Annotated in this window: 44 protein-coding genes, 2 rRNA genes and 1 pseudogene (2 of these 47 cut by a window edge); 18 read left to right on the forward strand and 29 right to left on the reverse strand. The window is 58.8% G+C overall.

What is annotated here, in order from left to right; all coding sequences use genetic code 11:
- From ACVVH8_RS20020 to ACVVH8_RS20030, 3 genes are all read right to left on the reverse strand, one after another.
- Window positions 1–502 carry the beginning of a lipoprotein-releasing ABC transporter permease subunit gene (locus ACVVH8_RS20020; RefSeq protein WP_475225880.1) on the reverse strand. Its footprint begins 743 nt before the window's first position, so 502 of the gene's 1,245 nt are visible here — the first part of the coding sequence; the start codon lies at window positions 500–502; the stop codon falls past the left edge of the window.
- A 63-nt stretch (window positions 503–565) separates the two neighbouring features.
- Window positions 566–1,249: a lipoprotein-releasing ABC transporter ATP-binding protein LolD gene (gene lolD / locus ACVVH8_RS20025; RefSeq protein ID WP_475225883.1), complete on the reverse strand. Its 684-nt coding sequence runs from the start codon at window positions 1,247–1,249 to the stop codon at window positions 566–568.
- 7 nt (window positions 1,250–1,256) lie between these two features.
- Window positions 1,257–2,507, reverse strand: a complete 1,251-nt coding sequence (locus ACVVH8_RS20030) for a lipoprotein-releasing ABC transporter permease subunit (RefSeq protein ID WP_213026130.1) — start codon at window positions 2,505–2,507, stop codon at window positions 1,257–1,259.
- Between the two features lie 94 nt (window positions 2,508–2,601).
- Here ACVVH8_RS20030 and ACVVH8_RS20035 point away from each other — a divergent pair, with 94 nt between their 5' ends.
- Both ACVVH8_RS20035 and ACVVH8_RS20040 read left to right on the forward strand, forming a co-directional pair.
- The gene (locus ACVVH8_RS20035) at window positions 2,602–3,183 is read left to right on the forward strand and encodes a PilZ domain-containing protein (RefSeq protein ID WP_016986736.1); all 582 of its coding nucleotides are present in this window, start codon (window positions 2,602–2,604) and stop codon (window positions 3,181–3,183) included.
- 14 nt (window positions 3,184–3,197) lie between these two features.
- Window positions 3,198–3,920 carry a glycerophosphodiester phosphodiesterase gene (locus tag ACVVH8_RS20040; protein ID WP_025111067.1) on the forward strand — a complete coding sequence of 241 codons (723 nt, stop codon included), beginning with the start codon at window positions 3,198–3,200 and terminating at the stop codon, window positions 3,918–3,920.
- Window positions 3,921–3,962: 42 nt separating this feature from the next.
- Here the strand turns inward: ACVVH8_RS20040 and sthA are convergent, their stop codons facing one another.
- Both sthA and ACVVH8_RS20050 read right to left on the reverse strand, forming a co-directional pair.
- On the reverse strand, window positions 3,963–5,357 hold the full coding sequence (gene sthA, locus ACVVH8_RS20045; RefSeq protein WP_103305077.1) for a Si-specific NAD(P)(+) transhydrogenase: 1,395 nt from the start codon (window positions 5,355–5,357) through the stop codon (window positions 3,963–3,965).
- Between the two features lie 197 nt (window positions 5,358–5,554).
- Complete coding sequence (locus ACVVH8_RS20050; RefSeq protein WP_475225885.1) at window positions 5,555–6,499, reverse strand: FAD:protein FMN transferase; 945 nt, start codon at window positions 6,497–6,499, stop codon at window positions 5,555–5,557.
- A gap of 177 nt (window positions 6,500–6,676) precedes the next feature.
- On the opposite strand from ACVVH8_RS20050, the gene tcuC reads away from it, so the two are divergent.
- Complete coding sequence (tcuC, locus tag ACVVH8_RS20055) at window positions 6,677–7,978, forward strand: MFS transporter (protein ID WP_103305075.1); 1,302 nt, start codon at window positions 6,677–6,679, stop codon at window positions 7,976–7,978.
- A gap of 181 nt (window positions 7,979–8,159) precedes the next feature.
- On the opposite strand, the gene ACVVH8_RS20060 is transcribed toward tcuC, so the two are convergent.
- Entirely contained in the window at window positions 8,160–9,623 is a 1,464-nt protein-coding gene (locus tag ACVVH8_RS20060) for a glyceraldehyde-3-phosphate dehydrogenase (RefSeq protein WP_103305074.1), read from the reverse strand.
- Between the two features lie 354 nt (window positions 9,624–9,977).
- Between ACVVH8_RS20060 and mfd the strand changes: the two genes are divergently transcribed.
- Genes mfd through ACVVH8_RS20075 form a run of 3 tightly spaced genes read left to right on the forward strand, consistent with a single transcriptional unit; the run spans window position 9,978 to window position 16,706 of the window.
- Window positions 9,978–13,427 carry a transcription-repair coupling factor gene (gene mfd, locus ACVVH8_RS20065; RefSeq protein ID WP_475225888.1) on the forward strand — a complete coding sequence of 1,150 codons (3,450 nt, stop codon included), beginning with the start codon at window positions 9,978–9,980 and terminating at the stop codon, window positions 13,425–13,427.
- Between the two features lie 10 nt (window positions 13,428–13,437).
- Window positions 13,438–14,004, forward strand: a complete 567-nt coding sequence (locus tag ACVVH8_RS20070; protein ID WP_475225892.1) for a CsiV family protein — start codon at window positions 13,438–13,440, stop codon at window positions 14,002–14,004.
- Between the two features lie 11 nt (window positions 14,005–14,015).
- Window positions 14,016–16,706, forward strand: a complete 2,691-nt coding sequence (locus tag ACVVH8_RS20075) for an SNF2-related protein (protein WP_475225894.1) — start codon at window positions 14,016–14,018, stop codon at window positions 16,704–16,706.
- A gap of 149 nt (window positions 16,707–16,855) precedes the next feature.
- Here the strand turns inward: ACVVH8_RS20075 and ACVVH8_RS20080 are convergent, their stop codons facing one another.
- The 4 genes from ACVVH8_RS20080 to ACVVH8_RS20095 form a co-directional block, all read right to left on the reverse strand.
- Window positions 16,856–20,149, reverse strand: a complete 3,294-nt coding sequence (locus tag ACVVH8_RS20080) for a DEAD/DEAH box helicase (protein ID WP_475225897.1) — start codon at window positions 20,147–20,149, stop codon at window positions 16,856–16,858.
- 9 nt (window positions 20,150–20,158) lie between these two features.
- On the reverse strand, window positions 20,159–20,896 hold the full coding sequence (locus ACVVH8_RS20085; RefSeq protein WP_103305070.1) for an S-methyl-5'-thioinosine phosphorylase: 738 nt from the start codon (window positions 20,894–20,896) through the stop codon (window positions 20,159–20,161).
- Window positions 20,897–20,908: 12 nt separating this feature from the next.
- Entirely contained in the window at window positions 20,909–21,907 is a 999-nt protein-coding gene (nagZ, locus tag ACVVH8_RS20090; RefSeq protein ID WP_475231209.1) for a beta-N-acetylhexosaminidase, read from the reverse strand.
- A gap of 170 nt (window positions 21,908–22,077) precedes the next feature.
- Window positions 22,078–22,785 (reverse strand): TetR/AcrR family transcriptional regulator, encoded by a 708-nt coding sequence (locus ACVVH8_RS20095; RefSeq protein ID WP_007910473.1) that lies wholly within the window; start codon window positions 22,783–22,785, stop codon window positions 22,078–22,080.
- 229 nt (window positions 22,786–23,014) lie between these two features.
- On the opposite strand from ACVVH8_RS20095, the gene lexA reads away from it, so the two are divergent.
- Window positions 23,015–23,623 (forward strand): transcriptional repressor LexA, encoded by a 609-nt coding sequence (lexA, locus tag ACVVH8_RS20100; protein ID WP_090284744.1) that lies wholly within the window; start codon window positions 23,015–23,017, stop codon window positions 23,621–23,623.
- A 10-nt stretch (window positions 23,624–23,633) separates the two neighbouring features.
- Complete coding sequence (gene sulA, locus ACVVH8_RS20105; RefSeq protein WP_103305068.1) at window positions 23,634–24,107, forward strand: SOS-induced cell division inhibitor SulA; 474 nt, start codon at window positions 23,634–23,636, stop codon at window positions 24,105–24,107.
- A 96-nt stretch (window positions 24,108–24,203) separates the two neighbouring features.
- Here the strand turns inward: sulA and ACVVH8_RS20110 are convergent, their stop codons facing one another.
- The 7 genes from ACVVH8_RS20110 to ACVVH8_RS20140 form a co-directional block, all read right to left on the reverse strand.
- A complete protein-coding gene (locus tag ACVVH8_RS20110; RefSeq protein WP_008082203.1) occupies window positions 24,204–24,437 on the reverse strand; it encodes a hypothetical protein in 234 nt (77 codons plus the stop codon).
- Between the two features lie 106 nt (window positions 24,438–24,543).
- The gene (locus ACVVH8_RS20115; RefSeq protein ID WP_103305067.1) at window positions 24,544–25,068 is read right to left on the reverse strand and encodes a DUF6586 family protein; all 525 of its coding nucleotides are present in this window, start codon (window positions 25,066–25,068) and stop codon (window positions 24,544–24,546) included.
- A gap of 144 nt (window positions 25,069–25,212) precedes the next feature.
- Window positions 25,213–27,846, reverse strand: coding sequence for a type I DNA topoisomerase (gene topA / locus ACVVH8_RS20120; protein ID WP_213026137.1), 2,634 nt, complete (start codon window positions 27,844–27,846; stop codon window positions 25,213–25,215).
- Window positions 27,847–27,960: 114 nt separating this feature from the next.
- Complete coding sequence (locus ACVVH8_RS20125; protein WP_103305065.1) at window positions 27,961–28,197, reverse strand: DUF1653 domain-containing protein; 237 nt, start codon at window positions 28,195–28,197, stop codon at window positions 27,961–27,963.
- Between the two features lie 98 nt (window positions 28,198–28,295).
- Window positions 28,296–29,471, reverse strand: a complete 1,176-nt coding sequence (fadA, locus tag ACVVH8_RS20130; protein ID WP_102356365.1) for an acetyl-CoA C-acyltransferase FadA — start codon at window positions 29,469–29,471, stop codon at window positions 28,296–28,298.
- Window positions 29,472–29,500: 29 nt separating this feature from the next.
- Entirely contained in the window at window positions 29,501–31,648 is a 2,148-nt protein-coding gene (gene fadB, locus ACVVH8_RS20135; protein WP_103305064.1) for a fatty acid oxidation complex subunit alpha FadB, read from the reverse strand.
- A 528-nt stretch (window positions 31,649–32,176) separates the two neighbouring features.
- The gene (locus ACVVH8_RS20140) at window positions 32,177–32,614 is read right to left on the reverse strand and encodes a hypothetical protein (protein ID WP_213026139.1); all 438 of its coding nucleotides are present in this window, start codon (window positions 32,612–32,614) and stop codon (window positions 32,177–32,179) included.
- Window positions 32,615–32,717: 103 nt separating this feature from the next.
- On the opposite strand from ACVVH8_RS20140, the gene ACVVH8_RS20145 reads away from it, so the two are divergent.
- On the forward strand, window positions 32,718–33,155 hold the full coding sequence (locus ACVVH8_RS20145; RefSeq protein ID WP_007910454.1) for a universal stress protein: 438 nt from the start codon (window positions 32,718–32,720) through the stop codon (window positions 33,153–33,155).
- 126 nt (window positions 33,156–33,281) lie between these two features.
- On the opposite strand, the gene ACVVH8_RS20150 is transcribed toward ACVVH8_RS20145, so the two are convergent.
- The gene (locus tag ACVVH8_RS20150) at window positions 33,282–35,204 is read right to left on the reverse strand and encodes an ATP-binding cassette domain-containing protein (protein ID WP_475225900.1); all 1,923 of its coding nucleotides are present in this window, start codon (window positions 35,202–35,204) and stop codon (window positions 33,282–33,284) included.
- 214 nt (window positions 35,205–35,418) lie between these two features.
- Between ACVVH8_RS20150 and ACVVH8_RS20155 the strand changes: the two genes are divergently transcribed.
- Window positions 35,419–37,347, forward strand: coding sequence for a transglycosylase SLT domain-containing protein (locus ACVVH8_RS20155; RefSeq protein ID WP_475225903.1), 1,929 nt, complete (start codon window positions 35,419–35,421; stop codon window positions 37,345–37,347).
- Window positions 37,348–37,427: 80 nt separating this feature from the next.
- Here ACVVH8_RS20155 and ACVVH8_RS20160 read toward each other — a convergent pair whose 3' ends face one another.
- Together ACVVH8_RS20160 and ACVVH8_RS20165 are read right to left on the reverse strand one after the other, a co-directional pair.
- A complete protein-coding gene (locus ACVVH8_RS20160; protein ID WP_475225905.1) occupies window positions 37,428–38,456 on the reverse strand; it encodes a Fic family protein in 1,029 nt (342 codons plus the stop codon).
- Between the two features lie 57 nt (window positions 38,457–38,513).
- Window positions 38,514–40,298, reverse strand: coding sequence for an ABC transporter transmembrane domain-containing protein (locus ACVVH8_RS20165; protein ID WP_475225908.1), 1,785 nt, complete (start codon window positions 40,296–40,298; stop codon window positions 38,514–38,516).
- Window positions 40,299–40,554: 256 nt separating this feature from the next.
- On the opposite strand from ACVVH8_RS20165, the gene ACVVH8_RS20170 reads away from it, so the two are divergent.
- A complete protein-coding gene (locus tag ACVVH8_RS20170; protein ID WP_213026143.1) occupies window positions 40,555–40,734 on the forward strand; it encodes a PA1571 family protein in 180 nt (59 codons plus the stop codon).
- A 181-nt stretch (window positions 40,735–40,915) separates the two neighbouring features.
- Here ACVVH8_RS20170 and pdxB read toward each other — a convergent pair whose 3' ends face one another.
- Window positions 40,916–42,058: a 4-phosphoerythronate dehydrogenase PdxB gene (gene pdxB / locus ACVVH8_RS20175; protein ID WP_475225910.1), complete on the reverse strand. Its 1,143-nt coding sequence runs from the start codon at window positions 42,056–42,058 to the stop codon at window positions 40,916–40,918.
- A gap of 215 nt (window positions 42,059–42,273) precedes the next feature.
- On the opposite strand from pdxB, the gene ACVVH8_RS20180 reads away from it, so the two are divergent.
- Entirely contained in the window at window positions 42,274–43,683 is a 1,410-nt protein-coding gene (locus ACVVH8_RS20180; RefSeq protein WP_475225913.1) for an MATE family efflux transporter, read from the forward strand.
- Window positions 43,684–43,744: 61 nt separating this feature from the next.
- On the opposite strand, the gene tusA is transcribed toward ACVVH8_RS20180, so the two are convergent.
- Both tusA and rlmM read right to left on the reverse strand, forming a co-directional pair.
- Window positions 43,745–43,996: a sulfurtransferase TusA gene (gene tusA, locus ACVVH8_RS20185; protein ID WP_103305056.1), complete on the reverse strand. Its 252-nt coding sequence runs from the start codon at window positions 43,994–43,996 to the stop codon at window positions 43,745–43,747.
- Between the two features lie 195 nt (window positions 43,997–44,191).
- Entirely contained in the window at window positions 44,192–45,265 is a 1,074-nt protein-coding gene (rlmM, locus tag ACVVH8_RS20190; RefSeq protein ID WP_475225916.1) for a 23S rRNA (cytidine(2498)-2'-O)-methyltransferase RlmM, read from the reverse strand.
- 222 nt (window positions 45,266–45,487) lie between these two features.
- On the opposite strand from rlmM, the gene acnA reads away from it, so the two are divergent.
- Window positions 45,488–48,229, forward strand: a complete 2,742-nt coding sequence (gene acnA / locus ACVVH8_RS20195; protein WP_475225918.1) for an aconitate hydratase AcnA — start codon at window positions 45,488–45,490, stop codon at window positions 48,227–48,229.
- 403 nt (window positions 48,230–48,632) lie between these two features.
- On the opposite strand, the gene ACVVH8_RS20200 is transcribed toward acnA, so the two are convergent.
- Window positions 48,633–49,433, reverse strand: a complete 801-nt coding sequence (locus tag ACVVH8_RS20200) for an aminoglycoside phosphotransferase family protein (RefSeq protein WP_475225921.1) — start codon at window positions 49,431–49,433, stop codon at window positions 48,633–48,635.
- A 7-nt stretch (window positions 49,434–49,440) separates the two neighbouring features.
- The gene (locus ACVVH8_RS20205; protein ID WP_103305052.1) at window positions 49,441–49,929 is read right to left on the reverse strand and encodes an SRPBCC family protein; all 489 of its coding nucleotides are present in this window, start codon (window positions 49,927–49,929) and stop codon (window positions 49,441–49,443) included.
- A gap of 196 nt (window positions 49,930–50,125) precedes the next feature.
- Here ACVVH8_RS20205 and ACVVH8_RS20210 point away from each other — a divergent pair, with 196 nt between their 5' ends.
- On the forward strand, window positions 50,126–51,046 hold the full coding sequence (locus ACVVH8_RS20210; RefSeq protein WP_475225924.1) for an ADP-ribosylglycohydrolase family protein: 921 nt from the start codon (window positions 50,126–50,128) through the stop codon (window positions 51,044–51,046).
- A 55-nt stretch (window positions 51,047–51,101) separates the two neighbouring features.
- Window positions 51,102–51,506 carry a lysozyme inhibitor LprI family protein gene (locus ACVVH8_RS20215; RefSeq protein WP_475225926.1) on the forward strand — a complete coding sequence of 135 codons (405 nt, stop codon included), beginning with the start codon at window positions 51,102–51,104 and terminating at the stop codon, window positions 51,504–51,506.
- A 146-nt stretch (window positions 51,507–51,652) separates the two neighbouring features.
- Here the strand turns inward: ACVVH8_RS20215 and ACVVH8_RS20220 are convergent.
- A pseudogene (locus ACVVH8_RS20220) lies at window positions 51,653–51,820 on the reverse strand (quinohemoprotein amine dehydrogenase subunit beta); the annotation flags it as partial.
- A gap of 107 nt (window positions 51,821–51,927) precedes the next feature.
- Here ACVVH8_RS20220 and ACVVH8_RS20225 point away from each other — a divergent pair.
- The 3 genes from ACVVH8_RS20225 to ACVVH8_RS20235 all read left to right on the forward strand — a co-directional run bounded on the left by ACVVH8_RS20225 (window position 51,928) and on the right by ACVVH8_RS20235 (window position 53,506).
- Window positions 51,928–52,533 (forward strand): hypothetical protein, encoded by a 606-nt coding sequence (locus ACVVH8_RS20225; protein ID WP_103305049.1) that lies wholly within the window; start codon window positions 51,928–51,930, stop codon window positions 52,531–52,533.
- A gap of 9 nt (window positions 52,534–52,542) precedes the next feature.
- The gene (locus ACVVH8_RS20230; RefSeq protein ID WP_003226632.1) at window positions 52,543–52,749 is read left to right on the forward strand and encodes a helix-turn-helix domain-containing protein; all 207 of its coding nucleotides are present in this window, start codon (window positions 52,543–52,545) and stop codon (window positions 52,747–52,749) included.
- 85 nt (window positions 52,750–52,834) lie between these two features.
- Window positions 52,835–53,506, forward strand: coding sequence for a hypothetical protein (locus tag ACVVH8_RS20235; protein WP_213026152.1), 672 nt, complete (start codon window positions 52,835–52,837; stop codon window positions 53,504–53,506).
- 54 nt (window positions 53,507–53,560) lie between these two features.
- Here ACVVH8_RS20235 and mrdA read toward each other — a convergent pair whose 3' ends face one another.
- The 3 genes from mrdA to ACVVH8_RS20250 all read right to left on the reverse strand — a co-directional run.
- Window positions 53,561–55,453 (reverse strand): penicillin-binding protein 2, encoded by a 1,893-nt coding sequence (mrdA, locus tag ACVVH8_RS20240; RefSeq protein ID WP_103305047.1) that lies wholly within the window; start codon window positions 55,451–55,453, stop codon window positions 53,561–53,563.
- Between the two features lie 223 nt (window positions 55,454–55,676).
- Window positions 55,677–55,792: ribosomal RNA gene (rrf, locus tag ACVVH8_RS20245) — 5S ribosomal RNA — on the reverse strand.
- 155 nt (window positions 55,793–55,947) lie between these two features.
- Window positions 55,948–57,671, reverse strand: a 23S ribosomal RNA gene (locus tag ACVVH8_RS20250) (it continues 1,170 nt past the right edge of the window).

Here is a 57,671-nt window from a genome sequence, read left to right on the forward strand (position 1 = left end):
TCAGGGTGATCTTGTCGCCGACATTCAAACGGAAACGGCGGGCGGTGATCTCACCGATGACCACGCCAAACTCACCGGGCTTCAAGGCATCGAGCCGGCCCTGGACGATGTGCTGGGCGACGATCGAGACTTTGCCTTCCTGGGCCGGATCGACACCGCTGATCTGGATCGGCTGCATCAAGCCTTTGTAAGACAGCATGCCTTCCATTTCGGTGAACGGCACGGCGGCGGTTACTTCGGGATTTTTCATCGCGGCGGCGGCCACGGGCTGCCAGTCATCAATCGGCTTCACGCCAACGATGGTCGCGTGCGGCACCATGCCGAGGATGCGCGAGCTCATTTCGCGCTGGAAGCCGTTCATCACCGACAACACCACGATCATCGCCAACACGCCGAGGGCGAGGCCGATCATCGAGGTCATCGAAATGAACGAAACAAAGCGATTGCGGCGCTTGGCGCGGGTATAGCGCGTGCCGATAAAGATCGATAACGGTCTGAACATTCGCTGGGGCACCGTATAAAAATAAAAGACCCGACGTCTTTTCAGACGCCGGGTTTCAACTCATCAGATGGGCGTCAGGCAACCGTTTTGCAGGTGCAGAACGCGATCCATCTGGCGAGCCAGGTTCATGTCGTGGGTCACCACCAGGAACGCCGTGCGCATCGAGGTGCTGAGTTCCAGCATCAAATCCTGAATGCCCTGGGCGGTGTGGGAGTCGAGGTTGCCGGTCGGCTCATCGAGCATCACCAGACCCGGCTTGTTCACCAGCGCGCGGGCGATGGCGACACGCTGACGCTCGCCACCGGACAGTTCCGCCGGTTTGTGCTCAAGGCGATGGCCCAGCCCTACCCGCTCCAGCAACGCGGTAGCACGCTGACGGGCTTCCGGGATCGGCGTCTTGCCAATCAGCAACGGCATGCAGACGTTTTCCAGCGCGGTGAATTCCGGCAGCAAGTGGTGGAACTGGTAAACGAAACCCAGCGCGCGATTGCGCAGCAGACCGCGCTTTTTCTCACTCAGCGCCGACAGTTCTTCACCGTCGAGCCAGACACTGCCCTTGGTTGGCGTGTCGAGGCCGCCCAACAGGTTGAGCAAGGTACTTTTGCCCGAACCCGAGGTGCCGACAATCGCCACTCGCTCGCCCGGGTGCAACTCCAGTTGCAGACCGGCCAGCACTTCTACCGACTCCGGGCCTTCCTCGTAGGATTTGCCCAGGTTGCGGCAGCTCAAGATTGCTTTTTCACTCATGCCCGACTCACTCATAACGTAGCGCCTCCGCCGGCTGGGTGCGCGCGGCACGCCAGGCGGGATACAGGGTGGCGAGGAAACTCAAGACCAACGCCGCGGCGCAGACCATTACGACATCCTGGCTCTGCACCTGCGACGGAAGATAATCAATGAAATACACGTCAGCATTAAGGAATTTGTGGCCGATCAGCCCTTCGAGGGCGGAAATCGCGGCGCTGACATTAAGCGCGGCGAAGATCCCGACCACTGCGCCAATCGCCGTGCCGACCACGCCGATGACCGTGCCCTGGACCATGAAGGTGCGCATGATCGTGCCCGGTGTTGCGCCCAATGTGCGCAGAATGGCGATGTCGCCTTTCTTGTCATTCACCACCATCACCAGTGTGGAAATGATGTTGAACGCCGCGACGGCAACAATCAGCAGCAACAGCAGGCCGATCATGGCTTTTTCCATGCGGATCGCCTGATACAGATTGCCGTGCGTGCGCGTCCAGTCGCGGGCGTAGTAATGGTCTTCGCCAAGCTGCTGGGCGATGTTCCATGCCACGCGCGGTGCCTGGAACAGATCGTCGAACTTCAGGCGAATGCCCTGCACCTGATCAGGCTTCCAGCGATGCATTTTCGCCAGATCCTGCAGGTTGGTAACGCCCAGATAACCATCGAGCTCGCCGGCACCGACATGGAAAATGCCGACCACGGTGAAGCGTTTCATGCGCGGGAACATCCCGGCCGGGGTCACGCTGACCTCCGGCGCGACGAAGGTGATCTTGTCACCGATGCCCACGCCGAGCTTGGTCGCGGCTTTATCGCCAATCACGATGCCGAAGCTGCCCGGCGTCAAATCGTCGAGTTTGCCCTGCTTCATGAAGTTGTCGATGATCGACACATTGCGCTCAAGCGCAGGGTCGATGGCGTTGAGCAACACCTTGGACACCTGACCGTTATTGGTCAGCAGCCCCTGCATTTGAGTGAACGGCGCAACCGCCGTCACCTGCGGGTTCTGCTTGACCTGGGTGGCCAGGCTTTGCCAATCGCTGATCGGCTCGGTGGATTCGATGGTCGCGTGGGGCACCATGCCCAGCACGCGGGTGCGCATCTCATGATCGAAGCCATTCATCACCGAGAGCACGACGATCATCACGACCACGCCAAGCGCGAGCCCGATCATCGAAGTCAGGGAAATGAATGACACAAAATGATTGCGACGCTTTGCACGGGTATAACGCGTGCCGATAAATACGAAGAGAGGTCTGAACATGTCGGGGCTTGTTCGGAGGGAAAAGGAACGTCCTTGTGGCGGGGGTCGATAACCAGCTTTACACTCAGACCACCGCCGCTACCATGGGTTCGCCATGTCGACATTAGATGAAGAAGATCGCCGCGAATACTACCGTATCGAGGACACGATCGCACTGGAAATTCGGCCCCTGTCCGCTCCCGAAGCCGCAGGCCAGGAAGTGTTGCAGGATGCTTCCCCGCTGTTCAACCTGCTCAGCGAACTGCACCTGAGCGAATTCGAGTCGCAGCACCTGCTGCGCCAGATCAGTGAACGCGACCGGGCCATCGCCGCGTTTCTGAAATCCCAGAACAAACGCATCGACCTGCTCAGTCAGGTGGTCGCCCTGACCGTGCTCGGCCATATCGGCGAGCCGCAACCGGTGATCATCTCCGAAGGCGGGATCGACTTTCAGTACCCGACGCCGATTGCCACGGGTGCACACCTGTCAGTGAAACTGGTGCTCATGCCGCAGGCACTGGGCCTGTTGCTGCGCGCCCGCGTCACCCATTGCGACCGCAAGGGCGAGGGTTATGACGTCGGCACCGAGTTCGAACACTTGACCGATGCCCAGCGCCAGTTGCTCGCCCGCTATATCTTGCAGAAGCAGGCCCAGGAACGACGTCTGGCCCGCGAACAGAACGAATCAGGCATTTAAATTAAGGAAGAACCGTGACCCTCATCTACGGCCACCGCGGCGCCAAGGGCGAAGCACCGGAAAATACCCTGAGCAGTTTTCAGGAATGTCTCAAGCACGGCGTGCGCCGTTGCGAACTCGATCTGCACCTGTCCAAGGACGGCGAGTTGATGGTCATTCACGACCCGACCCTCAAGCGCACCACCGACCGCCGCGGCAAAGTCGTCGAGCATACCGCCGCCGAACTGGTGACCTACGACGCACGCAAGGGCGGCCCGGGCTGGATCAAGCCCTGCCCGATTCCAACACTGGAGGAGTTGTTCGAGAAGTGTGATTTCGAGCACTGGCAGCTTGAAGTCAAAAGCGCTTCGCGTACTCGCGCGGCAACCACCGTGCTGGCCATTCGTGAGATGGCGCAGCGACATGGCCTGCTGGACAAGGTGACAATCACCTCGAGTTCGCGGGAAGTCTTGAAAGCGGCGCTGGATCTGGTGCCGGATGTGTCACGGGGACTGGTGGCCGAATACGCCTGGCTCGACCCGTTGAAGGTCGCGGCAAGCTATGGCTGCGAGATTCTGGCGCTGAACTGGACGCTGTGTACGCCGGAACGCCTTCAGAAGGCACAGCGTCAGGGGCTGCATGTGTCGGTGTGGACCGTCAACGAGCCTGCGCTGATGCGCAGACTCGCCGACTTCGGCGTTGACAGCCTGATTACAGACTTTCCCGGTTTGGCCACTGCCACCCTCGAGAATTGCTGAAATCGGTCTCCCCGGCCGGCTCAGGCCACCGGCCGGAGCCCGTCAAAAAAGCCGGTTGAGGCCGTCGTACGCCGCTACACGATAGGCTTCGGCCATGGTCGGGTAGTTGAACGTGGTGTTGACGAAGTATTTCAGGGTGTTCAGTTCGCCCGGCTGGCTCATGATCGCCTGACCGATGTGGACGATCTCCGACGCCTGATAACCGAAGCAGTGAACGCCCAACACTTCCAGGGTTTCACGGTGGAACAGGATCTTCAGCATGCCTTGCGGCTCGCCGGCGATCTGCGCTCGCGCCATGCTCTTGAAGAACGCCTTGCCGACTTCGTACGGCACTTTGGCCTGGGTCAGCTCCTGCTCGTTCTTGCCGATCGAGCTGATCTCCGGAATGGTGTAGATGCCGGTCGGCACGTCATTCACAAAACGCCAGCTACCGTTGTCGACGATGCTGCCAGCGGCCGAACGACCCTGGTCGTGGGCAGCACTGGCCAGGCTCGGCCAGCCGATCACGTCGCCTGCGCCATAAATGTTCGGCACGCAGGTGCGGTAGTTCTCGTCGACTTCGATCTGACCGCGGCTGTTGACCTTGACGCCGATGTTTTCCAGACCCAACTGGTCGGTGTTACCGGTACGGCCATTGCACCAGAGCAAGGCGTCAGCCTTGATCTTCTTGCCGGACTTGAGGTGCAGGATCACGCCGTTGTCCACGCCTTCGACACGATCGTAGTCTTCGTTATGGCGCACGGTGATGTTGTTGTTGCTGAAGTGGTAGCTCAACGCCTGGGAGATTTCCGAGTCGAGGAAGCTCAGCAGCTGACCGCGGTTGTCGACCAACTCGACCAATACACCCAGACCACTGAAGATCGAAGCATATTCGCAACCGATTACGCCGGCGCCGTAAACGATCAGCTTACGCGGGGTGTGGCCGAGACTGAGGATGGTGTCGCTATCGTAGATGCGCGGGTGGTGGAAATCGATGTCAGCCGGACGATACGGGCGCGAGCCGGTGGCGATGATGATGTGCTTGGCCACCAGTTTTTCGACCACACCGTTGGCGCAAACCACTTCGATGGTTTGCTCGTCGGCGAAGCTGCCGGTGCCGAAGAACACGTCGACGCGGTTACGGGCGTAGTAGCCGGTACGCGAAGCGACTTGTTTGGAAATGACTTTCTCGGCGCTTTTCAACACGTCCGGGAAGGAGAACCAGCGTGGCTCGCCGATCGCCCGGAACATCGGATTGGTGTTGAACTGCATGATCTGCCGCACCGAGTGACGCAGTGCCTTGGACGGGATGGTGCCGAGGTGGGTGCAGTTGCCGCCGACCTGGCGACGGCTGTCGACCATCGCGACCTTGCGCCCTGCTTTGGCGGCGTTCATTGCCGCGCCTTCTCCCGCCGGGCCGGAACCCAGCACCACCACGTCGTAGTTGTAGACAGCCATGCGTACTCCTCAGAACAGGCCGCGGTGCCAGCAGCACCGGCGGCTAAATCACGCCGAACGGCGGCGCGAAGGAACAATTGGGGGCCAGTAAAGAACCCGGACACAGTCTATAGAAGCGTCAACGCCGCGCACATTAACCCTTGGTCGCGTCGTAGGCTACTTTTGCCTGCACTACAACGCCAGCTTTCGTACTGCTCTCAGTCAATTTTTGCGCCACTGAGGCGCTCGAAAGCCTTGCTGGTGCGGACGACAAAACCTGTATCGGCACGAATTACAAAGAATGCACCAATGTCATGCTTTTCGGCATAGTCCCAAGCCCTTTCAGGCCCAAGAATCAGCAACAGCGTCGATAGTCCATCGGCCATCAACGCTGAAGGATGAATCACCGTGACTGACGCCAGGTTGTGTAGGACAGGTGCGCCGCTACGCGCATCGAAAGTGTGGGAATAGCGCCGGCCGTCCTGAAGGAAATAGTTGCGGTAGTCGCCGGAAGTGGAAACACCGTAGCCGTCGACATTAATCACCCGCTCGGCGACTTGCTGATCATCGCGAGGCTCTTCCAGAGCAATGCGCCACGGCGAGCCGTCGAGTTTCTTGCCCTTGGCTTTCAGCTCGCCCGTAGCTTCAGCGAGGTAATCGTGGATGCCCATGGCATCCAGCCTGGCGGCGATCGTGTCAACAGCGTAACCGGCGGCCATGCTATTGAAGTCGACTTCGACAGCGGCGTCCTTGCACAGCTGATCGCCGTCGATGTGCAGATGTTGATGGCCGACTTTCTGCAACACCTCTGCCAGTGCGGCAGCGCTCGGGACCTTTTCTTCGCGACCTTGTGGGCCAAAACCCCAGAGGTTCATCAGCGGCTCGACAGTGAGGTCGTAGGAACCTTCGCTTTGCTCTGACAGTTGCTCGCCCACGCGGATCAATTCGAGGATTGGCGCAGGCATGGTCTGACAGCGGCCAGCGGGCAATGCATTGAAGCGTTCGATGTCGGAGTCGCTGCGATAAGTAGACATCTGTCGGTCGACTTCGCCGAGGATGCCCTCCACTTCGTGGCGCACTTGCGCGGGGTCAGCAAGGCCTGCGTGGCGCACGTACTTGATCGAATACGTGCTGCCCATCGTCTGGCCCGCGAAGCTGTCCATGGAGTCGCCATTGCCGCAGCCGGCCAATATGCCAGCCAAAATCACAAGTCCAAACCACCGTCCAGTGAACAATTATTCATCTCCCTGCAAAACCGCGACAGCCATTATGGATTAAAGGGCCCGCTCGCTCCCAACGGATGCTACGCGTTTATAAAATCCAATAATGAGTAACTGAACATGTCCACCACCACGGGCAAAGGCAAAGCGATTTTCCGCGTTGTCAGCGGCAACTTCCTCGAAATGTTCGACTTCATGGTCTACGGCTTCTATGCCACGGCCATCGCCAAGACCTTCTTCCCGGCCGACAGCGCCTTCGCTTCTCTGATGCTCTCGCTCGCGACCTTCGGTGCCGGGTTCCTGATGCGTCCGCTGGGGGCTATTTTCCTCGGTGCCTACATTGACCGGCATGGTCGCCGCCAGGGCCTGATCATCACGCTGGCCCTGATGGCTGCCGGCACGGTGCTGATTGCCTGCGTTCCGGGATACGCCACACTCGGCGTCGCCGCGCCGCTGATCGTGTTGTTCGGCCGCTTGCTGCAAGGCTTCTCCGCTGGCGTCGAGTTGGGTGGTGTGTCGGTTTATCTGGCAGAAATCGCCACACCGGGGCGCAAGGGCTTCTTCGTCAGCTGGCAATCCGCGAGCCAACAAGCGGCGGTGGTCTTTGCCGGACTGCTGGGTGTTGCTCTCAACCATTGGCTGAGCCCGGAACAAATGGGTGACTGGGGCTGGCGTGTGCCGTTTCTGATCGGTTGCATGATTGTGCCGGTCATTTTCGTGATCCGTCGCTCACTGGAAGAAACCCCGGAATTCCAGGCACGCAAGCATCGCCCTACCCTGCGGGAAATCGTCCGTTCGATCGGACAGAACTTTGGCATCGTCATCGCCGGCATGGCGCTTGTGGTGATGACTACGGTGTCTTTTTACTTGATCACCGCATACACCCCGACGTTCGGCAAGGCTGAGCTGCACCTGTCGGATTTCGATGCGCTGCTGGTAACGGTGTGTATCGGCCTGTCGAACTTCTTCTGGCTGCCGGTGATGGGCTCGGTGTCCGACAAGATCGGCCGTAAACCCCTACTGCTCGCGGCGACGATTCTGGCGATTCTGACGGCCTACCCTGCCCTGTCGTGGCTGGTGGCGAACCCGAGTTTCAGCCATTTGCTGATCGTCGAGTTGTGGCTGTCGTTCCTGTACGGCTCGTACAACGGCGCGATGGTCGTGGCGCTGACCGAGATCATGCCGGTGGAAGTGCGGACGACCGGGTTTTCGCTGGCCTACAGCCTGGCGACAGCGACCTTCGGCGGCTTTACACCGGCAGCGTGCACTTATCTGATTCATGTACTGGATAACAAGGCTGCGCCGGGGATCTGGCTCAGTGGCGCGGCCGTGCTGGGGTTGATTGCGACGCTGGTGTTGTTCCGGGGTAACAAACATGAGCTGCGCACGGCGCAAGCGGCTGTACCTGGCGGCGCCCGATAGGACGCCATCGCTGGCAAGCCAGCTCCCACAGGTTTCTTTGGTGTACACAACCTTTGTGAACGACCTAAACCACTGTGGGAGCTGGCTTGCCAGCGATGAGGCCGCAACAGGCAACAGATATTTACCAGGCATAAAAAAACGCCCCGACCAAAGTCGGGGCGTTTTCATTTGCAGCTAAGGCTTAGCGCGGGAACGCTGGCGGGTTTACCCCGGCCATGTCTTCCATCACGCGAACAACCTGGCAGCTGTAACCGAACTCGTTGTCGTACCAGACGTACAGAACAACGCGGTTGTCCTGAACGATGGTCGCTTCAGCGTCGACCACACCGGCGTGGCGCGAGCCAACGAAGTCGGTCGAAACCACTTCCTGCGAGTTGACGAAGTCGATTTGCTTGTGCAGATCGGAGTGCAGCGCCATGTAGCGCAGGTACTCGTTCATCTCTTCACGGGTGGCGGCTTTCTCAAGGTTGAGGTTGAGAATGGCCATCGACACGTTTGGCGTCGGAACGCGGATCGCGTTACCGGTCAGCTTGCCAGCCAGTTCAGGCAGAGCCTTGGCAGCAGCAGTGGCAGCACCGGTCTCGGTGATTACCATGTTCAGCGCAGCGGAACGACCACGGCGATCGCCTTTGTGGAAGTTGTCGATCAGGTTCTGGTCGTTGGTGTACGAGTGAACGGTTTCGACGTGACCGTTGATGATGCCGAACTTGTCATTCACCGCTTTCAGCACCGGCACGATGGCGTTGGTGGTGCAGGAAGCGGCGGACACGATCTTGTCGTCAGCGGTGATTTCACCGTGGTTGATGCCGTGAACGATGTTCTTCAGCTTGCCTTTGCCAGGCGCGGTCAGAACAACGCGGTCGATACCCGGGCAGGCCAGGTGCTGACCCAGGCCATCCGCATCACGCCATACACCGGTGTTGTCCACCAGCAGCGCGTCTTTGATGCCGTACTGGGTGTAATCAACCTCGGTCGGGTTCTTCGCGTAGATCACCTGGATCAGGTTACCGTTGGCGGTGATGGTGTTGTTTTCTTCGTCGATGGTGATGGTGCCGTTGAACGAACCATGTACCGAATCGCGACGCAGCAGGCTGGCGCGCTTGGTCAGGTCGTTGTCGGCGCCTTTGCGCACGACGATGGCACGCAGACGCAGACCGTCGCCCCCACCGGTTTTCTCGATCAGGATGCGCGCCAGCAGACGGCCGATACGACCGAAACCGTACAGCACAACATCAGTGCCTTTGCGGGCCGAAGCGTTTTGCTGGCCAACCACGTCAGCCATTTCTTCACGAACGAATTGCTCGGCGGTGCGGCCATTGCCTTCGCTGCGGAATTTGAACGCCAACTTGCCCAGATCCACCGAAGCCGCGCCGAGCTTGAGCTCGCTCATGGCCTTGAGCAGTGGGAATGTTTCGTGGACGGAGAGTTCGCTGTCGTCGGCAGAACGATGGCGAGCAAAGCGATGAGCTTTGAGAATCGCGATGACAGACTGGTTGATCAGGCTGCGGCCATAGATCGAGCTCACCACGTTGTTATTGCGGTAGAGCTGACCGATAAGCGGAATCATCGCTTCTGCGAGTGCTTCACGGTCGATCCATTCACCAAGACACTGGTCGGGCTTCTGAGTCACGGGAACCTTCCACATGTAGGGGCAGAAAAAAGGGGCTACATTATGCCGCCCAGAACCTCTTGTAGCAATGCGCGCTTGTCGCGCAATCGGTAACAAAATTCCGTCACAAAAAATAACGCCGCTCTCCAGCCCAGTAAAACCGGGGCCTCCAGCACAGTCAATTTTTCGACAAGTGTTAGACGATGTCTGTAACCCTCCGTAACACCACTCGATTTCGGCACTACATAACCCTCAAAAAAGTGCTCTTTTTTATGGTTACCACTACATTTCGTGCAAACAGCGAAGATAGACGCAGTCTGCAACTGACAGGCAGCACCGGACGCCGCTACAATTACCGACTTTGTCGCAACGCCTGGAGCTCAACCTTCCGTGCCTGTTCTGCGTCTACCGCTTCTCCCTGCCGCGGCAGGTAAACAGCATTGGGGCAACTTGCCCGGTGCCGCCCTGAGCCTGGCGATTGCCGAGGCTGCCAGCGCTGCCAAGCGCTTCACCCTGCTACTGACCGCCGACAGCCAGAGTGCCGAACGGCTGGAACAGGAGCTGAGTTTCTTCGCCCCGGATTTGCCCGTTCTGCATTTCCCCGACTGGGAAACCCTGCCGTACGACCTGTTTTCGCCGCACCAGGACATCATTTCCCAGCGCATCGCCAGCCTTTATAGACTGCCGGAGCTGGAACATGGCGTGCTGGTGGTGCCGATCACTACGGCCCTGCATCGACTGGCGCCGACCAAATTCCTGCTCGGCAGCAGTCTGGTGCTGGATGTCGGTCAGAAGCTCGACGTCGAACAGATGCGCACGCGGCTAGAAGCCAGCGGCTATCGCTACGTCGACACGGTGTACGAGCACGGCGAATTCACCGTGCGCGGGGCGCTGATCGACCTGTTCCCGATGGGCAGCAAACTGCCGTACCGCATCGACTTGTTCGACGACGAAATCGAAACCTTGCGCACCTTCGATCCGGAAAACCAACGCTCCATCGACAAGGTCGATTCGGTCAAGCTGCTGCCGGCCCGTGAATTCCCGCTGCAAAAAGATGCGGTCACCCGCTTCAAGGCGCGGTTCCGTGAGCGCTTCGACGTCGACTTCCGGCGCTGCCCGATTTTTCAGGACTTGAGCAGCGGTATCACGCCCGCCGGCATCGAGTACTACCTGCCGCTGTTTTTCGACGAAACCTCGACCCTGTTCGATTACCTGCCGCAGGACACGCAAGTGTTCTCGCTGCCAGGCATCGAGCAGGCGGCGGAAAACTTCTGGAACGACGTGCGCAATCGCTATGAGGAGCGCCGCGTCGATCCATCGCGCCCTCTATTGCCGCCAGCCGAATTGTTCCTGCCGGTGGAGGACTGCTTCGCCCGCCTGAAGAGCTGGCCGCGAGTGGTCGCCAGCCAGCAGGACGTGGAAACCGGCGTCGGTCGCGAACGCTTTCCGGCCCAGGCACTGCCGAATCTGGCCATCGAAGCCAAAGCCACTCAACCGCTGGCAGCGCTGTCGAACTTCCTTGATGAATTCCCCGGACGCGTGCTGTTCACCGCCGAATCGGCGGGGCGTCGCGAAGTCTTGCTGGAGCTGCTCGAACGCCTGAAGCTGCGACCAAAAACCGTCGACAGCTGGCCGGACTTCGTTGCGAGCAAGGATCGCCTGGCGATCACCATCGCGCCGCTCGATGAAGGCTTGATGCTCGACGATCCGGCGCTGGCGCTGGTCGCGGAAAGTCCGCTGTTCGGGCAACGCGTGATGCAGCGTCGCCGTCGTGAAAAGCGCGCGGATGCCAACAACGACGCGGTGATCAAGAACCTCACCGAGTTGCGTGAAGGCGCGCCGGTGGTGCATATCGACCACGGTGTCGGCCGCTACCTGGGCCTGACGATTCTGGAAATCGACAATCAGGCTGCCGAGTTCCTCACCCTCGAATACGCCGAGAACGCCAAGCTCTACGTGCCGGTGGCCAACCTGCACCTGATCGCCCGCTACACCGGTAGCGACGATTCGCTGGCCCCGCTGCACCGTCTCGGCTCGGAAACCTGGCAGAAAGCCAAGCGCAAAGCCGCTGAACAAGTGCGCGATGTCGCCGCCGAACTGCTCGACATCTATGCCCGCCGCGCCGCTCGCGAAGGCTACGCGTTTGCCGACCCGAAAGCCGATTACGCGACCTTCAGCGCCGGTTTCCCGTTCGAAGAAACGCCGGATCAGCAGTCGACCATCGAAGCCGTGCGCGAAGACATGCTCGCGCCGAAACCGATGGATCGACTGGTCTGCGGCGACGTCGGTTTCGGCAAGACCGAAGTGGCCATGCGCGCGGCGTTCATCGCCGTGCACGGCGGCCGTCAGGTGGCGATTCTGGTGCCGACCACCCTGCTCGCCCAGCAGCATTACAACAGCTTCCGCGACCGTTTCGCCGACTGGCCAGTGACTGTGGAAGTGATGAGCCGCTTCAAATCCGCCAAGGAAGTGAATGCTGCGATCGCCGATCTGGCGGAAGGCAAGATCGACATCGTTATCGGCACGCACAAGCTGCTGTCCGATGACGTCAAAATCAAAAACCTCGGCCTGGTGATCATCGACGAAGAACACCGTTTCGGGGTGCGTCAGAAAGAACAGCTCAAGGCCCTGCGCAGCGAAGTCGACATTCTCACGCTGACTGCCACGCCGATTCCGCGCACGCTGAACATGGCGGTGTCGGGCATGCGTGACCTGTCGATCATCGCCACGCCGCCGGCGCGCCGCCTGTCAGTGCGCACCTTCGTCATGGAGCAGAACAAGAGCACGGTCAAAGAAGCTTTGCTGCGTGAACTGCTGCGCGGCGGTCAGGTTTATTACCTGCACAACGATGTGAAGACCATCGAGAAATGCGCCGCCGACCTCGCCGAACTGGTCCCGGAAGCACGAATCGGCGTCGGCCATGGGCAGATGCGCGAGCGCGAACTCGAACAGGTGATGAGCGACTTCTACCACAAGCGCTTCAACGTGCTGATCGCCTCGACCATCATCGAGACCGGCATCGACGTGCCGAGCGCCAACACCATCATCATCGAGCGCGCCGACAAGTTCGGCCTGGCGCAACTGCACCAGTTGCGCGGCCGTGTCGGCCGTAGTCACCACCAGGCTTACGCTTACCTGCTGACACCGCCACGCCAGCAAATCACCTCGGACGCGGAAAAACGTCTGGAGGCGATTGCCAACACCCAGGATCTCGGTGCCGGTTTCGTCCTGGCGACCAACGACCTGGAAATCCGTGGCGCCGGCGAATTGCTCGGCGATGGCCAGAGCGGGCAGATTCAAGCCGTGGGCTTCACGCTGTACATGGAAATGCTTGAACGTGCGGTGAAGTCGATCCGCAAGGGCGAGCAACCGAACCTTGATCAACCACTCGGCGGCGGCCCGGAAGTCAACCTGCGGGTGCCGGCGCTGATTCCGGAAGACTATCTGCCCGATGTGCATGCGCGGCTGATTCTGTACAAGCGCATCGCGTCGGCCACCGACGAGGAAGGTTTGAAGGATCTGCAAGTCGAGATGATCGACCGTTTCGGCCTGCTGCCGGAGCCGACCAAGAATCTTGTGCGCATCACGGCCTTGAAGTTGCAGGCCGAACAGCTGGGCATCAAGAAGGTCGACGGCGGCCCGCAGGGTGGACGCATCGAGTTCGCCGCGCAGACGCCGGTCGACCCGATGACCCTGATCAAACTGATCCAGAGTCAGCCGAAACGCTACAAATTCGAAGGCGCCACCATGTTCAAGTTCCAGGTGCCGATGGAGCGCCCGGAAGAGCGCTTTAATACTGTAGAGGCGCTGTTCGAGCGCCTCATCCCGAAAACTGCTTGAAGGACGCCGCATGCGCCTGTTTCGCTCACTGACCCTGCTACTCACTTTCGTAGCACCGATGGCGTTTGCCGATGACCTGTATCAGGTCGAAATGATTCTGGTCCGTCAGAACGCAGTTCCGGCCATTGTCAGCCGCGCTGCGCCGGAAGACTGGGCTGCCGGCGCTCAGCGCCTGGCCGATGACAGCCAGCGCACTCCGGCGCTGAACGACGTCGCCAACAAACTCACCGCCAGCGGCGAATACAGCGTGTTGCTGCACAAGGCCTGGCAACAGACCCTCGGCGAGACACCGACCAAGGTGGCCGTCAGCGATGGCAGGGAACAGTTCGGCCAGTTCCCGATCGAGGGCACCCTGGAAATGAAACTCGGGCGCTTCACCGATGTGAATGCCGACTTCTGGGTGAACCAGATCGACGCCAACGGCATGGTCACCGCCAGCGAACGCCTGAAACAGGACAGCCACACCAAAAACGGTCAACTCAACTACCTCGATAACGGTCACCTGGCCCTGCTGATCAAGATCACTTCCCTGACGGCGCCTGCGCCACGGGAAGCGCCTGAAGCCATTCCGGACTGATCGAAGTCCTTATGTCCGCGCCCCTGAGTAAACCGTTGGCACCCTCCTGGGTCAGCCGATTCAAGGAACAGAGCCTGGAGCGTGGCCGCCGCTACGCCCTGGAAAACCGGGTACGCATCGCCCAGGTCGGCGATGCAACCATCACCGCCAGTTGCGAAGGCTCTGGCGGTAACGTCTACCGTCAGACCATTCACCTGCGCGAGTCAGCCAAAAGCACTTTGCTGCTGGTCGACGCCGCCTGCACCTGCCCGGTACGCACCAACTGCAAACATTGCGCAGCAGTATTGCTGCAAATCCAGGAAACCCTCGACTACCCCGCCGCCGCGAAAGACGCCGAACTGCTGGAAAAACTCCAGGCCGTACTGGAAAACCGCAGCCCGAAAGCGCCACCACAAGTGCTGGTGGACAACGTGCAGCCGGTGCCACGCCTGTGGCTGGCCAGTGTCGAGTTCAGCGCCTTCGAGCCGCGCAACGGCAAGATGCAGCGCTACATTCAACATCGCGCAGCGCTGTCGTTCAGCTATCTGGATGAGTACGTCAGCGGGCAGAAGAACAGCGATATCCTGATTCGCCAGGAAACCCAGACACTGCGGATAAAACGCCATCCGGAAGTCGAACAGTCCTACCGGGAGCAGTTACGAATCCTCGGCTTCCGTATCGCCACCCGTCAGAGCAAGGCACTACCGGAAAGTGCCGGCGAACTGTATGAGATGGTCAATGACAGCGCGTGGCTGACCTTTACCCTTAACGATTTGCCGAAGCTGCGCACCCATGGCTGGGAATTGCAGATCGATGAGGAATTCGGCTTTGATCTGACGGCGGTGGATGACTGGTACGCCACGGTCGAGCAGGCGCCGGAACGCGACTGGTTTGATCTGGAACTGGGCATCATCGTCAACGGCGAGCGCTTGAGCCTGTTGCCAATCCTGCTCAATCTGATGCGTTCGCACGCGGAAATCCTCAACCCGGAACGCCTTGCGCGCCGTCGCGATGACGAGCTGATTCTGGTCAATATTCCGCAGCGCAACAGCGAGCACGGGCCGCTGCAAGTGGCGCTGCCACTCGGGCGATTGAAGCCGGTATTGGCAACTCTGGGCGAGTTCTACTTGCAGGAACCGGGTGAAACCACCCTGCGCCTGAGCAGGGCCGACGCAACGCGCCTTAACTCGCTGGAGGGCATTCCGCTGCTGTGGGAGGGCGGCGAGCAGATCCGCACATTTGCGCAACGTCTGCGCGACATCCGCGACTTCAGCACAGAAGCGCCAGAAGGCTTGAACGCGACGCTGCGCCCCTATCAGCTCGAAGGCTTGAGCTGGATGCAATCACTGCGACAACTGGAAGTCGGCGGGATTCTCGCGGACGACATGGGCCTGGGTAAAACCCTACAGACCCTGGCGCATATTCTCAGTGAGAAAAACGCCGGACGACTTGATCGGCCATGCATGGTGGTGATGCCCACCAGCCTGATTCCGAATTGGCTCGATGAAGCAGCGCATTTTACGCCTCAGTTGAAAGTGGTCGCGCTATACGGCGCCAGCCGCAAAAAGCACTTCGACAATCTGGCTGATTTTGATCTGATCCTCACCACCTACGCTTTGCTGCCCAAGGATGTCGAGCGTCTGGCGCAACAGCCGCTGCACGTACTGGTGCTGGATGAAGCGCAATACATCAAGAATCCGAACAGCAAAGCGGCGCAGGCAGCTCGCGAACTGAATGCCCGCCAGCGCCTGTGCCTGAGCGGTACACCGCTGGAAAATCACCTCGGTGAATTGTGGTCACTGTTTCACTTCCTACTGCCGGGCTGGCTCGGTGACGTCAAAAGCTTCAACGCCGATTACCGTGTGCCCATCGAAAAGCGCGGCAGCGAAGTCAGACTTCAGCACCTCAATGGTCGGATAAAACCGTTTCTGCTGCGCCGCACCAAGGAACAGGTTGCGACTGAACTGCCGCCGAAGACGGAAATCATCCACTGGGTCGATCTCAACGAAGCCCAGCGCGATGTGTACGAAACCATGCGCCTGGCGATGGACAAGAAAGTCCGCGACGAGATCACCCGCAAAGGCGTGGCGCGCAGTCAGATCATCATTCTCGAAGCCTTGCTGAAGCTGCGTCAGGTTTGCTGTGATTTGCGCCTGGTCAACGACGCCACGCTGCCCGCCCGCGGCAGCACGTCGGGCAAGCTCGATAGCTTGATGGAAATGCTGGAAGAATTGTTCGAGGAAGGTCGGCGGATTCTGCTGTTTTCGCAGTTCACGTCGATGCTGTCACTGATCGAAAACGAGCTGAAAAAACGCAATGTCGCCTACGCGCTGTTGACGGGCCAGACCCGTGATCGGCGCACACCGGTGAAGGAATTCCAGAGCGGCAAGCGTCAGATCTTTCTGATCAGTCTGAAGGCTGGCGGTGTCGGCCTGAACCTGACCGAAGCGGACACGGTGATTCACTACGACCCGTGGTGGAATCCGGCGACCGAGAATCAGGCCACCGATCGCGCGTATCGGATCGGCCAGGAAAAGCCGGTTTTCGTCTACAAGATGATTGCCCGGGGCACGGTGGAAGAGAAGATTCAGCATCTACAAAGGGAAAAGTCCGACCTCGCAGCCGGCGTGCTGGACGGGCGCAAGGCTGGAGACTGGAAGCTGCAGAACGACGATATCGAAGCATTGTTTGCGCCGTTGCCGGATAAGCTCGACAAGCGCTGAGATCTGCTTTTTCAGATAAATAGCCATCGCTGGCAAGCCAGCTCCCACAGTGATTTAGGGTTGAACACTATTTTGTGAACAATACGAAACCTGTGGGAGCTGGCTTGCCAGCAATGGGGCCATCCGATACTGCCCTCCGATTCAGGCTATCACTCCCTGGAAACAGGTAATGGCGCAAACAGTGCTTCGATATCACTCTGCTCCAGCTTCCAGCCGCCCGTCGTTCCGCCCTCAAGCACCGCTCCGGCCAACGCCGCTTTCTCCTGTTGCAGCGCCTGTATTTTTTCCTCCACCGTGCCGCGAGCGATCAGTTTGTAAACGAACACCGGGTTGTTTTGCCCGATTCGATACGCCCGATCAGTGGCCTGATTTTCCACCGCCGGATTCCACCAAGGGTCGAAGTGAATCACCGTGTCCGCAGCGGTCAGGTTCAAACCGGTACCTCCGGCCTTCAAACTGATCAGAAACAGCGGCACCTTGCCGCCCTGAAAATCCTTCACCGGCGTGCGTCGATCCGTGGTTTCGCCGGTCAGCAGCGAATAGCCAATGTCACGTTGCTGCAATTCTTCCTCGATCAAGGCGAGCATCGAGGTGAACTGCGAAAACAACAGGATCCGGCGACCTTCGCTGAGCAGCTCTTCAAGCATTTCCATCAAGCTGACCAACTTGCCACTGCCGGAGCGCAGCGCCTTCGCCGTCAGCGGCATGTTGATCAGGCGCGAGTCGCAACAGACCTGACGCAGCTTGAGCAATGCATCAAGAATGATGATCTGACTGCGCGCCACGCCACTGCGGGCAATTTCGTCGCGCACTTTTTTGTCCATCGCCACACGAACGGTTTCATAGACGTCGCGCTGGCCGTCGCTGAGATCGACCCAATGGACAATTTCGGTTTTCGGTGGCAATTCAGTGGCGACCTGATCCTTTTTGCGGCGCAGCAAAAACGGCTTGATGCGCGCTGTCAGGTGCTGCATGCGCTGAACATTGCCGTGCTTCTCGATTGGCGTGCGGTAATCGCGATTGAAGGACTTGCTGTCGCCGAGCCAACCGGGCATGAGGAAATGAAACTGCGACCAAAGCTCGCCCAAGTGGTTTTCCAATGGCGTGCCGCTCAGGCACAAGCGCTGGCGGGCCTGCAAGTCGCGCGCGGCCTGCGCGGCTTTGCTGAGCGGGTTCTTGATGTTCTGCGCTTCGTCGAGAATCAGCACGCTCCACGTCTGCGGCTGCAAGGCCTCCAGATCCCTCGGCAACAACGCGTAAGTGGTCAGTACCAAATCGTACTCAGCCAGATCAGCGAAATCCTTTTGCCGCCCCGAGCCGTGCAGCGCCAATACTTTCAACTGGGGGGTGAAACGCTCGGCCTCGTCGAGCCAGTTGGGAATAAGGCTGGTCGGCATCACCGCCAGTGCCGGGCAATCGAGGCGTCCGGCGTGTTTTTCCGTGAGCAGATGCGCCAAGGTTTGCAGCGTTTTGCCCAGACCCATGTCATCGCCCAGAATGCCGCCTACTTCAAGCTCGCGTAGGGTTTGCATCCAGTTCAGACCTTCGAGCTGATACGGGCGCAGTTGCGCGTTAAGGCCGGCCGGCGCAGCGACGTGGGTGTGACTGGCGTTCTGCAGGCGCTTGGCAAAGGTGCGCAGCCGCTCGCCACCCTGCCAATCCAGCGGTACGCCATCGAGCATACTCAAGCGCGCGGCGTCCGGGACACTCAAGCGCAGTGCATCGCCCTGATGACCGCCCAGGTACAACTCGCCCAGCGTGGCCATCAGCGGTTTGACCCGACTCAGCGGCAGCGCGACCTTGGCGCCCGATGGGTCGCCAAAACCGCTGGGCTTCAGTTCGATCAGGAGTTTTTCGTCATCGCTGCGTTGTGCCAGATTGGCCGGGTCAAGCAAGCGTGGCTGGGTGCGCAACAAGTGCAGAAGGATCGGTAGCAAACTGTAGCGCTGGCCATTGACGACAATACCCAACTGCAAATCAAACCACTGATGGCCAGCCTCTTCCTCGACCTCGGCGTACCAATGCTCGACTGGCTGCACATTGAAATGAAAGCCGGGACTGATCTCGACTTCCCAGTTCAAGGCGCACAGCGTGGCAAGCCCTTCGTGCATAAACCCGAGCCAGGCGGAATCATCCGGCAACGTGAACATCTCGCCGGGACGATCCAGCGAACTCTTGCGGGTGGCTTTCTTGAAGCCGTGCTTTTGCAGAATCTGGCGCAGTTTCTTTTCCACCGCAGGCTGGCGTTGAATGCGCTGGGTTTCGGTACCGTTGAGGATCATTACTTCCGGGTTGCGATCCACCGTCGGCTGGCCGTTGTAGGTAAACACCAGAGCGGCGCGGTGCTCAAGAACGTATTCCCAGCGCGAGCGCTCCCAACCGCTGACGAGAGTGAGTTGCGGCTGCGGAAGTACGTCGTCGATGACTCGTTCGGTCAGTTGGTGGGGCGGCGGGATTCTCGTTGCGGCGCTCATGCGATGGCTGAACTGCATGGCCTGACGCGCCGGGATGTCAGGCGCCAGAGTCAAATGACTGGCCAGTTTTTCTTCCAGCTCATTGAACAGAGGGCCAATCTGCCGCTGTTCACGATCCAGGTAATAAAGCGGCTCCAGCGCCAGCACGGTTTCCTGCGCTGCCTCGGCACTGCTCCACTGCGCGCGGAACCCGCCGTCGGCCTGCTCGGCCCAGGCGAACTGGCCTATGCGTTTCGCGCCCGGCACCAACGGTCGCAAATCCACGAAATCGAGGAAAAGCCGCGAGGTGCGCAGGAGCATTTCCAGCAGTTCGGCACCGCTGCTGCCTTCCAGCGGATAGCCGCTGTAATAGGCGTGGTGCGAGTGCATGGCAACCAGCAGCCTGGCGACGCGCAGATCCAGCTCGGACAGGTAGCCGGGCTGACGCGTGAGCATTTCCGCCAGCGAATACATCGGTTTGACTTCGCGTAACTCGCCGCTCTTAAGCTGGGAGACCTTGAAAATATCGAGCAGCCACTTGCCGCTCACTGACGTTGGCTTGAGCTTGTAAAACAGGCGCGTGCCTGCGGTTTGCGCGCCTTCTTCAGCGGGCTTGGCCGGCACGGGGATGGTCGAAAGCCAATGTTCCAGCGCCCGCCCCAACTGGATCTGTGCGTCATTTTCAGACGCCTCATGATCACTGCCCTGCAGGTGATAAAGCACCGCAGCGCAGTGCTTGCAGTCGATTGCGACAGGACAGGTGCACAGGCAACGCAAGTTGACGGAACCCCGCCGATCTTCGGACAGGTAAATGGTTTGTTCATACGCCTGATCTTCCGAGCCGACGCAGAAAGCCTCGATCTTCCTGTCATCGATCTCGATGATCTCTACCCGATCACCGGCGGCATAAGCCCGAGCCTTGACCAGGGCATTGCTAGTGAATGCCCGAGCCCAGGCCAACGACTTAAGCTGTTCGATGAGAATGCTCATGGGCAGTCCCTAGCCAGCCAGCACCCGCGCCAACGTCGACTTCACCTTGCCCATTCCGTCATGCAACGCCTGCTCGATTTCGGCCATGGTGATCACTTCCGTGGTCTTGCCCGCTGCCGGATTCACCACCAGCGCCAGACACGCATAATCCAGATCCAGCTCTCGGGCCAGCGCTGCTTCCGGCATGCCGGTCATGCCGACGATGTCGCAGCCATCTCGTTCCAGACGCATGATTTCGGCGACCGTTTCCAGGCGTGGGCCCTGGGTGCAGGCATAAACGCCCTGATCGCTGTACTCGCAGCCTTCAGCAGCCACGGCGGCGATCAACTGCTGACGCAGCGGCTCGCTGTAGGGAAAGCTGAAGTCGATGTGAGTGACGTGTTCCAGATCATCGGCGAAATAGGTGTGCTCGCGACCGCTGGTGTAGTCGACGATCTGATGTGGCACGCAAAAATGCCCGGTGCCCATGGCTGAGTGAATGCCACCGACGGCATTCACCGCGATAATCGCTTCGGCGCCGGCCTGCTTCAACGCCCACAGGTTGGCGCGGTAGTTGACCTTGTGCGGCGGGAAGCGATGCGGGTGACCGTGACGGGCGAGGAACAGCACTTCCTTGCCGGCGTATTCGCCAATCTGCACTTCGGCGGAGGGTGCGCCATAAGGCGTATCTACCGCCAGCGATTGGCGAATGCTCAAGCCCTCAAGCTGAGTCAGGCCGGTGCCACCGATGATTGCGTAAACCGTCATAGCGAAAAATCCTTAATCAATCAGTTGAGCGTCTTTGAGCGCGCCGATGGCGGTGAGCCAGCGCGGATCCTGACGGTAATCGGTGCTGGCAAACGACTGGCCGCGCATCCGCGCGATACGCGCAGACGGCTTGACTTTCATGCGTTGCACGGCGCTCAGGGCCAGTTCGGCAGTGGCGCGGTCGTTGCACACCAGGCCCATATCGCAACCGGCGCTGAGCGCCGCCTCGATGCGGCTGGCAGCATCGCCGACCACATGGGCGCCAGCCATCGACAGGTCATCGCTGAAGATCACACCGTCAAACTGCAATTCGCCACGCAGGATGTCCTGCAACCAGCGCCGGGAGAAGCCGGCTGGCTGCGAATCGACTTGCGGGTAAATGACGTGAGCCGGCATGACGGCGGCCAGTTGCTTGCTGAGCCTGGCGAACGGCACGAGGTCGTTGGCGCGGATCTCTTCGAGACTGCGCTCGTCGTTGGGGATGGCGACGTGGGAATCGGCCTCGGCCCAGCCATGACCCGGGAAGTGCTTGCCGGTGGCAGCCATTCCTGCGCTGTTCATGCCGCGAATGAACGCCCCGGCGAGCAGCGCGGCACGTTCGGGATCGCCCTCAAAGGAACGGGTGCCGACCACGGCGCTACGCTGGTAATCGAGATCCAGCACAGGTGCGAAGCTCAGATCGAGCCCGACTGCCAGCACTTCGGTGGCCATGATCCAGCCACATTGCTCGGCCAGATACTCAGCATTCGGATTGTCGGCGATGGCGCGCATGGCCGGCAGACGTACAAAGCCCTGAAGCAGACGCTGCACGCGACCGCCCTCTTGATCCACCGCCAGCAGAAGGTCCGGGCGAACCGCGCGGATCGCCGCGCTCAGCTCACGCACCTGGCGTGGGTGCTCGATGTTGCGGGCAAAAATGATCAGGCCACCCACTTCGGGCTGACGCAACAATTGGCGATCTTCAGCCGTCAGCCAGGTACCGGCGACGTCCACCATCAACGAGCCTTGCAGGCCAGCAGTCATAGAGATTCCTTGAAAACTAAAAACCCGATCCGCACGAAATCGCCACCGAGGGCGGTGCCCGGCAGGTCGGCGATATCGATGGAGAACGGGTTCAGAACGAGAGTCGGCATGGGCGGCTAGCTTAGCGGATACAAGCTGCCGCGCCCACCCGTGCGCGGTTAAACCTTGGCGGCTACCGGCGTTGACTTGCTGCGGGGTCGCAGTTGCGCAGTCGCCATGGCCGCATCAGTGACACCGGTTTCGGCTCGCATGCCCGCAGCGAGGAACGGCACCATCAGGCGCATGACCTGCTCAATGGAGGTGTTGACGCCGAAATCGGTCTCGGCAATCGCACGCAAGGCCTTGATGCCGGACATGCTGAACGCTGCGGCGCCGAGCATGAAATGCACGCGCCAGAACAATTCGATAGGAGGAATGCGGGGTGCCGCTTCGTTGACCAGCAGCATGTAGCGACGAAACACCTTGCCGTACATGTCTTCCAGATAACGGCGCAAGTGGCCCTGGCTCTGGCTGAACGCGAGGCCCAGCAAGCGCATGAAAATCGACAGATCGTTGCCGCTGCGTGGTTGAACCACGAGGGCCTGTTCGACGAGGATTTCCAACAGCTCTTCGAGCGTCGGCTTGTTTTCAGGCTTGGCCTGACGGCGCTCCAGCTCTTTGTCGAGGCTGATGCAGAACGGCCCGAGGAACCGCGAAAAAACCGCCTGAATCAGCGCTTTCTTGGAGCCGAAGTGATAGTTAACCGCTGCCAGGTTGACGCCAGCCTTGCTGGTGATCAAACGCAATGAGGTTTCAGCGAAACCTTTCTCCGCGAACAACTGCTCGGCAGCATCAAGAATGCGTTCAACGGTTTCCGACTGGGCCATGGCTACTCCGCCTGACAAACACTTGTTTGAAACATACGTTTCAGCCTGTGCGTTGTCAAGCCTGCCGGTTCGTTTTGGGAATGGTCGGTCAGCTATTTAACCACACAAGGTCAACGCATTAATAAGCCGATAGGTCGACCGTCCGGCGGCGTGCAAAAAAACGAGCATTGCCAAGACCGCTTCACTGTATATAATCCCAGTCACTGTATAAAAAGACAGAGCGATCATTATGCTAAAGCTGACGCCACGCCAAGCCGAGATTCTGGCCTTCATCAAACGTTGCCTCGAAGACAACGGCTACCCGCCAACCCGCGCGGAAATCGCTCAGGAGCTGGGTTTCAAGTCGCCCAACGCGGCGGAAGAACACCTCAAGGCACTGGCCCGCAAGGGCGCCATCGAAATGACCCCTGGCGCTTCTCGCGGCATTCGCATCCCCGGCTTTGAAGCCAAGCCCGACGACTCTACCCTGCCAATCATTGGCCGGGTCGCTGCCGGTGCACCGATCCTCGCCCAGCAGCACATCGAGGAATCCTGCAACATCAATCCAGCGTTCTTCCACCCTCGCGCCGACTACCTGCTGCGCGTGCACGGCATGAGCATGAAGGACATCGGCATTTTCGACGGCGACCTGCTCGCTGTTCATACCACTCGCGAAGCACGTAATGGTCAGGTTGTCGTCGCCCGTATCGGCGATGAAGTGACCGTCAAACGCTTCAAGCGTGAAGGTAGCAAAGTCTGGCTGATTGCCGAAAACCCTGAGTTCGCCCCTATCGAAGTCGACCTGAAAGATCAGGAACTGGTGATCGAAGGCTTGAGTGTCGGCGTAATCCGCCGCTAAAGGAGGCTTTATGCAGTTCCCACACACCCCTCAGCAAACACAACTGCCTTTATTCGAAGCGTTTCTGGCGCAACCGATGGCGCCGATCCTGAAAGATGTGGTCGAACGCCCCTGGAATGCCGAACCTGAAGTATTCAGTGAGCTGTCACTGCGCGGTGCGACCGGGAACTGTTTGAACCTGCTGGCCCCGATCCTTCGTGAATTGAGCGACGATCAGGACGCACGCTGGCTGACACTGATCGCGCCGCCTGCCAGCCTGACCCAATCGTGGCTGCGCGATGCTGGCCTTAACCGCGAACGCATTTTGCTGCTGCAACCGCGAGGCATTCAAAGCGCTCAGCAACTCGCTTGCGAAGCCTTGCGACTGGGTCGCAGCCACACAGTGGTCACCTGGCTAAACCCGTTGAACACAAGTTCACGGCAACAACTGATCAGCGCTGCACGCATGGGCGACGCTCAAAGCCTGAACATTCGATTGGGTTGATTACAAGTTAAGCGCGCTGTGTGAAGCGCAGGGCTTCTCCAAGGACAGAGAAGCCGATCTGAAGCGGTATCGACATAAACCTGAAGCAGCCGGGAATCAGTGAAGAACCCGCGGCCCCTCTTCTTTATCGAACTCACCCTCGATCATCCGGCCTGCCATCTGCACGCCGACGCTCAGCATCGCCTTGGCGATTTCCACATGCTGACCCTGCAGGAATGTCTTGGCATCCTCGGAGAAATCCAGAGTCACCAGAGAACCCTCGTCCTCAGCCCTGCGCAGTTCGATTCGGCCGTCGGGTAACTCGACAATTTCTAGAAAGGACGTTGGCATATAGGTCTGTTCTCCACGAAAGGCAGGGATTATATAGACATCATTCAGGCTTCGCTCGGGATCTTGACCAGCAGCATGTTTCAGATTGCCACCGTGTCAATCGCCCTCAGCACTCGTTCAAGCCTTCGCGGAAACGTATCGCCAGACCTTTCAAGTTCTGCCGCCAGCTCTCCAGTTCCTCTCGACTCAGCTCTTGCGGCGCCTCTTCTTCATCCAGATTGACTGCCTGAATCAACGGCTGCGTGACGTCGCCCTTTGGTTTGTGTGGCACCCGTGGTGGCTGAAACATTGCCGAGTGTGCAGCCAGCAGTTTTGCCAGCCAGGTTTCAGAGTTGCCCGCCAACTCAACCATTTCGGCCAGTTCTGGAATCGCAATCGACTCCAGCACTTCACGCGTCAGCAGCATCTCGGCCCGTGGCGCATTGGCTTGCGGCAGACGATAAAAACCCGCGATCTCATGGCAAAGACCCAGCAAGGCGCCGTACAGGTGAAACAGCGCCGATTCACGCCCGGCCTGAATCAACGCCAGAGAATTCATCGCCCGCCCCTCTTCAGCGCGAGCCAAGGCTTCGAGCGACAGGCCAGCGAAATAGATCTTCTGATTGGTACGGGTATAGAGTTCGTGAGCCATGACGGCGCTCTCCACAACGAAATAATTGCTTCACACAGGCCGGACAGTGTCATGGATCAGCCGATCCCACCGCAAGCACAAAACAAAAAGGCCGCATGAAAACCCGAAGGTTGTCATACGGCCTTTTCAGTACCTGACTAACGCTTACTCGGCCTTGGCCTTCGCACTGCGCTTGTCTTCAACCGTCCACTTGCCACCGTCGAAATACGCCTTCCAACCGGTAGGCTTGCCGTCGACTTCAGTCTGCACGTACTGCTCCTTGGTCTTGCGGCTGTAGCGGATCACTGCTGGCAAACCATCAGGATCCTTCTGCGGCGCATCGCACAGGAAGTGGTACTTCGGATCGATCTCATCCTTGTGCGGCAGAATCTCGATCACCAGTGGAGCACGGGTCTCACGGTTTTTCGGGAACTGACTGGCCGCCAGGAACAGGCCGGACGCACCGTCACGCAGGATATAGGTGTCGTTGACCTTTTCGCATTTCAGCTCAGGCATCTTCACCGGATCCATCTTCGGCGGCGCCGCATCACCACTCTTCAGCAGTTTGCGGGTGTTTTTGCACGTCGGGTTGGTGCAGCCGAAGAACTTGCCGAAGCGGCCAGTCTTGAGCTGCATCTCGCTGCCGCACTTGTCGCACTCCAGGCTCGGACCTTCGTAGCCCTTGATGCGATAGCTGCCCTCTTCGATTTCGTAGCCAGCGCAATCCGGGTTGTTACCGCAGATGTGCAGCTTGCGCTTCTCGTCGAGCAGGTAGGCGTCCATCGCCGTGCTGCAGATCGGGCAGCGATGCTTGCCACGCAGTACCAACGATTCCGACTCACCTTCGTCGTCCGCCGCGATTTCGTCGCCCGGCACCAGGTTGACCGTGGCCTTGCAGCGCTCTTTCGGCGGCAGGCTGTAGCCCGAGCAACCGAGGAAAACGCCGGTCGAAGCAGTACGGATCTGCATCGGACGACCGCAAGTGGTGCACGGAATATCGGTCATGACCGGCTGGTTGGCACGCATGCCATTTTCCGGATTTTCGGCTACTTCGAGTTTCTTTTTGAAATCGCCGTAAAACTCGTCCAGCACGTTTTTCCAGTCGCGCTCGCCCTGAGCCACGTCATCGAGGTTCTCTTCCATGCCGGCGGTGAAACCGTAGTCCATGAGGTTCGAGAAGCTCTCCGACAGACGCTCGGTAACGATGTCGCCCATCTTTTCCGAGTAGAAACGGCGGTTGTGCAGGGTCACGTAGCCGCGATCCTGGATGGTCGAAATGATCGCTGCGTAGGTCGAAGGACGACCGATGCCGCGTTTCTCCATTTCCTTGACCAGGCTGGCTTCGGAGTAACGGGCCGGCGGCTTGGTAAAGTGCTGGGACGGATCAAGCTTGATCAGCTTCATCACGTCGCCCTGCGCCATGTCTGGCAGAACGTCGTCATCGCCAGGCTTGGCAATCTGCGGCATCACGCGGGTGTAACCGTCGAACTTGAGGATACGGCCTTTGGCACGCAGCTCGAAGTCACCAGCGCCGACGCTGACCGTGGTCGACAGGTATTGCGCCGGTAGCATCTGGCACGCCAGGAACTGACGCCAGATCAGCTCGTAGAGACGCTCAGCATCACGCTCCATGCCCGTCAGCTTGCTCGGGATGGTGTTGGCGTCAGACGGACGAATCGCTTCGTGAGCCTCTTGCGCGCCTTCTTTGCTGCTGTAGACATTCGGCGTTTCCGGCAGGTACTTCTTGCCGAATTCGTCTTCGATGTAAGCACGTGCCATCGTCACGGCATCGGCCGAGAGGTTGGTCGAGTCGGTACGCATATAAGTGATGTAGCCGGCTTCGTACAGACGCTGGGCCATCATCATGGTTTTCTTCACGCCGAAGCCCAGGCGATTGCTCGCAGCCTGTTGCAAAGTGGACGTGATGAACGGCGCCGACGGCTTGCTGCTGGTCGGTTTGTCTTCGCGCTTGACGATGCTGTAGCTGGAAGCCTTGAGCTTCTCCAGCGCGGCCATGGCCTGAGCTTCGTTCAGCGGCTTGAAGGCTTCGCCCTTTTCGCGAGCGACTTCGAAACGCACGGTCGAGCCTTTGGTGGTGCCGAGATCGGCATGCACTTCCCAGTACTCTTCCGGGTTGAAAGCACGAATTTCGCGCTCACGCTCGACCACCAGCTTCACGGCAACCGATTGCACGCGACCGGCGGACAGGCCACGGGCGATCTTCGCCCACAGCAGCGGCGAAACCATGTAACCCACAACGCGATCGAGGAAACGACGCGCCTGTTGTGCGTTGACGCGATCGATATCCAGCTCGCCCGGTTCCGAGAAGGCTTCCTGAATCGCCTTCTTGGTGATTTCGTTGAACACCACGCGCTTGTAGCGGCTGTCGTCACCACCGATGGCTTCGCGCAGGTGCCAGGCAATGGCTTCCCCCTCGCGATCCAAGTCGGTTGCGAGATAGATGGTGTCAGCATCTTTGGCGAGCCGGCGCAGCTCTTCGATGACCTTCTCTTTGCCCGGGAGGATCTCGTACTGGGCTTTCCACCCATGATCGGGATCGACCCCCATACGCGAGACGAGCTGCTTGCGCGCTTTCTCTTTCGGCGAGAGCACCGGACCTTCGCCCGCAGCAGCCTTGCCGCGCTTGGCGGCTGGCTCTTTGCTGGCGCTAGCCGAACCGCTGGTGGGCAGGTCTCGGATATGGCCGATACTCGACTTCACCACGTATTGGTTACCCAGATACTTGTTGATGGTCTTGGCCTTAGCCGGGGATTCCACAATGACCAGCGATTTGCCCATGGATCAGAAAATTCCTGAATTCTAGAAGTGAAAGGCGGTTGGCGCCTGACGCGGCACCGCTATATATAGTTGATACAAGGTGAGGTCAAGCACAGGGTTCTGTGCGAACTCGCCTTATGCCCTGGAAAAAAGGCTCGGTTCGGCTTGCACCAAAGCAAAGCGTGGCACCTGCTCGCCGTCAACCTCGACCGACTCGAGAAACATGCTCAAGGGGCGAACCCAAAAGCCGTAATCGCCATACAGGGCTTGGTAAAACACCACTTCTTCTTCGGTTTCGGAATGCCGCGCAACACTGAATACGCGGTACTGCGGACCTTTGTAATGTTGGTAGAGCCCAGGTTGTATCGGCACGCTTCGGCCCTCACTCAAATTTTTTCAAAATAAAAACAAAATAAATCCACAAAAACAAAAACCGGGGCACTTGGCCCCGGCTTCCATCGACGAGACGCTTAAACGCGTTCGAAGACGGTGGAGATGCCTTGGCCGAGACCAATGCACATAGTGGCCACCCCGAAGGTGCCGCTATTCTGCTTCATCACGTTCAGCAAGGTGCCGGAAATACGGGCACCGGAGCAACCGAACGGGTGACCCAGGGCGATCGCGCCGCCGTGCAGGTTAACCTTCTCGTTCATCTTGTCGAGCACTTTCAGATCTTTCAGCACTGGCAGAGCCTGTGCAGCGAAAGCTTCGTTGAGCTCGAAGAAGTCGATATCGTTGATGCCAAGGCCCGCACGCTTCAGGGCTTTTTGTGTTGCCGGAACTGGACCATAGCCCATGATCGCCGGATCCACACCCGCCACTGCCATCGAACGGATAACTGCCATCGGCTGGATACCCAGATCCTGCGCACGCTGCGCCGACATCACGATCATGCACGAAGCACCATCGGTGATCTGCGACGAAGTACCGGCAGTCACGGTGCCGCCCTTTGGATTGAAGGCAGGCTTGAGGGCCGCCAGACTTTCCAGGGTGGTTTCCGGACGAATGGTTTCGTCGTAGTCGAACAGTTTCAGGAAACCGTTCTCGTCGTAGCCCTGCATCGGGATGATTTCGTCTTTGAACTTGCCTTCCACAGTTGCCTTGTGGGCCAGCTGGTGGGAACGCACGCCGAAAGCGTCCTGTTGTTCGCGAGTGATGCCGTGCATTTTGCCGAGCATTTCAGCGGTCAGGCCCATCATGCCCGAGGCTTTCGCCGCGTACAGCGACATGTGCGGGTTCGGATCGACACCGTGCATCATGCTCACGTGGCCCATATGCTCGACGCCGCCAACCACGAATACGTCACCGTTGCCAGTCATGATCGCTTGTGCAGCGGTGTGCAGCGCGCTCATCGACGAGCCACACAGACGGCTGACGGTCTGGCCAGCCGAAGTGTGCGGAATCTGGGTCATCAGCGACGCCATGCGCGCGATGTTCCAGCCCTGCTCCAGGGTCTGGTTGACGCAGCCCCAGATCACGTCTTCGACTTCAGCAGGATCGACCTTGCTGTTGCGTTCCAGCAATTTGCTGATCAGGTGCGCCGACATGTCTTCGGCGCGGGTGTTGCGGTGCATGCCGCCCTTGGAGCGGCCCATCGGAGTACGACCGAAGTCGACAATCACGACGTCTCTAGGATTCAAGCTCATAAGTTCACTCTCACTCTAGTTGGGGGCGCTTAACCGAAGAAGCTCTGGCCGTTTTTGGCCATTTCGCGCAGCTTCGCGGTCGGGTGGTACAGCGCGCCCAAATCAGCGTACTGGTCAGCCAGGGCAACGAACTCGGCAACACCGATCGAATCGATGTAGCGCAGTGCACCGCCACGGAATGGAGGGAAACCGATACCGTAGACCAGACCCATGTCGGCTTCGGCGGCAGTTTCAACGATGCCGTCTTCCAGGCAACGCACGGTTTCCAGGCACAGCGGGATCATCATCCAGTTGATGATGTCTTCGTCGGTGACTTCGCGTTGCTCGTAAACGATCGGCTTGAGCACTTCCAGTACCGACGGATCGGCGACCTTCTTCTGCTTGCCTTTCTTGTCGGCCTCGTAGGCATAGAAGCCCTTGCCGTTCTTCTGGCCCAGGCGCTTGGCTTCGTAAAGCACGTCGATGGCCGAGCGACGGTCATCTTTCATGCGATCCGGGAAGCCTTCAGCCATCACGTCACGACCGTGGTGACCGGTGTCGATGCCGACTACGTCCATCAGGTATGCCGGGCCCATTGGCCAGCCGAATTTTTCCATGACCTTGTCGATACGGACGAAGTCGACACCGGCGCTGACCAGTTTGGCGAAACCGCCGAAGTACGGGAACAGCACGCGGTTGACCAGGAAGCCCGGGCAGTCATTGACGACGATCGGGTTCTTGCCCATTTTCTTGGCGTAAGCAACAGTGGTGGCAACGGCCAGCTCGCTGGACTTCTCGCCACGGATCACTTCCACCAGCGGCATCATGTGCACCGGGTTGAAGAAGTGCATGCCGACGAAGTTTTCCGGACGCTTGAGGGCCTTGGCCAGCAAGCTGATGGAAATGGTCGAGGTGTTGGACGCGAGGATGGTGTCCTCTTTGACCTGGGCTTCGACTTCAGCCAGTACGGCTTGCTTTACCTTCGGGTTCTCGACCACAGCTTCGACAACCAGATCAACGTGACCGAAGTCGCCGTAGGACAGGGTCGGACGAATGCCGTTGAGCACTTCAGCCATTTTCGCAGCGGTCATGCGACCTTTATCAACGCGGCCAACCAGCAGCTTGGCGGCTTCGGCCAGCCCCTGTTCGATACCGTGTTCGTTGATGTCCTTCATCAGGATCGGCGTGCCTTTGGAGGCCGACTGGTAGGCGATACCGCCACCCATGATGCCAGCACCAAGCACAGCGGCCTGCTTCACGTCTTTGGCGATTTCGTCGTAGGCCTTGGCCTTTTTCTTCAGCTCCTGATCATTCAGGAACAGGCCGATCAAGCTTTGCGCGGCAGAGGTCTTGGCCAACTTGACGAAACCTGCAGCTTCGATTTCCAGCGCCTTGTCACGACCGAAGTTCGCGGCTTTCTGGATGGTCTTGATTGCTTCAACCGGCGCCGGGTAGTTCGGGCCAGCTTGACCGGCGACGAAACCTTTGGCGGTTTCGAAAGCCATCATCTGTTCAATGGCGTTCAGCTTGAGTTTTTCAAGTTTCGGCTGACGCTTGGCCTTGAAGTCGAACTCGCCGGAGATAGCGCGCTTGATCAGTTCCAGGGCAGCTTCCTGCAGCTTCTCAGGAGCAACCACGGCGTCGACGGCGCTGACTTTCAGGGCGTCTTCAGGGCGGTTTTCCTTGCCGGCGGCAATCCATTCGATGGCGTTGTCGACACCAATCAGACGCGGTAGACGCACGGTGCCGCCGAAGCCTGGGTAGATGCCCAGTTTGACTTCCGGCAGACCGATCTTGGCCTTGGTTGACATGACGCGATAGTCAGCCGCCAGGCACATTTCCAGACCACCACCGAGAGCAATGCCGTTGATCGCGGCTACTGTCGGAACGTTGAGGTCTTCGAAATCGCTGAAGATCTTGTTGGCTTCGAGATTGCCAGCAACCAGCTCGGCATCCGGCAGCTTGAAGTTGTCGACAAATTCGGTGATGTCGGCGCCGACGATGAACACGTCCTTGCCACTGCTGACGATCACGCCCTTGATCGAAGCATCTGCCTTGATGGTGTCTACGGCCTGACGCAGTTCGTTCAGGGTTAGACGGTTGAACTTGTTGACGGACTCACCCTTGAGGTCGAATTTCAATTCGACGATGCCACTTTCAAGAGCTTTAACCGTGATGGCTTTACCTTCGTAAATCATCAACTGATCTCCACGATATGGAAGCTGAACAGTACACGTCGGACGCAGGCGAATGGCTTGGCAAGACGCTTTTTCGTCGATGCTGACGCCAATCCACCCGGCACACCCGCCAACGCGATAGTCGGGATTCTGTAGGAGCGGTCTGTAAGACAAACGCTCAATTCATACGCCCGTTTGATTTGGGTACGTCACCTTCACGGAATTTCCGACAATTGTCAATCGCCCAAAATACGGGTTGAAATGCGACTTTGCGGTCATTTCCGTACCACGAAGACCGGCAACACGCGTCTGCATGTGAAGCCATTCATAGAATCAATAGTTAGAAAATTCGCCCTAATTCGCAACGAGCCCTGTTTAAAAGGCTACGCTGGCTGGGACTACAGAGAAAGTGCGTGTGCCGCTCGACGCGACCGGCATCAAAAAAATTTTCCGGCCTGCCTGGCCAACCCAGCCCGATGAATCATGTCGGGCTTTTTATTGCTCGTCTGCCGGACGCTTCACACCATTGCAGTGCGAAAAGTCCGCGCGTCATGCCAGCGCTTTCAGTGTGGCGTCGATATCCTGCAGAACCGTTGCTTCGCCCTTCTCGCCCCAATACAAGGCGATCATCTGTTTATCCGCCTCGACCTTGTAGACATTGTCCGGCAATTTTTCGAAATGATTGAGCAGTGCCCGATCCTCGCAGACCTCCTGCCACTGATTGACCCAGACACCCGGCGATTTTTGCCAGTAAGTCCAGCACGCCGGCTGATTGCCACGCCGCGGGCGATGGTACTGCGCGCAGGGGCTTGGCGGCTCTTGCGAGAGCCAATGCGGCCACTCCTGAGGCGCCAGTTGCATGGCCAGCCCGATGCGCCGCGCCTCCATACGCAGGGCGATGCGCCCGCTCTGCGCGCGCGATGGACGCAACCATGCCAGCGGACTCAATACCACCAGCAGGATTGACACCACTATCCAGACCGTCATATCTGTACTCCCGAATCTTGATGAGCCCATTGCGTCACTTTGGAACCAATGCGCTTGAAACCAGCCATACTTAACAATATTGAACCCTCACGAGGAGCACCTCATGCCCTACCACCACATCCTGGTCGCCGTAGACCTGACTGAAGAGTGCGACCCTGTCATCCACCGCGCTCGAGAGCTGTCGGTGAGCAACGGCGCAAAGCTGTCGCTGGTGCATATCGTCGAGCCGATGGCCATGGCGTTCGGTGGCGACGTGCCAATGGACCTGTCACAACTGCAACAGCAACAGTTCGATCAGGCCAAAGAGCGGCTTGAGCGCTTGAAACTCAAGTACTCCGAACTCGAAGGCGCCAACTGCCACTTGACCTACGGCCAGCCACGCCAGGAAATCCATCATTTCGCCAAGGAACAGGCGTGCGATCTGATCGTTGTCGGCAGCCATGGTCGTCACGGTCTGGCATTGCTGCTCGGCTCGACCGCCAACGATGTACTGCACGGCGCACCTTGCGATGTGCTGGCGGTGCACCTGGTCAAACGCTGAGATACATAACCTGTCGGAGCGAGCAGCCCGCCCCAACAATGGATCCGCATCGACCTGTAGCTCGCATCGCATATGAAAAGCCCGGCGTTCATCACTGAACGCCGGGCTTTTTCACATCAGAGACAATCAGGCATCCAGCTCGGCCCAACGCTCCACCAACGCATCCAGCTCAGCCTGCAACTGCTCCAGCGAAGCAATCACCTTGGCCGTTTCAGCCGCCGGACGCTGGTAGAAACCGGCTTCAGCCATCTCAGCCTCAACAGCAGCGATCTGCTGTTCCTTGGCATCAATGTCGCCCGGCAACGCTTCCAGCTCACGCTGCAATTTGTAGCTCAGCTTCTTCTTGGCTGCCGGAGCAGTTGGCGCAGGCGTTGCGACTACAGCAGGTTCGGCAGTGACCACCGCCGAATTCAGGTCAGCCTTGCCCGACTTGCTTTCGGTCACGCCCAGCAGGCGCGGCGAGCCGCCCTGACGGATCCAGTCCTGATAGCCACCGACGTATTCACGCACCTTGCCTTCACCTTCGAAGACCAGCGTACTGGTGACCACGTTGTCGAGGAATGCCCGGTCGTGACTGACCATCAGCACGGTGCCGTTGAAGGTCAGCAGCACTTCTTCGAGCAGCTCGAGGGTTTCCACGTCGAGGTCGTTGGTCGGTTCGTCGAGGACCAGCAGGTTCGCCGGTTTGCTGAACAGTTTGGCCAGCAAAAGACGCGCACGCTCACCACCCGACAGCGCCTTGACCGGCGTGCGGGCACGCTGCGGGCTGAACAGGAAGTCGCCAAGGTAGCTCAGTACGTGACGGCTCTGACCGTCGATATCGATGAAGTCGCGACCTTCGGCAACGTTATCGATAACGGTTTTTTCCAGATCCAGTTGATGGCGCAACTGGTCGAAGTAAGCCACGTCGATCCGCGTACCCTCCTCCACTGTGCCGCTGGTCGGTTGCAGACCGCTGAGCATCAGCTTCAACAGAGTGGTCTTGCCGGTACCGTTGGCGCCGAGCAAACCGATACGGTCGCCGCGCGTCAGGACCATCGAGAAATCCTTGATCAGGAACGGGCCGCCCGGGTGAGCGAAACTCACGTTCTCGAGCACCATCACCTGCTTGCCGGATTTGTCGGCAGTGTCCAGCTGAATGTTGGCCTTGCCGGTGCGCTCACGACGCTCGCTGCGCTCAACACGCAGGGCTTTAAGAGCACGGACGCGGCCTTCGTTACGGGTGCGACGGGCCTTGATGCCCTGGCGAATCCAGACTTCTTCCTGAGCCAGTTTCTTGTCGAACAACGCGTTCGCGGTTTCTTCGGCCGCCAGCGCAGCCTCTTTGTGCACGAGGAAACTGGCGTAGTCGCCGTTCCAGTCGATCAGACCGCCGCGATCCAGTTCAAGGATGCGCGTGGCAAGGTTTTGCAGGAAGGAACGGTCGTGCGTGATGAACAGCACGGCGCCCTGGAAATCTTTCAGCGCTTCTTCAAGCCAGGCAATCGCACCGATGTCCAGGTGGTTGGTCGGTTCGTCGAGCAGCAGCAGATCCGGCTCGGACACCAGCGCCTGCGCCAGCAGCACGCGACGACGCCAGCCGCCGGACAACTGGGCGAGGGTCTTGTCGGCCGGCAGTTGCAGGCGGCTCAGGGTACTTTCGACCAGGGTCTGCAAGCGCCAGCCATCACGGGCTTCGAGGTCTTGCTGAACGTGCATCAGCTTGTTGAGGTCTTCTTCAGTGACGCAGTTCTGCGCAAGGTGATGGTACTCGGCGAGCAACGCGCCCACACCATCGAGGCCTTCGGCAACCACGTCGAACACAGTCCGATCGTCGGCCACTGGCAATTCTTGCGGCAATTCGCCGATTTTCAGACCGGGGGCACGCCACACCGAGCCGTCATCGGGCTTCTGGTCGCCCTTGACCAGTTTCATCATGCTGGACTTGCCGGTGCCGTTGCGGCCGATGATGCACACCCGCTCACCACGGGCGATCTGCCAGGACACCTTGTCCAACAACGGCATCGCGCCGAATGCAAGGGACACATCGCTGAATTTGAGCAGGGTCATGAGCTTCTCCAAAAACCGGGCGCGCATTCTACCTGACTTAGGGCTTCAGCAGGCCGGCAATTTGTCTGTCGAAGCACTCTGCACAACATTTGTTGCGAACTTGTGCTGTGAGGCCCGCAAAGCTTTCGCCGCTTGCTGGCAAAAGGCTAAGCTACAGACAATTCAGTGCTGATTCAGGTCGGCACTTGTCATGATTTCTCTGCCCGGATGTCTCATGCGCAGTCGCCTTCTCAGTGTTTTGTCCTGTTTGCTACTTACCGCCGCTGCCGCTCAATCCGCCCAGGCGGTGGACCTGTCCACCCAACGCCAGTATTACGATGAAGCCAAACGCGCGCTGGCCAAGGGCGATACCGGGCCGTATTTCCGCTACAGCCAGGCCTTGGCCGATTATCCGCTGGAACCATACCTCGCTTACGACGAACTGACCGCGCGCCTGAAAACCGCGAGCAACGCCGAAATCGAGAAATTCCTCGCCGAGCACGGCGACCTGCCCCAGGCCAACTGGATGAAGCTGCGCTGGTTGCGCTGGCTCGCCGACCGTGGCGACTGGGCCACCTTCGTCAAATATTACGACCCGAAACTCAACTTCACTGAACTCGACTGCCTCAATGCGCAGTACCAGATCAGTAGCGGCCACAAGGGCGAAGGCTATGCCAATGCCGACAAACTGTGGCTGACCGGCAAATCGCAACCGGCGGCCTGCGACGCGCTGTTCGGCATCTGGGCCGCCGATGGCCAGCTCACCGAACAGAAACGCTGGGAACGCACCAAGCTCGCCGCCCAGGCACGCAACTATCCACTGGCCAACAGTCTGGTCAACGGCCTGACCACCCTCGCCCCGCGCGGTCGTTTGCTGGTGGATGTGGCGCAAAAACCGGAGTTGCTCAATCAACCTTCGCGCTTCACCCCGGCCGATGAGCCGATGTCCGATGTGGTCAGCCTCGGCTTGCGCCGACTGGCACGTCAGGATCCGGACAAGGCCATGGCGTTGCTCGACGGTTACGCCAGCAGCATGCATTTCTCCCGCGATGAAAAAGTCGCGATTGCCCGGGAAATCGGTCTGACCCTCGCTCGGCGTTTCGACAGCCGCGCGCTGGACGTGATGACCAAATACGACCCGGAGTTGCGCGACAACACCGTCTCGGAATGGCGTTTGCGCCTATTGCTGCGCCTCGCTCGCTGGGACGACGCATACGAACTGACCAAGCGTCTTCCGCAAGACCTGGCCACCACCAACCGCTGGCGCTACTGGCAGGCGCGTAGCCTTGAACTGGCCCAGCCGCAGAACCCGCAAGCACAAACCCTGTACAAAAATCTGGCGCGGGAACGGGACTTCTACGGTTTCCTCGCCGCTGACCGCTCGCAGTCGCCCTACTCGCTCAACAACAAGCCATTGGTGCTGAGCCAGGCGCTAATCAACAAAGTGCGCAACACGCCGGGCGTGCGCCGTGCGCTGGAATTCCATGCCCGCGGGCAGATCGTCGACGGTCGCCGCGAGTGGTATCACGTCAGCCGCCACTTCAATCGCGACGAAATGGTGGCCCAGGCCAAACTCGCCTACGACCTGAAATGGTATTTCCCGGCGATCCGCACGATCAGTCAGGCGCAATACTGGGACGATCTGGATATCCGCTTCCCGATGGCCCACCGCGAAACCCTCGTGCGTGAAGCCAAGGTACGTGGGCTGCATTCGAGCTGGGTGTTCGCGATCACCCGTCAGGAAAGTGCGTTTATGGACGACGCTCGCTCCGGCGTCGGCGCCAGTGGCCTGATGCAGTTGATGCCCGGCACCGCCAAGGAAACCGCGCGCAAGTTCAGCATCCCGCTGGCCTCGCCACAGCAGGTGCTCGATCCCGACAAGAACATCCAGCTCGGCGCCGCTTACCTGAGCCAGGTCCATAGCCAGTTCAACGGCAACCGCGTCCTCGCTTCCGCCGCCTATAACGCCGGGCCCGGTCGCGTACGCCAATGGCTGCGCGGCGCTGATCACTTGAGTTTCGACGTCTGGGTGGAAAGCATTCCGTTCGACGAAACCCGTCAGTACGTGCAGAACGTGCTGTCTTATTCGGTGATCTACGGCCAGAAGCTCAATTCACCACAGCCACTGGTGGATTGGCACGAGCGGTATTTTGATGATCAGTAATCCAGCGCTTAGTGCCAGATAACGAAAGATGCCCGTATCGCGAGATACGGGCATTTTTTATTGAGCTATCGGCTGCGGACTTAACACTTCAACTTTTTAACCATCATTTTGCCAAGTTGAGTAAGCCGATATTTCTGGGTTGGATTCTTGGGCGATTGAGGATCTGTCATTTCGATCATTCCAGCGGTTAAGGCCGGCTTGAGATAGTTGGATCTGAACGTAGGCTTGTGAGCCAGACTCATCTCTGCCATCACATCACTGATCCTCAAAGAACGGGGTCCCAGAGTTAACAATAATCTTGCTACTAGGTCGGTTACTGGGTCGGTTACTGGGTCACTTGCTGACTCATTAGCGATGGCTTCTCGCAACGAAACATTTAGCGCATGCAACATGTACTCGACGAAAGGCGTTGACTCTCCCTGCCGGTCAGAAGCAGACAAGGCAGAGTAATAGGCATCCTGCTCCTCTCGAATAACCGCTTCGACCGGCAAATACGCCAGGACCGGGCGCCATTGGCTCAATATCAATGTTTGCCACAGCCGTCCCATTCGACCGTTTCCATCAGCAAACGGATGGATGAACTCAAATTCATAGTGGAATACGCAACTGATGATCAGCGGATGCCATTCAGAGCGCACAAGCCATGCCAGTAAGTCATCCATCAACGGTGATATGCGGCTCGGAGGCGGCGCCATATGAACCAGTTGTTCTCCGCGATAAATCCCCACACCCGCTCGACGAAAGTGCCCGCACTCATCAATCAGCCCATGCATCAACATCTCATGCGCTTGAAGCAGGTCAGCCCTGCTGTCAGGCTGCCATTGCGGCATGGTTTCATACGCTGTAAACGCATTGCGCACTTCTTGAATTTCCTTGGGCAAACCTAAAACCCGTTGCCCGGCGAGCACTGCGGTTACCTGCTCGACACTCAATGTATTGTTTTCGATTGCCAAAGAGGCCTGAATCGTACGAATACGATTGCCTCGACGCAGATGAGGCGTCTGCCGACTATCGCCCCCAGCCGAAAGCTGACCGATTTGCTCGCTGATTTCGGCGATCAACGCAATCATTCGTGTGGTTAGGGTCAACGGCGGTTGGTAACGGCTCATGTCCTCATCCAGGCATTCCAAACAGGCCGCCATAATGCCCGATGCGAGCAGTGTCCATCAGACTTGATCAACCGTTACTTTTCCATCGTTGAACTGCAATGACGCCAGCCGCGCATACAGCGGATTGCTGACGATGAGTTCCTGATGGGTGCCAATGGCCACAAGTTTGCCCTGGTCCATCACCGCAATCCGGTCAGCGTTTTTCACCGTGGCCAGTCGATGCGCGATCACCAGCGTGGTGCGGTTCTCCATCAGGCTTGGCAGAGCTTCCTGGATCAGATGCTCGCTTTGCGCATCGAGGGCGCTGGTGGCTTCATCCAGCAGCAGGATCGGCGCGTCGACCAGCAACGCACGGGCAATCGCCAAACGTTGCCGCTGGCCGCCGGAAAGGCCGAGACCACCATCGCCGAGATGGGTCTGGTAACCGTTGGGCATTTTCTCGATGAAGTCGTGGGCATGGGCAATTCTTGCCGCTTGCTTGACCTGGTCCAGCGTCGCCCCCGGGTTGCCGTAGCGAATGTTCTCTTCAACGCTGCCAAAAAACAGTGCTGGCGACTGTGACACCAAGGCGAAGTGGCGGCGCAGGTCCAACGGGTCGAGACGGGTCAGCGGTACGCCATCGATGAGGATCCGTCCTTCCAGCGGGTCATAAAAGCGCAGCAGCAAGTCATACACCGTGGACTTGCCAGCACCGGACGGCCCCACCAGCGCCAGCGTCTCTCCGGCGCGGATAGTCAGATTCAAGCCGTTGACGGCGTAGCTTTCAGGACGCGAGGGGTAGGAAAAACGCACATCCTGCAATTGCAGCTCACCGCGCACCCGCGCCGGCAAGGTCACAAGGCCCGTGGTTGGCGACTGGATGATGTTCTCCGAACGCAGCAATTCAGCGATGCGCTCAGCAGCGCCGGCAGCGCGTTGCAGTTCGCCGATCACTTCGCTCAAAGTACCGATCGCACTGCCCACGATCAGGCTGTAAAAGACAAACGCCGCCAGTTCGCCCCCGGTGATTCGCCCGGCGATCACGTCCATGCCACCGACCCACAACATCACCGCCACCGCGCCCAGCACCAGCACGATCACCATGGTGATCATCCATGAGCGCTGGAAAATGCGTTTGCGCGCGGTGTCGAAAGCGTCCTCCACCGTCGCCGAAAAGCGCTGTTCGTCCTGCACCTGATGGTTGTAGGCCTGCACGGTTTTGATCTGGCCGAGAGTTTCGGAAACGTAGCTGCCGATATCGGCAACCCGGTCCTGACTCAACCGCGACAGGTTTCGTACACGCCGACCGAAAATCAGAATCGGCGCCACCACGAACGGCAAGGCAATCACCACGATGCTGGTGAGTTTTGCGTTGGTCACGAACAGCAGGATGACGCCACCGATGACCATGAGCAGATTACGCAGGAACATCGACAGCGACGAACCGATCACCGATTGCAGCAACGTCGTGTCGGCGGTCAGCCGCGACTGGATCTCCGAACTGCGGTTGTTCTCGTAGAAGCCTGGGTGCAGATAAACCAGATGGTTGAACACCTCGCGGCGAATATCGGCCACGACGCGTTCGCCAATCCAGGACACCCAGTAAAACCGCGCAAACGTACCGACGGCCAGACCCAGCACCATCAACATGAAAATGCCGATGCTCTGATTGAGCTGGTGCGGAGACTGGGTCATGAAGCCCCGATCGACCAGCAGTTTGATCCCCTGCCCCATCGACAACGTGACGGCGGCGGTGACGATCAGCGCCAGCAGCGCACCGATGACTTGCCAGCGGTAAGGGGCCAGAAATCGACTGGTCAGACGCAGCGCGCGACGGTGCCTTGAAGAAAGCTTCGGGGTCATTCAGGTACGCATCCATGGTGATGAAAGGGCTAGCGTAAACCTTCTTTGGGGTGGAACTCTGTAAATCACAATGAGTCAGGTTAAATATGCCCCCAAAGACTAGGCCATAGTTGCTATTGGTCTAACGTCGCAGTTGAGACGAACGGTCATTTCTGTTTGAGTGGAGATGCCGCCGCCGACAGACCGCAGGGAGTTGTCACAGCCCGGTCACGTGGGGGTTTTAACCTAGGCGCACAACCTGATGAGGAGACAGGCCATGTCCTTGCAACACCGCAGCGAAGACAAGATTGAAGTGATCCGCACCAAGCCCGGCCAGACTCTGGGTTGCTCGATTATCGATAAGGACGGGCGTGAAGTACCGATCACTGAAGACATGATCCAGGACGCTTGCCGCGACCTGGAGAAGCGATTGGTCAAGCCTGCCGAACAAAAGTGATATAGCCACCGTCTTCCTGACCCGGCCCCTTTGGCCGGGTTTTTTCTGTCTGTAAATCCGGGATTGTGGTGAAGCTATCGCTGGCAAGCCAGCTCCCACAGGTTTCGCGTGGTACTCACGTTCGGAGTATGACGAAAATCCAGTGGGAGCTGGCTTGCCAGCGATGAAGCCACCCGGATCTCTAAACGGCCACCGCTCCAAGCGCCGCCACAATCTGCCGCAACACGGGCGACTCCCCTTCAATCCGCACCTTCAGCCCTTCAATCTCGCGCCGCACCGGATACTGCTTGCGCAACACATCGAACGCCGCACGCTGCTCGCCGACATTGCCTACAAGGCTGCGGCGGAAATCCGCGTCATCCCGGCGGGGGTCGTACACGCCACGGCACAACATCGCCAGCGCCCAGGCCGGATCGCTGTCGGCATGCAAGGTGACTTCCGACAGCCACGGTGCTGGCAAAAGCTCGCTGAGCTGGATGCTCGCGGGCTGGCCGGTGAATTCGCAATACGCCTGATAGATCTGCGCCGTCCCGCGCTGTTTACCGTCAAGGCTGTAACCGGCAATGTGTGGCGTGGCCAGTACGCAGAGTTCGGCCAGTTCGACATCGACTTCGGGCTCGGCTTCCCAGACATCGAGAACGGCTTGCAAGTCTTCACGATGCAGCAGCACTTTGCGCAGTGCGGCGTTATCCACCACAGGACCGCGCGCCGCGTTGATCAGCCAGGCACCGGGCTTGAGCTGTTGCAAACGTTGCTGATCGAACAGATGCCAGGTCGCGCCTGCGCCGCTTCTGGTCAGCGGCGTGTGCAGACTGATCACATCGCATTGCTCAATGATCTGCTCGAGGCTGACGTAATCGCCCCCCTCGGTGGCCTGGCGCGGTGGATCGCAGACTTTGACGTTCCAGCCCAACCCCTTGAGGACCTTGATCAGTCGCCCACCCACCTCACCGGCGCCGACGACACCGTAAGTCCGCTGAGTCAGATCGACACCTTCGATTTCGGCGAGCGTCATCAGACTGCCCAGTACGTAATCGACCACGCCACGGGCATTGCAGCCGGGCGCGCTTGACCAGGTAATGCCGGCCTCGGCGAAGTATTCAAGATCCAGATGATCAGTACCGATGGTGCAGGTGCCGACAAAGCGAACCTTGCTGCCTTCCAGCAACGCGCGGTTGACGTTGGTCACCGAACGCACCAGCAACACGTCGGCCTGCTCCACCGTCGCACGGTTTATGGAACGGCCCGGGACCCGGCGGATCTCACCGAAACCGGCAAAAAAGGCATCGAGCAGCGGGATATTTTCGTCAGCAACAATCAGCATGGCGGGCTCCTTGGGCGGATCGGCAGTTTAGGTGCAGATCGGTCGCCGAGCCAGCGGGCTTTGATTGCAGGCGCAAGAACAGCACTGCCCCTGTGGCGAGGGAGCAATCGCCTTCCAGTAGATTACAAATCCGCAACAGAGGATTTTTCCTGACCAAAGCGTCAGCGGCGTAGAATGCGGCGCCTTGCGCATCAACCTCTGTGGACGCTTTGCCTGTGAATTCTGTAACTGACCAACCTGTCGCCGTCTCCCTGACCCGCCCCGCGCGGATTCGTCTGGAGTTCAAGAACCTGCTCGCCCTGGCCTTGCCGATCATCATCGCGCAACTGGCGACCACGGCCATGGGCTTCGTCGATGCGGTAATGGCCGGGCGCGTCGGGCCAAAAGATCTGGCGGCCGTGGCTCTTGGCAACTCGATCTGGGTGCCGGTGTTTCTGCTGATGACCGGCACCCTGTTGGCAACCACGCCGAAAGTCGCTCAGCGCTTCGGCGCTGGCACCCACAGCGAGATCGGCCCGATTGTCCGTCAAGCGTTGTGGCTGGCGCTGGTGGTCGGCCTGATCGCCACGGCGATGCTGGTCGCCGCCGAGCCGGTGCTGCACCTGATGAAGGTTGATCCGGAGCTGATCGGCCCGTGCATGCAATACCTGCATGGCATCGCCAGCGGTCTGCCGGCGGTAGCGTTCTATCACGTCCTGCGCTGCACCAGTGACGGCATCGGTCGTACCCGCCCGGCAATGGTATTGGGCCTGTGCGGTCTGGCGCTGAACATACCGCTGAACTACGTCTTCATTTATGGTCACTTCGGTGTGCCGGCCATGGGCGGCGTCGGCTGCGGCTGGGCCACAGCCATCGTGATGTGGGTGATGGCGCTGGGTCTGGCCGGTTATGAGCGCTGGGCACCGGCCTACCGTTCGAGCGAAATTTTCAGCCGTTTCGACTGGCCGCAATGGGCGGTGATCAAGCGTCTGCTGGCCATCGGCCTGCCAATCGGCATCGCCGTGTTTGCCGAGTCGAGCATTTTTGCCGTGATCGCCCTGCTGATCGGCAGCCTCGGCGCCACCGTCGTGGCTGGGCACCAGATTGCGCTGAACGTCAGTTCGCTGGTGTTCATGATTCCGTACTCGTTGGGCATGGCCGTGACTGTGCGCGTCGGTCAGGCACTGGGCCGTGAGGAACCGCGTGAAGCGCGTTTTGCCGCTGGCGTCGGCATGGGCACCGCGCTGGCCTACGCCTGCCTGTCGGCGAGCATGATGTTGCTGCTGCGCGAACAGATTGCGGCCATCTACACCGCTGACCCGACAGTGATTCACATCGCGGCGATGCTGATCGTGTACTCGGCGCTGTTCCAGTTTTCCGATGCGATTCAGGTCACCGCGGCTGGCGCCCTGCGCGGTTATCAGGACACCCGCGTGACGATGATCCTGACTCTGTTCGCCTACTGGGGCATTGGCTTGCCGGTGGGTTATGCCCTCGGTCTGACCGACTGGCTCGGCGAGCCTCGGGGCCCGAGCGGTTTGTGGCAGGGTTTGATTGTCGGCTTGAGCTGCGCGGCGCTGATGCTGTCGATACGTTTGACGCGCAGTGCGCGCAAGCGCATTCGGATCAGCCGTTCGATGGGCTGAATACTCAAAAAGGCACCCATAAAAAAAGACCTGCACATGCAGGTCTTTTTTTTGCCCGGACTCAATCGGATTTCTTGCGAATCCAGTACAGATAAGTCCCGGCCTCTTCGTGCTGGCCGACCAGTTCATGGTCGAGAAACACGCAGAACTTGGGAATGTCGCGACGGGTCGAGGGATCGGTGGCGATCACCTTGAGCAGGCCGCCGGGCACCAGGTCACGGATGTGCTGGTGCAGCATCATCACCGGCTCCGGGCAATTGAGGCCGGTGGCGTCGAGGGTGCCGTCGACCGGCGTGTCGATCATTTCACTCATGATTCACTCCTGAAACTGGCCGGCATTGTCGCGCATTGCCGGGTTTGTGGCGAGGGAGCTTGCTCCCGCTCGGCGGCGTAGCCGTCGCAAAATCTGTTGGCCCGGTGTGCCTGAAGGAACAACGGCGCCGAATTCGGGGCCGCTTCGCAGCCCAGCGGGAGCAAGCTCCCTCGCCACAAAAGCAGTTCACTTCAATCAGCGGGATTTGGCTTTCTTGGTGTCGTGCCGGCGCAGATGGCAGGTCACTTCCTCGCGATCGTGATACAGCTGTTTGCAGCCGATATCGACCTTGATCCCACGAGCCTTGAAACCATCGGCGATGCGCTCGAGCAAGCGCTTCACCTCGGCATAACGCTGCTTCATCGGCAGTTTCAGGTTGACCACCGCCTCGCGGCAATGCCCTTCGCCGATCCACTCTTCGAGCATCGAGGCGTTACGCGCCGGTTTCTCGACGATGTCGCAGACCATCCAGTCCACCGGTTGCTTGGGCTTGAAGGTGAAACCGTCAGCCATCAAGTGCTGCACGAGCCCGGTGTCCATCAGGCTTTCAGCCATCGGGCCGTTGTCGATGGCGGTTACCAGCATGCCGCGGTTAACCAGTTGCCAGGTCCAGCCGCCCGGCGCTGCACCGAGATCAACCCCGGTCATGTCGCTGTGCAGGCGATCTTCCCACTGATCACGCGGAATAAAGTGGTGCCAGGCCTCTTCCAGCTTCAGCGTCGAACGGCTCGGCGCTTCACGGGGAAACTTCAGGCGCGGAATGCCCATCGGCCACATCGCCGAGTTACCGGCATCGGCCATGCCGAGAAACACTTCACGACCACTTTTGAAGGTCAGCAACAGACGCGGCTTGCTAGCGTCATCCACCAGTTTTCCGGCAGCGGTCAGGGCCTTGCGCAGCGGGCCTTCGAATTTCTTGCAGAAGTTCGACAGTTCCTTGCCGTCATTGGTGTCGACGACTTCCAGCCACAGGCTGCCGCACACAGGGAAATCGGCCATGTTTGCGAGGATCACGCTGATGCGATCGTTCTCTGGCAAATCGATGAAGACGCCACGCGCCCATTGGCGCGGAAAGATCAGTTCGGCGAAACGCTGACCGCGCATCAGGCGCTCGGCACCGTCTTCTTCGGTGCAGACAAACTCGGCGTACGCCGAAGCGGCTTTGGCCTTGGCGTAACCGGACACGTTGAGTTGCGCGGCGAGGTCGGAAATCTCCGAACAGACTTCGCCTTCGAAGCCTGGCCGGCAATGCATGAATAGGGTGTTCATTCTTACTCCTGGGCAGCGGGCGATCATTCGGCCACTGCGCGATGCTCAAGCGTTGCGTTGCAGCAATGCCTGTCACGAAAACCGGCGCATGATAGCCGATGTCGGAACCTTGGTTCCGCTCATAGAGTCCAGTTATTAGCCAGCTACCTAAAACAGGGCTAGGTTTAAAGCTCTATTCGTCCCCTCAATCCGTAGCCGTGCGGATTCAAAGGAGTGATCGTAATGCCGTCCCTCGATAGTCTGAAGACCCTTAAAACTCTACAAATCGACGACAAGACCTACCACTATTTCAGCTTGCCTGATGCCGCCAAGACCCTTGGCAATATCGACAAGCTGCCGATGTCGCTGAAAGTCCTGCTGGAAAACCTGCTGCGCTGGGAAGATGAAAAAACCGTTACCGGCGCCGACCTCAAGGCCATCGCCGCGTGGCTCAAGGAGCGCCGCTCTGACCGGGAAATCCAGTACCGCCCTGCCCGAGTATTGATGCAGGACTTTACCGGCGTACCGGCCGTGGTCGACCTCGCCGCGATGCGCGCCGCGATGGCCAAGGCCGGCGGCGATCCGCAGCGAATCAATCCGTTGTCGCCTGTCGACCTGGTGATCGACCACTCGGTGATGGTCGACAAATTCGCCACCGCCAGCGCCTTCGAACAGAACGTCGACATCGAAATGCAGCGTAACGGCGAGCGTTACGCCTTTCTGCGCTGGGGCCAAAGTGCTTTCGATAACTTCAGCGTGGTGCCACCGGGCACCGGTATCTGCCACCAGGTCAACCTCGAATACCTCGGCCGCACGGTGTGGACCAAGGATGAAGACGGCCGTACCTACGCCTTCCCCGACACGCTGGTCGGCACCGCCTCCCACACCACCATGATCAACGGTCTCGGCGTCCTCGGCTGGGGTGTCGGCGGCATCGAAGCGGAAGCGGCGATGCTCGGGCAACCGGTGTCGATGCTGATTCCGGAAGTAATCGGCTTCAAACTCACCGGCAAGCTCAAGGAAGGCATCACTGCCACTGACCTGGTGCTGACCGTCACGCAGATGCTGCGCAAGAAAGGCGTGGTCGGCAAATTCGTCGAGTTTTATGGCGACGGCCTCGCCGAACTGCCGCTGGCTGACCGCGCAACCATCGCCAACATGGCCCCGGAATATGGCGCGACGTGCGGCTTCTTCCCGGTCGATGAGGTAACGCTGGATTACCTGCGCTTGTCCGGGCGCCCGGCGCAAGTGGTGAAACTGGTCGAGGCCTACACCAAGGCTCAAGGGCTCTGGCGTCTTCCGGGCCAGGAACCGGTGTTCACCGACAGCCTGGCGCTGGACATGGGCAGCGTCGAAGCCAGTCTGGCCGGGCCGAAACGCCCGCAGGATCGGGTTTCACTGCCTAATGTCGCGCAAGCCTTCAGCGACTTCCTCGATTTGCAATTCAAACCCACCAGCAAAGAAGAAGGTCGCCTGGAAAGCGAAGGGGGCGGCGGCGTGGCGGTGGGCAACGCCGATCTGATCGGCGAAACCGAATACGAATACGAGGGCCATACCTATCGCCTGAAAAACGGCGCCGTGGTCATTGCCGCGATCACCTCTTGCACCAATACGTCCAACCCGAGCGTGATGATGGCCGCCGGGCTCCTGGCGAAAAAAGCCGTGGAGAAAGGCCTGACGCGCAAACCGTGGGTCAAGAGTTCACTGGCGCCGGGCTCGAAAGTGGTCACCGATTACTACAAGGCGGCGGGGCTGACGCAATACCTCGACCAGCTCGGGTTTTCGCTGGTCGGGTATGGCTGCACCACTTGCATCGGCAACTCCGGGCCACTGCCTGAGCCGATCGAGAAAGCCATCCAGAAAGCCGACCTTGCCGTCGCCTCGGTGCTGTCTGGCAACCGCAACTTCGAAGGTCGGGTGCATCCGCTGGTGAAAACCAACTGGCTGGCCTCGCCACCACTAGTGGTGGCCTATGCGCTGGCCGGCACTGTTCGTACCGATATCAGCAGCGAACCGCTGGGTAACGATCAACAGGGCAACCCGGTTTATCTGCGTGACATCTGGCCAAGCAGCCAGGAAATCGCCGACGCGGTGAGTCAGGTCAGCACGGCGATGTTTCACAAGGAATACGCCGAAGTGTTTGCCGGTGATGAGCAGTGGCAGGCCATCGAGGTGCCGCAAGCGGCGACTTACGTGTGGCAGGACGATTCGACTTACATCCAGCATCCGCCGTTCTTCGATGACATAGGCGGCCCGCTGCCTGAGATCAAGGATGTGAAGGGCGCGCGCGTGCTGGCCTTGCTCGGCGACTCGGTGACCACCGACCACATTTCCCCTGCCGGCAATATCAAGGCTGACAGCCCGGCCGGACGTTACCTGCGCGACAAAGGCGTGGAGCCGCGAGACTTCAACTCCTACGGCTCGCGTCGCGGCAACCACGAAGTGATGATGCGCGGCACCTTTGCCAACATTCGAATCCGTAACGAGATGCTCGGCGGTGAAGAAGGTGGCAATACGATCTACATTCCGAGCGGCGAGAAATTGCCGATCTACGACGCGGCCATGCGCTACCAGGCTTCGGGCACACCGCTGGTGGTGATTGCCGGGCAGGAATATGGCACAGGGTCCAGTCGTGACTGGGCGGCTAAAGGCACCAACCTGCTGGGCGTAAAAGCGGTGATTGCCGAGAGCTTCGAGCGCATTCACCGTTCCAACCTGGTGGGCATGGGTGTGTTGCCGTTGCAGTTCAAGCTCGATCAGAACCGCAAGAGTCTGAATCTGACCGGCAAGGAAACCTTCGAAATTCAGGGCCTGACCGGTGTCGAACTGACGCCGAGGATGAACCTGCCCCTGGTGATCACCCGTGAGGACGGACGTCAGGAGAAAATCGAAGTGCTGTGCCGCATCGACACCCTGAACGAGGTGGAGTACTTCAAGTCGGGCGGGATTCTGCATTATGTGTTGCGTCAGCTGATCGGCTCCTAGCGCTTGGATCCCCTGTGGCGAGGGGATTTATCCCCGATGGGCTGCGCAGCAGCCCTGAAAATCGACACCGCGTTCTTGCTGAAAGAGCGCGGTATTAGAAAGTGGGTCGCTTCGCGCCCTAGCGGGAGCAAGCTCCCCTCGCCACAGGTAGTTCGCCCGATAGTCGAGCACTTTTCGACAGGCGAAAAAAAACCCGCCGAAGCGGGTTTTTCCCAAGACCATTATCGACTCCCTGTCGGCAGCGATCCTTGCAATGGTCGATCATCCGTGATCCTGAAGCACTCCCTGTGCTTCAGTTGATGGGTGTAGATTACGCGCTGGATCCAATCGGCAATAGTCGACATAGCTACCATCGCGTGTAAGACATTCGCCATAGCGCCCCTTCCGAAAACCCTTAGCCATGTCAGGTGTTGAGCATGGACGCCGCGATTTGCGCGACTTTCAGCTGCCCTGAGGCCTGTTCCTGCAGGTCATCCTCCAGAAACCATGCGGCAGACAACCCGGCAAACGCCAGCACCCATTGCAGCAGGCGACGACGATCCAGGCTAGCAGCCGCAACAATAACCTCTACCTGCCGGAGAAATCGCTCGGGGTTGCCCGCCGTCGGCAGGTCCGGGTTGCAGATCAGATTGGCGTAGTCAAAACCGCGTTCGCCCCTTACTCGCTTCGGATCAATCGCCAACCAGCCGCGCGGGCCGAAATCGAGGACGTTGTCGTGGTGCATGTCACCGTGCAGCACCACCACTTCCTGCGGATCAGCGAGCAAGGCTTCGGCGGTTTGCAGGCTCAGGGCATAGGGCCCGCCATGCAGTGCGGCAGCCATTCGCAGCGAAACGAACCACGGCCCCAGCTCTACCAGCGGCGGGGGCAACGTGGCGCGCGGGGCATGCAGTCGCGCCAGCGCGGTGCACAGAATGCGGCTGGCCTCATCATCCTGACCATTGAGCGCCATGTGCATCAGCGAACGCTGCCCCATGGCCCGCTCCATCAGCAAGCCATCCTCATGGTGCGCCAACACCCGAGCCGCGCCCTCGCCGTTCCACCAGACCATCAGCCGATTGCCATACTTTTCCTCGGCGTCGTCGGCCAGTTTCAGCATCGCCGGGGTGTCACCCAGACGCACCGGCAACAGCCGGCTGCCGGGCGTGATGATCGGTGGCCCGTCCGGCACCAGTGACCAGCGCTTGAGCCAGGGTTCGAACATTGCGCTGTCAGCCACCTTGACGCTCGCGAGCCTTGGCACTTTCGACGAGGAACTGTTCGAGCCGGCTCAACTGTTCTTCCCAGCCACGGCTGTCCATGTAATACGCCTCTTTCTGGCGGATATCGGGAATGTGCGCGAAGCCTGATTCGGACACTTTCAGCAGCGTGCCACTCTCGAAGTCTTCCAGTTCGAACCTGACCAGGGTGGTCGGCTCCTGGGAATAATCGATCTTCGGGTTGACCGCATACGGATGCCAACGGAACGAGAACAACTGCTGCGGCTCGACCCGTTCGATCAGCACATTCCACAACACATGTTCATAACCCGGATACGTGACCTGCCCTTGCGTCCATTCGCCGGCAATAAAACGCCTGCCCTCCAGCGCCACACCAAACCACTGACCAAATGCCTCGGCATCGACCAATGCACGCCAGACATGTGAACGCGGCACCTTGAGCGTGATTTTGCGTTCGAAACTATTGGGTACTGGTTTCATACGTCACCTCCTGTTCTGAACACTAGGCCTGTATGACCACATGTCCAACCTGAAGTTGTATCAAAGCGGTGCAGCAGGTCATCGCGAGGAAACATCCGGCGGCATCTTGCCTGGGTCAATTGTGCGAATTCGAGGGCAGACCTGCGGATGAAACTGTTACCTTTTCCCGCGATACAGAACCAGACAAGGATGAATCATGCAGCCATCACTCCCCGAGCGTTATCGCGGCGCCCTGCTTGGCCTGGCCTGCGGCGACGCGGTCGGCACCACGGTCGAATTCCAGCCGCGAGGCTCATTTCAGCCGTTATCGGACATGGTCGGAGGTGGCCCATTCCACTTGAAGCCCGGGCAATGGACGGACGACACTTCGATGGCGCTGTGTCTGGCGGAAAGTCTGCTGAACAAGAACGGCTTCGATGCTGCCGACCAGATGGGGCGCTACCTCAACTGGTGGAAATGGGGGTATCTGAGCTCCACCGGCGAATGCTTCGATATCGGCATGACCGTCAGTCACGCGCTGTCGCACTACCAGCAAACCGGCGAGCCCTTTGCCGGCTCGATCGACCCGTACACCGCTGGCAACGGCTCGCTCATGCGATTGGTGCCGGTGGTGCTGTTTTACTTTCCTGATCCCCAACTGATTCAGCGTTTTGCCGCTGACAGCTCACGGACGACCCACGCCGCCCCTGAAGCCATCGAGTGCTGCCAACTTTTCGCCGAGCTGATCGGCAAGGCACTGCAGGGCGCCTCCAAGACAGAATTACGCCATTCATCAGTGTCGGCGTTCACTCAACCGAAAGTCGCGGCGATTGCCCGTGGTGATTACCTCAGCAAATCAGCCAGTGAGATCCGCGGCAGCGGCTATAGCGCGCAATCGCTGGAAGCGGCGTTGTGGTGCTTTCATCACACCGGAAACTTTGCTGAGGCCATCCTGCAAGCGGCGAATCTGGGTGATGACGCCGACACCACCGCTGCGATCGTTGGCCAATTGGCCGGTGCTCATTACGGCGTGCGTGCCATTCCTGCCCACTGGCTGGAGAAGTTGCATGAGGGCGAAGAAATCACTGCGACCGCAGATCGTCTGCTGGAAGCCTCGCGATTACGAGCGCCGGAATAGCCGCGCTTAATCGCTACACTGTTCTGCACTTTCATCCGACACAGCGAGATTGTCCATGTCCCCACGCCTGCTTCTGGCCCTGACGCCTTTTCTGTTTACCCCCATCGCCCACGCCGCCGTCGACTGCGCGAATGCCAGCGATCAGGCAACGATGAACCAGTGCGCCGGGCAGGATTACAAGGCGGCCGACAACGAGTTGAACGCGGTGTACAAGCAAATCAAAGAGCGCTTGAAGGACAATGCCGAGGCCACAAAACTGCTGGTTGATGCGCAGCGGGCGTGGGTCGGATTTCGCGACGCCGAGTGCACGTTTTCGTCATCGGGGGTGACGGGCGGGAGTGTTTATCCGTTGGTTTACAGCAGTTGCCTGACCGGGGTGACCAAGGTGCGGGTTGAGGCGCTGAAGCAGTATTTGAAGTGTGAGGAAGGTGACATGAGTTGCCCGGTACCCGGGGCCTGAATTTTCGTTGAATTCAAAGACCTCATCGCTGGCAAGCCAGCGATGGCATCAGCCTGGACGCCGCAAATTGCCGGATAAAATCTGCGCCGTGGTAATCGCCATCCCCCCTGGCAGCTTGATACTCCCCGTCTGCTTCATCGTCTCGGCGTCACCAGGTCAATGTTGAACAGGTCATACAGGCATTCGGCAGTCGCCGAGTCCTGCTTCTTGTCTATGAATTTCGCCGCAGTGTAGAGCAGTGAAAAATCATCGCGGTAAGTCTGTTGATTCCACTCTGGCGCGCGGTAGTTGGTGCGTTTCAAGTGGCGACCGGGATCAGCACGTCGACCTTGTCGACGGAGTACAATCATAATAATTTATTGCAATTCGATAATTAAACATCGAGAATCAGTTATTTGAACTGACATGGCAAGGAATTTTCATGAGTACTCGCATCGATGGCGCGGCGTTGCAGCGCATGCACTGGGTTGGATTGCTGGCGGCGATTCTCGTCTGGTTTCTGGGCGTCACTGAGGTCGGCGGTAGCGCAACGCTCTGGATGTTCAAAATGGATGAAATGCTCGCGGCCCTGCTCTACGCGTTCGCTGAAGGCTCGCCGCAATTGCTTGATCCGTTTGTCGAAGGCGCGCTGCTCGATCCCGCCACTTGGCTATCGCCACTGGCCACTGCCCTGATCGTCATTTTGGACTTCCTGCCCGTTCTGCTATCGGTCTACGCCTTATGGCTGACCGGTCTGTTTTTCCTGCGCCTGTCGCGTGGTGAAACCTGGACCGATCGCAATATCAGAGTCCTGTGGCGCGTGGGTGTGCTGTGCATCGTTTCTCCGGCAACCTATCCACTCGTAGAAACCTTGCAAGGTTTGGCGCTGTCCATAGACTTGCCTGCGGGAGAGCGCATTTTCAAATTCTCGATCGGCCTGTCTTCCACTTCCGCCTACGAAATTATCAAAGGCGTTTTGCTCTGTTTGTTTTCAATTATCATGCGCGATGCAAAAGTCCTCAGCGATGAGCAAAGTCAATACATATAGAACAATATAATGACCATTATCGTCCGCCTTGACGTTGTCATGGCCACGCAAAAAATTCGCTCCAAAGAGTTAGCCGCTCTACTGGGCATCACCGAAGCTAATCTGTCATTACTGAAAAATGGCAAGGTCAAGGGGGTGAAGATGGCAACCCTGGACAAGCTCTGCGCTGCGCTCGATTGCCAGCCGGGCGATCTGCTGGAATATCAAAAAGACTGAGTCTTCGTTTCTACCTGCGATTAGTTTATTGCGGGTTCCAACCGTTTAATCCTTATTCATTCCTTATTAGCAAGGCGGCTATTGCATGTCCCGTTATTTCTTCTTCGCGCTGTTGTTGCTGACGGCGTTACTCAGCGGCTGCGCCACACAAATAGACGTGGCACTCAACGCAACACCCGATCCGGATTATCAATTCGACCGCAAGGCCACTGTACTGGTGACCTCTGCAGGCGGCAGCGATGAAAACGCACTTAATGCCCGTTACTATCTTCGCGATATGGTCAACGCGCTGAAAGACAGGGGGTTTCTGGAGGTGTATACCGACGCCAGCCTGCCGAGGAACCATGCACCGATCAAAATGACAGTCAGCCTTGATGTTGGCAGTCGACAGGTGACTTACCGCTACACCGCCACTGACTACGGGCAAGTGCCAACCAGTACCTCGACGGTGTGCAAGAACATCAAGAAAAAAGAAGATCGACTGATCTGTACCAGCAAGCCAAATACCACTTATGGCCCTGTTGGAACCTCGGAGCGAACCGGTTACACCACCCTCAGCACCTTCACCGCCACTGCCCGGGATGAAGTGAGCAAGCGCGCGGTCTACCTCCTCCGGGCTTCGTCCTACAACGATGACTGCCAGGCGGCCAAAGTCGAAGCCTTTCTGGTGGAACAAGGCCTGCAGAACCTCGACTTCCACGACCGTGTGCAACGCAACTATACGGTGACGATGCCCGAAGGTTATAGCTGCAAGTAGCCCGATGGCCACTTCCCGGCACAGGCGCAACCTGTGGCGGGAAGCGGTTGCTGGCTAAACGTGCGGATCACCCGGCGCTTTGGTCGGCGCCGCGTATTGCGGCTTGAGATGGCCATCCGGATCGAGCAACCAGGCATCCATGATCTGCCGCACGACGGGGCCGGCCACCCGACCGCCCGCTTCACCATTCTCGATCATCACCGAAATCGCGATCTTCGGATGTTCAGCCGGTGCGAAGCCGACGAACAAGGCGTTGTCGCGGTGGCGCTCAAGCGTTTTCTCGCGGTTGTAGCGCTCACCCTGCTTGATCGCGACGACCTGCGCCGTGCCGCTCTTGCCGGCGATGCGATATTGCGCCCCTGCCGCTGCCGCACGAGCAATGCCACGGGCATCGTGCATCACCATCTGCATACCATGGTTGACCTGCTCCCAGTCGCGCGGATCCTTGAGGAGGATATTTGGCATCGGGTGCTCGTCGACCGGTGCGATGCCATCGACGGTCTTGGCCAGGTGCGGACGGTTCCACACGCCTTTGTTGGCGATCAAGGCAGTGGCCTGTGCCAGTTGCAGCGGTGTCACCTGCATGTAGCCCTGACCGATGCCGAGAATCACTGTCTCGCCCGGGAACCACGCCTGTCGCCGCGTCGCACGCTTCCAGGCCTGGGATGGCATCAGGCCGGGGGATTCTTCGAACATGTCCAGCGAGACCTTTTCGCCAAGGCCGAACATGGCCATGTAGTCATGCAGCCGATCAATGCCCAGTTTGTGCGCCAGGTCGTAGAAGTACGTATCGTTGGAGCGCATGATCGCCGCGTCCATGTCTACCCAGCCATCGCCACTGTGGTTCCAGTTGCGGTACTTGTGATCGAAGTCCGGGAGTTGGTAGTAGCCCGGGTCGAACACTCGGGTCTGCGGCGTGACAACTCCGGCATCGAGCCCGGCAATGGCCACTTCCGGTTTGATCGTCGAGCCCGGTGCGTACAAGCCGCGCAGCACGCGATTGAAGAGTGGCCGGTCGATGGAGTCGCGCAGCGCCGAATATTCCTTGGAACTGATACCGGTGACAAACAGATTCGGGTCAAAACTCGGGTTGCTGACCATTGCCAGCACTTCCCCGGTGGACGGATCGAGCGCCACGACTGAACCACGACGATCACCGAGAGCAGCCTCGGCCGCTTCCTGCAGTTTGACGTCGAGACTCAGGACAATGTTTTTACCCGGCACCGGGTCAGTGTGTTTAAGCACTCGCAACACACGGCCCTGGGCATTGGTTTCCACTTCTTCGTAACCGACGTGACCGTGCAACTGCGCTTCGTAAAAACGCTCGATGCCGGTTTTACCGATGGACTGGGTACCGCGATATTCAACCGAATCGAGCGTCTTGGATTCTTTCTCGTTGATTCGGCCGACATAACCGATTGAATGGGCAAAGTGCGCACCGAGTGGGTAATCGCGGACGAACTGCGGTTCAACATCTAGACCTGGTAGACGAAACTCATTGACCGCTAATACGGCAATCTGCTCCTCGGTCAGTTCATAGAACAGCGTCACCGGCGTGAACGGATGGCGGGACTGTTTCATGGCCTTATCGAAGACTGCGCGATCTTCGGCAGGCAAGTGGAGAAGGTTGATGACCTCGTCCAGTTCCTGATTGACGTCGGTTGCGCGCTCGCGAGTGATGGTCAGATTGTAGCTGGGACGGTTATCGGCCAATAGCACGCCGTTGCGGTCGTAGATCAGTCCGCGTGTCGGCGGGATCGGCAAGACATGTACGCGATTGTTTTCAGAGATGGTCGAGTGGTAGTCGAACTCTACCACTTGCAGGATGTACAACCGCACCACCAGGGCACAGCTGATAGCGAAGACAAACAAGGCGCAGGCGATCAACCGCTTGTTGACCAGACGCGTCTCTTTTTCGTGATCCTTGATCGGGATTGGCTCAGGCATTTCTACAGCAACTCTTTGACATAAATGAGTGCCAATCCATAGGCATGACATCCGTCCGTGAAAAAACGAGCTGCACCATACCAAAAACTGCCCGGTCACTTCAGAACGTTTTTCCCCAATGGCAGCTCTGGTGACGACTGGACCCTCCGGGAATGAGGGAAAAACTTTCCTGCGGGCAAAACAAAACCCCAACTGCTTTCGCAATTGGGGTTTCGGAATTTAATCTTGACGATGACCTACTCTCACATGGGGAAACCCCACACTACCATCGGCGATGCATCGTTTCACTTCTGAGTTCGGGATGGGATCAGGTGGTTCCAACGCTCTATGGTCGTCAAGAAATTCGGGTACTGAGTCGTGACCAGATGGCCTCGCTTCAGCAAATTGGGTATGTGACAGCTGTCGGTGTTTGTGAACATCGAACTTTCGGTTCGTTTCGTCTTCACACACCGCAATCTGGTCTCTTTCGAGTCTACAGATTGCTTGGGTGTTATATGGTCAAGCCTCACGGGCAATTAGTATTGGTTAGCTCAACGCCTCACAGCGCTTACACACCCAACCTATCAACGTCGTAGTCTTCGACGGCCCTTCAGGGAACTCAAGGTTCCAGTGAGATCTCATCTTGAGGCAAGTTTCCCGCTTAGATGCTTTCAGCGGTTATCTTTCCCGAACATAGCTACCCGGCAATGCCACTGGCGTGACAACCGGAACACCAGAGGTTCGTCCACTCCGGTCCTCTCGTACTAGGAGCAGCCCCTCTCAAATCTCAAACGTCCACGGCAGATAGGGACCGAACTGTCTCACGACGTTCTAAACCCAGCTCGCGTACCACTTTAAATGGCGAACAGCCATACCCTTGGGACCGGCTTCAGCCCCAGGATGTGATGAGCCGACATCGAGGTGCCAAACACCGCCGTCGATATGAACTCTTGGGCGGTATCAGCCTGTTATCCCCGGAGTACCTTTTATCCGTTGAGCGATGGCCCTTCCATACAGAACCACCGGATCACTAAGACCTACTTTCGTACCTGCTCGACGTGTCTGTCTCGCAGTCAAGCGCGCTTTTGCCTTTATACTCTACGACCGATTTCCGACCGGTCTGAGCGCACCTTCGTACTCCTCCGTTACTCTTTAGGAGGAGACCGCCCCAGTCAAACTACCCACCATACACTGTCCTCGATCCGGATAACGGACCTGAGTTAGAACCTCAAAGTTGCCAGGGTGGTATTTCAAGGATGGCTCCACGCGAACTGGCGTCCACGCTTCAAAGCCTCCCACCTATCCTACACAAGCAAATTCAAAGTCCAGTGCAAAGCTATAGTAAAGGTTCACGGGGTCTTTCCGTCTAGCCGCGGATACACTGCATCTTCACAGCGATTTCAATTTCACTGAGTCTCGGGTGGAGACAGCGCCGCCATCGTTACGCCATTCGTGCAGGTCGGAACTTACCCGACAAGGAATTTCGCTACCTTAGGACCGTTATAGTTACGGCCGCCGTTTACCGGGGCTTCGATCAAGAGCTTCGCGTTAGCTAACCCCATCAATTAACCTTCCGGCACCGGGCAGGCGTCACACCCTATACGTCCACTTTCGTGTTTGCAGAGTGCTGTGTTTTTAATAAACAGTCGCAGCGGCCTGGTATCTTCGACCGGCATGAGCTTACGGAGCAAGTCCTTCACCCTCACCGGCGCACCTTCTCCCGAAGTTACGGTGCCATTTTGCCTAGTTCCTTCACCCGAGTTCTCTCAAGCGCCTTGGTATTCTCTACCCAACCACCTGTGTCGGTTTGGGGTACGGTTCCTGGTTACCTGAAGCTTAGAAGCTTTTCTTGGAAGCATGGCATCAACCACTTCGTCATCTAAAAGATAACTCGTCATCAGCTCTCGGCCTTAAGATCCCGGATTTACCTAAGATCTCAGCCTACCACCTTAAACTTGGACAACCAACGCCAAGCTGGCCTAGCCTTCTCCGTCCCTCCATCGCAATAACCAGAAGTACAGGAATATTAACCTGTTTTCCATCGACTACGCTTTTCAGCCTCGCCTTAGGGACCGACTAACCCTGCGTCGATTAACGTTGCGCAGGAAACCTTGGTCTTTCGGCGTGGGTGTTTTTCACACCCATTGTCGTTACTCATGTCAGCATTCGCACTTCTGATACCTCCAGCAAGCTTCTCAACTCACCTTCACAGGCTTACAGAACGCTCCTCTACCGCATC

Source organism: Pseudomonas trutticola BRTCR10, assembly GCF_056155105.1.

Coding starts and splice junctions, on each gene's coding strand:
- lolD (WP_475225883.1), bottom strand. CDS start 1,249: ATGAGTGAAAAAGCAATCTTGAGCTGCCGCAACCTGGGCAAATCCTAC.
- ACVVH8_RS20030 (WP_213026130.1), bottom strand. CDS start 2,507: ATGTTCAGACCTCTCTTCGTATTTATCGGCACGCGTTATACCCGTGCA.
- ACVVH8_RS20035 (WP_016986736.1), top strand. CDS start 2,602: ATGTCGACATTAGATGAAGAAGATCGCCGCGAATACTACCGTATCGAG.
- sthA (WP_103305077.1), bottom strand. CDS start 5,357: ATGGCTGTCTACAACTACGACGTGGTGGTGCTGGGTTCCGGCCCGGCG.
- ACVVH8_RS20050 (WP_475225885.1), bottom strand. CDS start 6,499: ATGGACAGCTTCGCGGGCCAGACGATGGGCAGCACGTATTCGATCAAG.
- tcuC (WP_103305075.1), top strand. CDS start 6,677: ATGTCCACCACCACGGGCAAAGGCAAAGCGATTTTCCGCGTTGTCAGC.
- ACVVH8_RS20060 (WP_103305074.1), bottom strand. CDS start 9,623: ATGTGGAAGGTTCCCGTGACTCAGAAGCCCGACCAGTGTCTTGGTGAA.
- ACVVH8_RS20070 (WP_475225892.1), top strand. CDS start 13,438: ATGCGCCTGTTTCGCTCACTGACCCTGCTACTCACTTTCGTAGCACCG.
- ACVVH8_RS20075 (WP_475225894.1), top strand. CDS start 14,016: ATGTCCGCGCCCCTGAGTAAACCGTTGGCACCCTCCTGGGTCAGCCGA.
- ACVVH8_RS20080 (WP_475225897.1), bottom strand. CDS start 20,149: ATGAGCATTCTCATCGAACAGCTTAAGTCGTTGGCCTGGGCTCGGGCA.
- ACVVH8_RS20085 (WP_103305070.1), bottom strand. CDS start 20,896: ATGACGGTTTACGCAATCATCGGTGGCACCGGCCTGACTCAGCTTGAG.
- ACVVH8_RS20095 (WP_007910473.1), bottom strand. CDS start 22,785: ATGGCCCAGTCGGAAACCGTTGAACGCATTCTTGATGCTGCCGAGCAG.
- lexA (WP_090284744.1), top strand. CDS start 23,015: ATGCTAAAGCTGACGCCACGCCAAGCCGAGATTCTGGCCTTCATCAAA.
- sulA (WP_103305068.1), top strand. CDS start 23,634: ATGCAGTTCCCACACACCCCTCAGCAAACACAACTGCCTTTATTCGAA.
- ACVVH8_RS20110 (WP_008082203.1), bottom strand. CDS start 24,437: ATGCCAACGTCCTTTCTAGAAATTGTCGAGTTACCCGACGGCCGAATC.
- ACVVH8_RS20115 (WP_103305067.1), bottom strand. CDS start 25,068: ATGGCTCACGAACTCTATACCCGTACCAATCAGAAGATCTATTTCGCT.
- topA (WP_213026137.1), bottom strand. CDS start 27,846: ATGGGCAAATCGCTGGTCATTGTGGAATCCCCGGCTAAGGCCAAGACC.
- fadA (WP_102356365.1), bottom strand. CDS start 29,471: ATGAGCTTGAATCCTAGAGACGTCGTGATTGTCGACTTCGGTCGTACT.
- fadB (WP_103305064.1), bottom strand. CDS start 31,648: ATGATTTACGAAGGTAAAGCCATCACGGTTAAAGCTCTTGAAAGTGGC.
- ACVVH8_RS20140 (WP_213026139.1), bottom strand. CDS start 32,614: ATGACGGTCTGGATAGTGGTGTCAATCCTGCTGGTGGTATTGAGTCCG.
- ACVVH8_RS20145 (WP_007910454.1), top strand. CDS start 32,718: ATGCCCTACCACCACATCCTGGTCGCCGTAGACCTGACTGAAGAGTGC.
- ACVVH8_RS20150 (WP_475225900.1), bottom strand. CDS start 35,204: ATGACCCTGCTCAAATTCAGCGATGTGTCCCTTGCATTCGGCGCGATG.
- ACVVH8_RS20155 (WP_475225903.1), top strand. CDS start 35,419: ATGCGCAGTCGCCTTCTCAGTGTTTTGTCCTGTTTGCTACTTACCGCC.
- ACVVH8_RS20160 (WP_475225905.1), bottom strand. CDS start 38,456: ATGAGCCGTTACCAACCGCCGTTGACCCTAACCACACGAATGATTGCG.
- ACVVH8_RS20165 (WP_475225908.1), bottom strand. CDS start 40,298: ATGACCCCGAAGCTTTCTTCAAGGCACCGTCGCGCGCTGCGTCTGACC.
- ACVVH8_RS20170 (WP_213026143.1), top strand. CDS start 40,555: ATGTCCTTGCAACACCGCAGCGAAGACAAGATTGAAGTGATCCGCACC.
- pdxB (WP_475225910.1), bottom strand. CDS start 42,058: ATGCTGATTGTTGCTGACGAAAATATCCCGCTGCTCGATGCCTTTTTT.
- tusA (WP_103305056.1), bottom strand. CDS start 43,996: ATGAGTGAAATGATCGACACGCCGGTCGACGGCACCCTCGACGCCACC.
- rlmM (WP_475225916.1), bottom strand. CDS start 45,265: ATGAACACCCTATTCATGCATTGCCGGCCAGGCTTCGAAGGCGAAGTC.
- acnA (WP_475225918.1), top strand. CDS start 45,488: ATGCCGTCCCTCGATAGTCTGAAGACCCTTAAAACTCTACAAATCGAC.
- ACVVH8_RS20200 (WP_475225921.1), bottom strand. CDS start 49,433: ATGTTCGAACCCTGGCTCAAGCGCTGGTCACTGGTGCCGGACGGGCCA.
- ACVVH8_RS20205 (WP_103305052.1), bottom strand. CDS start 49,929: ATGAAACCAGTACCCAATAGTTTCGAACGCAAAATCACGCTCAAGGTG.
- ACVVH8_RS20210 (WP_475225924.1), top strand. CDS start 50,126: ATGCAGCCATCACTCCCCGAGCGTTATCGCGGCGCCCTGCTTGGCCTG.
- ACVVH8_RS20215 (WP_475225926.1), top strand. CDS start 51,102: ATGTCCCCACGCCTGCTTCTGGCCCTGACGCCTTTTCTGTTTACCCCC.
- ACVVH8_RS20225 (WP_103305049.1), top strand. CDS start 51,928: ATGAGTACTCGCATCGATGGCGCGGCGTTGCAGCGCATGCACTGGGTT.
- ACVVH8_RS20230 (WP_003226632.1), top strand. CDS start 52,543: ATGACCATTATCGTCCGCCTTGACGTTGTCATGGCCACGCAAAAAATT.
- ACVVH8_RS20235 (WP_213026152.1), top strand. CDS start 52,835: ATGTCCCGTTATTTCTTCTTCGCGCTGTTGTTGCTGACGGCGTTACTC.
- mrdA (WP_103305047.1), bottom strand. CDS start 55,453: ATGCCTGAGCCAATCCCGATCAAGGATCACGAAAAAGAGACGCGTCTG.